Here is a 55,729-nt window from a genome sequence, read left to right as displayed (position 1 = left end):
CCTGCTCGGTAACGAGCCACCGGTGTTCGATATCCTCTACTGGAACAACGACACCACGCGCCTGCCCGCTGCCCTGCATGGCGAGTTTATCGACATGTTTACCTCCAACCCGCTGATCCGCGCGGGCGCACTGGAAGTTTGCGGCACGCCAATCGACCTCAAGCAGGTTACCAGCGACCTCTACTGCGTGGCCGGCACCACCGATCACATTACGCCGTGGGAGTCGTGCTACAAATCGGCCAATCTGTTCGGCGGCAATGTCGAGTTCGTGCTGTCCAACAGCGGGCATATTCAGAGCATTCTCAACCCGCCGGGTAACCCGAAAGCACGCTACATGACCAACACCCAGATGCATGCGGACCCGAAAACCTGGCAAGCCAGTTCGACCAAGCACGCCGATTCGTGGTGGCTGCATTGGCAAGTCTGGCTGGGCGAGCGCTCCGGCGCGCACAAAAAGGCACCGACGCAGCTGGGCAACAAAAAATACCCGGCCGGCGAAGCGGCTCCTGGCACTTACGTGCACGAGCGTTGATCACCTGCGCACTGCGCATACTGCCCGCGGCACTGGAGGTGTCGCTCGCCCACCCGCTCATTGGTGCGGGTGAGGCGAACCAGGCTTAGCCCTGGTGTTTCTGGAAAAGACCCGGAGGGTCTGATCCAGCGTTTTAATTGATAGGGCTTTTGCGCATGTCGCTACCTTTCGTATTCCGCACCATTGAACTGGACGGCCAGACCATCCGCACCGCGGTTCGCCCCGGTAACGGCGAGATGACTCCGCTGCTGATCTTTAACGGCATCGGCGCCAACCTGGAGCTGGTCATGCCGTTCGTGCGCGCCCTGGACCCCGGCCTGGAGGTCATCGCCTTCGACGTACCCGGTGTCGGCGGCTCCTCCACGCCCAGCACGCCCTACCGCTTTCCTGGCCTGGCCAAACTGGCCGCACGCATGCTCGATTACCTCGACTACGGTCAGGTCAATGCGATTGGCGTGTCATGGGGCGGTGCCCTGGCGCAGCAGTTTGCCCATGACTACCCCGAGCGCTGCAAGAAGCTGATCCTCGCGGCCACCTCGGCCGGCGCGGTGATGGTGCCTGGCAAACCCAAGGTGCTCTGGTGCATGGCCAGCCCGCGGCGTTATGTACAACCGTCTTACGGCGTGCAGATTGCCCCGGAAATCTACGGTGGCGCATTCCGCCGCGACCCGAAACTAGCCCTGGCACATGCCAGTAAAGTCCGTTCAGGCGGCAAGATGGGCTACTACTGGCAGCTGTTCGCCGGCCTCGGCTGGACCAGCATCCACTGGCTGCACAAGATTCGCCAACCGACGCTGGTAATGGCCGGCGATGATGACCCGCTCATCCCGCTGGTGAACATGCGTCTGCTGGCCTGGCGCATCCCCAACTCGGAACTGCACGTGATCGACGACGGCCACCTGTTCCTGGTAACCCGCGCCGAAGCTGTAGCGCCGATCATCATGAAATTTCTTGAGGAAGAACGGCAGCGCGCGATCATGCACCCACAACCCGCGCCAGCCCGCACGCTCGGCTAAGCGCACTCAAGCTGGGCGAGCATGTCAACAACACGCACCGGGGCTGTGCCGAAGCACAGTGCTTGACCCACTTTCGGGCACGTTGTATTACCTGAGAATTAGCGCGCGGCAGTCTGGAACGCCCATGCGCGCGCATTGGTATAAGCCTTGCTGCTTATCAAGTCTCATGGTTTGACGACGGAGTGTTGCCCAATGCGAGACCAACCTGCCAAACGTGCCCTGCCCGTACGCAGCAGCGCGATGAATGCCCAAAACGCAGTGGTCGGTCTGCGCGGCCGCGACCTGCTGTCCACCCTGCGCGGCCTGGCGCTGCAAGGGATCAAACAACCCATTCACAGCGCCCGCCATGTCGCCGCACTGGGCGGTCAACTCGGTCGCGTACTCTTGGGTGACAAGCCGTTCAAGGTCAACCCGCAGGACCCGCGCTTCGCCGACCCGACCTGGCGTGATAACCCGATCTACAGCCGCAGCCTGCAAGCCTACCTGGCCTGCCAGAAGCAGTTGAACAGCTGGATCGACGAAAGCAACCTGGACGCTGACGACCGTGCCCGTGCGCGCTTTGTCGCCACCCTGCTCGGCGATGCCCTGGCGCCTAGTAACACCCTGCTCAACCCGCAAGTCATCAAAGAGCTATTCAACAGTGGCGGCAGCAGCCTGTTCAAGGGCGTGAGTCACCTGTTCGATGACTTGGTCAATAACGACGGCATGCCCAGCCAGGTCAGCAAACACGCCTTCGAAGTCGGCCGCAACCTGGCCACCACCAGCGGTGCCGTGGTGTTTCGCAGTGAATTGCTGGAGCTGATCCAGTACAAGCCGATGAGCGAAAAGCAGTACGCCAAGCCGCTGCTGATCGTGCCGCCGCAAATCAACAAGTTCTATATTTTTGACCTTTCCAGCGAAAAGAGCTTCGTCCAGTACGCGCTGAAGAACGGCCTGCAAACTTTCGTCATCAGCTGGCGTAACCCCGACCCACGGCACCGCGAATGGGGCCTGTCGAGTTACGTAGAAGCACTGGAAAAAGCCATCGACGCCTGCCGTGAAATCACCGGCAGCAAGGACGTTAACCTGCTCGGCGCCTGCGCCGGTGGCCTGACCATTGCGGCACTGCAAGGTCATCTGCAGGCCAAGCGCCAGCTGCGCAAAGTGGCCAGCGCCACGTACATGGTCAGCCTGCTGGACAGCCAGATCGACAGCCCGGCCATGCTGTTTGCCGACGAGCTAACCCTCGAAGCGGCCAAACGCCGCTCCTACCAGCAGGGCGTGCTAGACGGTCGTGACATGGCGCGAGTATTCGCCTGGATGCGCCCCAACGACCTGATCTGGAATTACTGGATCAACAACTACCTGCTCGGCAAGCAGCCACCGGCCTTCGACATTCTCTACTGGAACAACGACAACACCCGCCTACCCGCTGCTTTACACGGCGACCTGATCGACTTCTTCAAGCACAACCCGCTGACCCACCCACGCGGCCTGGAAGTCTGCGGTACACCCGTCGATCTGCAGAAGGTTACGGTCGACAGTTTCAGCGTCGCCGGGATCAACGATCACATCACCCCCTGGGATGCGGTGTACCGCTCGACGCTGCTGCTGGGCGGTGATCGGCGCTTTATTCTGTCCAACAGCGGACATATCCAGAGCATTCTCAACCCGCCGGGTAATCCGAAGTCCAATTACCTGGAGAACCCCAAGCTCACTGGTGACCCGCGCGCCTGGTACCACGATGCCGAGCACGTACAAGGCAGCTGGTGGCCGGTGTGGCTGAGCTGGATGCAGGAGCGTTCGGGTGTACAAAAGGACACCCTGATGGCGCTTGGTAATCAGCACTACCCAGCCATGGAAGCTGCGCCCGGCACCTATGTGCACGTGCGCTAAAACACCCAAACATGCCTGATCAAACTGGCCGCAAACCCATGCGGCCAGGTATCGTCAGCCTTCCCGCGGCCAGAATAAGAAGACCGGATGAAAACCCGCGACAGAATCCTTGAATGTGCCCTGCTGCTGTTCAACCAGAAGGGCGAGCCGAATGTCTCCACCCTGGAAATCGCCAACGAGCTGGGCATCAGCCCAGGCAACCTCTACTACCACTTCCATGGCAAAGAGCCGCTGATCCTCGGTCTGTTCGAGCGCTTTCAGGCCGAACTTGCACCGTTGCTCTCGCCCCCCGAGGACGTGCAGCTGGATGTAGAAGACTATTGGCTGTTTCTGCACCTGATTGTCGAGCGCCTGGCGCACTACCGTTTCCTGTTTCAGGACCTGTCCAACCTGACCAGCCGCCTACCAAAACTGGAACGCGGCATGCGTCACTGGCTCAACAACCTGAAACGCGCGCTGGCCGAACTGCTCGCCCAACTGCAACTTGATGGCCAGCTGCAAAGCGATACCCAGTCACTGGGCCAGTTGGTCGAGCAAATCACCCTGACCCTGCTGTTTTCCCTGGACTACCAACGCATCATCGGCCGCGAAGGCGAGAGTCGCTTAGTGGTATATCAGGTGATGATGCTGGTGGCTCCACACCTGGCCGAAGAGTCACGCTACGCCGCCGAACACCTGGCGCAGCGCTACCTCGAAGATTAACGCGAATGCATAAACGCAAACGCCCGGCACGAGGCCGGGCGTTTGCGTTGACTGCTGCGCGTCTTACGACTGGGCGGCAGGTGTTACAGGTGCAGCAGGTGCAGCGGCCGGTGCAGGTGCAGCAGCGGCGGCCGGAGCAGCAGCGGGCTTCGCGGCGGCCGGCTTGGCTGGTGCCTTGGCAGCGGGTTTAGCCGCTGGCTTGGCGGCTGGCTTAGCAGCAGCTTTGGCAGCAGCTTTGGCAGCAGGTTTAGCCGCTGGTTTGGCTGCAGCCTTGACGGCCGGTTTAGCCGCTGGCTTGGCAGCAGGTTTCGCTGCAGGCTTGGCGGCTGCTTTAGCGGCCGGCTTGGCTGCTGGCTTAGCAGCTGGTTTGGCGGCTACTTTCTTCACGGCAGGCTTGACCGACTTGACCGAAACACCGGTCAGTTGCTCGATCTGCTTGGTCAGGCTTTCAACTTTGGCGTTGAGCTCTTTCACTTCATTGCGGCTCGGAACACCGAGACGCGAAATGGCATTGTTCAAACGCTTGTCGAAGGCTTCTTCCAGCTCGCCCCACTTGCCAATAGCCTTGTCTTTGACTTCATCAACTTTCGATTTGGCAGTGTCCACTTTCGAACCCACAGTGGTCTTCACTGCGCCAACTTGCTTGTCGACTTCGGTCTTGGCTTGCTTCTCAGCTTTTTCGCCATCCTTGACCAGCGTGTCGAACAGCTTGTTGCCGTCCTTGCTGACCTTGGAGTAGGCACCCAAACCAGCCAGCCAGATTTGACGCGAGTATTTTTCTACTTCGCCAATCCAGGAAGTGGTTTGCTTTTCGGTTTTCTTTTTGACAGCCATCCTGCTCTCCTTACTTGGTACGCGCGACGTGCTCGAGCAACGCGCTCAGCTCATCCAGCTTAGCAGACAGTACTTCAACATCCTGCTTGGACGGGATACCCATGCGATTCAGGGCGCTGGCAACACGGTTATCGAAGGCCTTCTCGATTTTGTCGAGCTGTACTTCGAACTTGCCTTTCACGCTGCTGACATTGCTGGTGACAGTGGTCTTAACGCTGTCGATCTGGCTGTTGGCTGCTTCAACTTGTTCGTTGACCAGTTTTTTGCCTTGCTTTTCAACGCCTTCGCCGCTCTTCACGAGTTCTTTGAAGTACTCGGAACCTTCTTGACCGGCTTTGGCGTATGCGCCCAGACCTGCCAGCCAGATTTTGCGGGCGTAAACTTTCGCGTCGCTCAGCACAGTGCTGGTTTCTTCAACGACGGCTTTCTTTTTAACGGCAACTTTCGACATGGTGCACCTCACTCTAAGTGTTTCGAGGAAACGCCCACGGAATGCAGGCTTAGGTGCACGGTATCGATGAAAATTAGAAACCGCATACTAAGCATGCGGAAAATTGCAGGAGCCATGCTCAAAAAGAGAGCAGCAACGACCGTAAACCTCAGGCCTGCAGATTCTTGTCCAGCACCTCTTCGATCTCGCGTTTGATGCTGCCACTCATCGCCGACAGCAACAGCCCCAGGCTGAGCTGTACGCGCACACTGTGGTCATGCACCTCAATACGCCCATCCGCGCCGCTGCGCTTGAATTCCAGCGTGTCGCCATTCCAGCGGTAACGCACGTCGTATTTGCGAGCCAGGCGCTCGGCCAGTTGCTCGGCTTTTTCCCGGGCGACTTCGCGCCCCAGGGTGTGGGGACGTTCTACGGTGATTTTGGCCATGCATTTCTCCTCGTCCGTTAACTGCGACCTTACGTCGCTGCGACTATAGCAAGGCTGCAGACCGCAAGCTGCACGCGACGCCAGTGCTCAGTCCGTTGCAGAACTTTGTTGTTCGCCGCCGCACGGCCCAAACCCAGCGGGGCTTTTTGGGTTTAGAATGACCGCCACTTTAGATGCAGCCTCTGTGTTTTAGGAAAGGCCACGATGAACGATCCGCGCAAGAGCAGCGACAGCGAACCCACCACGCACTTTGGCTTCCAGAGCGTGCCGGAAAGCCAGAAGGCGGAAAAAGTCGCCGAAGTCTTTCACTCGGTCGCGGCCAAGTACGACCTGATGAACGACGTGCTGTCTGGCGGCATGCACCGCTTGTGGAAGCGCTTCACCATCGAACTGTCTGGCGTGCGCAGCGGCAATCGGGTGCTGGATATCGCCGGCGGCACCGGCGACCTGACCCGCAAGTTTTCCAGCCTGGTCGGCCCGACTGGCGAAGTGGTGTTGGCCGACATCAACGAATCGATGCTGCGCGTCGGCCGTGATCGTCTGCTCGACAAAGGCGTGGCCGGTAACGTCAGCTTCGTTCAGGCCGATGCGGAAAAACTGCCGTTCCCGGACAACCATTTCGACGTGGTGACCATCGCTTTCGGCCTGCGCAACGTGACGCACAAAGAAGACGCCATCCGCTCAATGCTGCGCGTACTCAAGCCGGGCGGTCGCCTGTTGATCCTGGAGTTCTCCAAGCCGTCCAGCCCGCTGCTGTCGAAGTTCTACGACGCCTACTCGTTCAAGTTCATGCCGCTGGCCGGAAAACTGATCACCAACGACGCCGAAAGCTACCGCTACCTGGCCGAGTCGATCCGCATGCACCCGGATCAGGACACCCTCAAGGCGATGATGGTTGAAGCCGGTTTCGAGCGCGTGACCTTCCACAATATGACCGGCGGCATCGTCGCCCTGCACCGCGGCATCAAGCCCTGATGCTGCTGACCGGGCTGCTGGCCGGCGTCGAACTCGGCCTTAACCGCGTATTGGCCATGGACAGCACCGCGCTGCCGCGCCTGGCGCGCTTAAGCGGCCGGGTGATTGCCGTGGAGTGCGCCGCGCCAAATCTGCAGCTGTTTATTCTGCCTAGCGCCAGCGGCCTGCAACTGGCCGCGCAATGGGCCGGCGATGCTAATTGTCACTTGCGCGCCCCCGCCGCCAGCCTGTTGCGCCTGGCCGTGAGCCGCGACAAGACCAGCATCCTGCACAGCCCGGACGTCACGCTGGATGGCGACAGCGCCGCCCTGCTGGAACTGGCCGGAATCCTTCAGGACCTTGAGCTGGACTGGGAATACGAACTGTCGCGCTGGCTCGGCCCAGTCGGCAGCCAGCTGCTCGGTGGCCATCTGCGCAGTCGGGTGAACTGGAGCAGCCAGGCGCTCGACAGCCTGCGCCTGAACCTGGCCGACTACCTCAGTGAAGAATCCCGCAGCCTGGTCGGCCAGCGCGAAGCCGATGCGCGCTTCGCCGAACTGGATCACCTCAAGCTATCCCTCGACCGACTCGACGCGCGCATCGAGCGCCTCGCCCAACGCCATAAGCCCATCGCATGAAGCTGCTTGCCGTTCGTCGTCTGTTGCGTATCCAGCGCGTAGTCATTCGCTACCAGCTGGACGACCTGTTATTCGCCCTGCCGCTGCCTTTCTGGGCTCGCTTACTGCGCTATGTGCTGCCTTGGCGCTGGCTGCCGCGCCGCAACCTTCTGCTGTCGCGCGGCGCACGTCTGCGTCTGGCGCTGGAAGAACTGGGGCCGATCTTTATCAAGTTCGGCCAACTGCTTTCCACCCGCCGCGATCTGTTGCCCACTGATATCGCTGACGAGCTGGCCAAGCTGCAGGATCAGGTACCGCCCTTCGACCCGGCCAAAGCGCTGGCACTGATCGAATCCCAATTGGGCGCAAAGGTCGGTGAAGTGTTTGCCCGCTTTGATACGCAACCGCTGGCATCGGCCTCGGTCGCCCAGGTGCATGCCGCGCAGCTGAAAAGCGGCGAAGAGGTGGTGGTCAAAGTCATCCGTCCAGGCTTGAAACCGGTCATTGAGCAGGACATCGCCTGGCTATTCCTACTGGCCAAAGTGGCCGAGCGCGCCTCTGTGGACGCACGTCGCCTGCGCCCGGTGGAAGTGGTCAGCGATTACGAAAAGACCATCTACGACGAACTCGACCTGCTGCGTGAAGCGGCCAACGCCAGCCAGCTGCGGCGCAACTTCGAAGGCTCGCCGCTGCTCTATGTACCGCAGGTGTACTGGGATTATTGCCGGCCGAAGGTGCTGGTCATGGAGCGCATCTACGGCATTCAGGTTACCGACCTGGAAACCCTGGCCGATCAGCGCACCGATATGAAACTGCTGGCCGAACGCGGCGTGGAGATTTTCTTCACCCAGGTGTTCCGCGACAGTTTCTTCCATGCCGACATGCACCCCGGCAATATCTTCGTCAGCACGCGCACACCGTGGAACCCGCAGTACATCGCGATCGACTGCGGCATCATCGGCAGCCTCACCGCTGAAGATCAGGACTACCTGGCGCGCAACCTGATTGCCTTCTTCAAGCGCGATTACCGTCGCGTGGCACAGCTGCATATCGACTCGGGCTGGGTGCCGGCGGAAACCAAGATCAATGATTTCGAGGCGGCAATCCGTACCGTGTGCGAGCCGATCTTCGAAAAACCGCTGAAGGACATCTCCTTCGGCCAGGTGCTGCTGCGCCTGTTCCAGACCGCGCGCCGCTTCAATATGGAAGTGCAACCGCAGCTGGTGCTGCTGCAGAAAACCCTGCTGAATATCGAAGGCCTGGGCCGCCAACTCTACCCCGACCTGGATCTGTGGAGCACCGCCCAGCCCTTCCTTGAGCGCTGGATGCGTGAGCGCATCAGCCCGCTGCAGCTGCTGCGCAACCTGCAACTGCAGGCCGAGCAGGTGCCGCATCTGTCGCAAATTGCCCGTGAAACCCTTGAGCGCCTCAATCAGCAACCGGCCAGCCACCAGGAGCAGCCCGTGGCACGCCGCCAATGGCCTGCACGCTTGCTCGGCGCAGCGCTGATCGGTGGCGCTGCTACACAGGGCCTGGCGCTGAGCCTGATCGCCTGGCCGAGCTGGCTAATGCTGGCGGGCGGCCTCTATCTGGTGCTGCGCCGATAGCCACACCGGGTAGGCACTGGCACACTAGCTTTCTGAATCAGACAGCCCGAGATGGGCGGAACTTGCAATGACTGACTGGCTCGACGACATCAATTGGAACAGCGACGGCCTGGTACCGGCCATCGCCCAGGACCACAAGACCGGCCGTGTGCTGATGATGGCCTGGATGAACCGTGAGGCGCTGTCCCTGACGGCTACCGAACAACGTGCCATCTACTGGTCACGCTCGCGCGGCAAACTCTGGCGTAAGGGCGAAGAATCAGGGCATGTGCAGAAACTGCATGAAATGCGCCTGGACTGCGACGCTGACGTGATCATCCTGATGGTTGAACAGCTGGGCGGTATCGCCTGTCACACCGGCCGCGAGAGCTGCTTTTACCGGGTGTTTGAGAACGGCACCTGGAAAATCGTCGAAGCGGTGCTGAAAGACCCGCATGCCATCTACAGCGCAGGACATACCCATGAGTGACTCGGCCATGACTGATACCCTGAGCCGCCTGGCCGAGGTACTGGAGTCGCGCAAAGGCGCTGCCGCCGACAGCTCGTATGTCGCCAGCCTGTACCACAAGGGCCTGAATAAGATTCTGGAAAAGGTCGGTGAGGAGTCAGTGGAAACCATCCTCGCGGCCAAAGATGCAGCCGTTAGCGGCGACTGCAGCGATGTGATTTATGAAACCGCAGACCTGTGGTTCCACAGCCTGGTTATGCTTGCCGCCCTCGGCCAGCACCCCCAGGCGGTACTGGACGAGCTGGACCGGCGCTTCGGCCTCTCCGGGCACGCGGAAAAAGCCGCACGCTCGCAAGACTGATTAAACCTTCACTTTCGGAGTACGCATTATGGGATTCGGTGGCATTAGCATCTGGCAACTCCTGATCATCCTGCTGATCGTGGTCATGCTGTTCGGCACCAAGCGCCTCAAGGGCCTGGGTTCTGACCTGGGCGACGCGATCAAGGGCTTCCGTAAATCGATGGACAACGGCGACGCAGAGAAGCCGGCCCCTGCCGTGGACGAGCCGAAAGGTCAGACCATCGACGCTCAGGCGCGCAAGGTCGAAGAACCGGCGAAAAAAGACTAAGCCATGTTTGATATCGGCTTTACCGAACTGCTGCTGGTCGGCATCGTCGCCCTGGTGGTACTGGGGCCTGATCGCCTGCCCGGCGCAGTGCGCACGGCAGGTTTGTGGATCGGCCGGATCAAACGCAGCTTCAGCGCGATCAAGGCTGAGGTCGAGCGTGAGATCGGCGCGGATGAAATCCGCCGCCAGCTGCATAACGAGCAGATCCTTGAGCTGGAGCGGGAAATGAACGCGATTAAGCAAAGCCTCAGCGCACCGCATACCAGCATCACCGAACCGAGCCCTGCCGCTGCACCCGCCGCAGAGCCGACCGCCGCTACCGATAGCACCCGCCAGGATAAAAGCCCGCAGCCATGAGCCAACGACCGGACAGCGATCAGGAAATGCCCCTGATCTCGCACCTGACCGAACTGCGCACGCGCCTGCTGCGCATTGTTGCAGCGATACTGCTGCTGTTTGCAGGGCTGTTCTATTTTTCCCAGGACATCTACGCGCTGGTTGCCGCACCGCTGCGCGCTTACCTGCCGGAAGGTGCGACGATGATCGCCACCGGAGTGGCCTCGCCATTCCTCACGCCGTTCAAGCTGACCATGATGGTCGCGCTGTTTCTGTCGATGCCGATCATCCTGCATCAGATCTGGGGTTTTATCGCACCAGGGCTATACAAGCACGAGAAGCGCATTGCTGTTCCCCTATTGGTTTCCAGCATCCTGCTGTTCTATGCGGGCATGGCCTTCGCCTACTTCGTGGTGTTCCCGATCATGTTCGGCTTCTTCGCCAGCGTGACCCCGGAAGGCGTAGAGATGATGACCGATATCGGTCAGTACCTGGATTTCGTCCTGACCCTGTTCTTTGCCTTCGGCGTCGCCTTTGAGATCCCGATTGCCACCTTTCTGCTGATCTGGGTCGGCATCGTCGATGTCGAGACCCTACGCAAGAGCCGCCCCTATGTGATCGTTGGCTGCTTTGTCGTCGGCATGCTGCTGACCCCACCTGATGTGTTCTCGCAAACCCTGCTGGCCGTACCGATGTGGATGCTCTTCGAAGTTGGCCTGCTGTGCGGCAGCATGGTCAAGCGCCGTGACGACGAGGAAGCCGCGGCGGCAGAGGAAAACGACAGTTCGACCAACGACCAACCGCCCGCTGCACAACCGTGAACCTGCTGCTACTGGAAGACGGCGACTTTATCGCCGCCGACCGCGTGCTGCTCAGCGGCCGTCGCCTCAAGCATCTGCATGAAGTGCACCGCGCCGAAGCCGGCGACAGCCTGCGTGTCGGCCGCCTGAATGGTTTGATGGGCAGTGGACAACTGCTGCGTCTGGACGCCGAGCAGGCTGAACTAGCGGTGCTGCTCGACCAGCCGCCGCCTGAGAAACTGCCACTGACCCTGCTGCTCGCCTTGCCCCGACCGAAGATGCTGCGGCGCGTGTTGCAAACCGTCAGCAGTATGGGCGTGCCTCGGCTGATTCTGCTGAACAGCTACCGGGTGGAAAAAAGCTTCTGGCAGACGCCTTTCCTCGAACCCGCAGCGATTCGCGAACAGCTGATTCTCGGCCTGGAACAGGCCCGCGATACCGTGCTGCCGGAAGTCATTATCGAGAAGCGCTTCAAGCCCTTTGTCGAAGATCAGTTGCCTGGCATCGCTGCTGGAACAGTGGGCTTGGTCGGCCACCCCGGCGACTTCCCAGCCTGCCCACGCGCAGTCGAACAACCTGTCACGCTGGCCATCGGCCCGGAAGGCGGCTGGATTCCCTACGAAGTGGAAAAGCTCACCGAAGCCGGCCTGCAACCGGTGCAGCTGGGCGCGCGAATTCTGCGGGTGGAAACAGCGGTGACTGCATTACTGGCGCGACTGTTCTAACCCTGCTCCTGCAGTTGATGCCAATGCGCCGGCAGTAGCTGGCCCTTGAGCGCAGGCGCTTCCTCCAACTGAACGTCACGCGGCTGCAGCGGCTCACCACAATCCGAACACACCAGCACGCCATGCATCGGCTGCCCGCAGGTGCGGTGAATATGCCGAATCGGCGCACCCTCGGCGCCACTCATATGGCGGTCGCCCCAGTTCACCAAGGCCATGATGGCCGGATACAGATCGCGACCCTTGGCGCTCAGGCAGTATTCCTCACGCAACGGCCGCTGCTGATAGGCCACCTTGTCCAGCACCCCAGCTTCCACCAGCTTTTTCAGCCGCTCGGCCAGCACGTGGCGGGTAATCCCCAGGCGTTTCTCGAACTCGTCGAAACGACGAATACCGAGAAAACTCTCGCGCAGCACCAACAGCGTCCAGCGATCACCCACCACCGACAGGGTGCGGGCCAGCGAGCAGGGTTGCTGCTCCAGTTCTTCCCAACGCATAAGCCAACCTCCAACAGCAATGGCTCACGATAGCTTGACAGGTTCCAAAATGGAACCGACTATCGAAACAGGTTCCAAAATAGAACTGATGGAGATCGCAATGAGCGAACGCAAAACAATTCTGGTCGTCGGCGCTGGTGATGCCACCGGCGGCGCCATCGCCAAACGCTTCGCCCGCGAGGGTTATGTCGCCTGTGTGGCAAGGCGCAATGCCGAGAAACTCGTGCCTTTGGTGGCGGAGATCGAAGCGGCTGGCGGAACTGCCCGCGCCTTTGGTTGCGATGCACGTGTTGAGGAGCAGGTGGTCGAGCTGTTCGCCACCATTGAGCGCGAGGTCGGCCCGCTGCATGCGGTGGTGTTCAATATCGGCGCCAACGTGCAGTTTTCCATCACCGAAACCACCGAACGGGTCTACCGCAAGGTCTGGGAAATGGCCGCGCTGGCCGGTTTTCTCACCGGCCGTGAAGCCGCCAAAGTGATGCTGCCGCGTGGCCAGGGCACGATCATCTTTACCGGCGCCACCGCTTCCTTGCGCGGCCGGGCCAATTTCTCTGCCTTCGCCAGCGCCAAGTTCGCCTTGCGCGCGCTGGCTCAAAGCATGGCCCGCGAACTCGGCCCCAAGGGCATTCATGTCGCCCACCCGATTATCGACGGGGCCATCGACACCGCGTTTATCCGCGACACCTTTCCGCAGCTGTACCAGCTCAAGGATCAGGACGGTATTCTCAATCCCGACCACATCGCTGATACCTACTGGCAGATCCATTGCCAGCCTCGCGATTGCTGGGTGCATGAGCTGGATCTGCGGCCATGGTCTGAGACGTTCTAACGACTGCGCGCTCGCCCAATAACAAAATCTCCCAAAGGAGCATGCAATGAGCAAAACCCTGGAATTCTTTTTCGATTTCGGCAGCCCAGCCAGCTACCTGGCCTGGACCCAGGTGCCGCGAATCGCCCGCGAAGCCGGCGCGCAGCTTATCTGGCGACCGATGTTGCTCGGTGGCGTATTCAAAGCCACCGGCAACCAGTCGCCGGTCATGATCCCGAGCAAGGGCGCCTGGATGCTCAGGGACCTCGCACGCTTTGCCAGCCGCTATGGCGTGCCGATGGCCTTCAATCCGCACTTCCCGATCAACACCCTCACCCTAATGCGCGGCGCAGCCGGTTATCAGGGCAGCGAACGCTTCGAGCACTATGTGAAGACCCTCTTCGAGGCGCTGTGGGTGCAACAGAAAAACCTCAGCAAGCCCGAGGTCGTGGCCGAGGTATTGAGCAGCGCGGGTTTCGACCTGAGTGAGTTTGAGCTACTGGTCAGCGATGAAGCAGTGAAGGAACGCCTCAAGGCCACCACTGAAGAAGCGATCAAGCGCGGCGTGTTTGGCGCACCGACGTTCTTCATCGGCCAGGAGATGCACTTCGGCCAGGACCGCCTGGACTTTGTCGCCGAAGCCCTTGCGCGCTAGCAGCGCCGCTAGCTCTCCAGCAGAAAGGTCACCGGCCCGTCATTGACCAGATGCACCTGCATATCGGCACCGAACCGGCCAGTGGCAACCTGCGAGTGTTTGCCGCGGGCCTGGGTAACCAGCAGGTCGAACAGCTCCGCGCCCAGCGCCGGTGCTGCGGCACTGGAAAAGCTTGGGCGCAGGCCGCTCTTGGTGTCGGCGGCCAGGGTGAATTGCGACACCAGCAGCAAGCCGCCGCCACTATCGCTGAGCGACAGGTTCATCTTGCCAGCGGCATCGCTGAACACGCGGTAGTTGAGCAGCTTGTGCAGAATTTTCTCGACACTGGCCGGGGTGTCCTGCGGCTCGACGCCCACCAGCGCCAGCAGGCCCTGATCAATCGCGCCAACCACCTCACCCGCCACTTCTACTCGGGCGCCACGCACCCGTTGAATCAGTGCCTTCATGCTTCGTCCGGAGACAGGTTGAGTAAGCGCCGCGCCAGGTCGTCCGCCGCACGCACCAGGGCATCGGTAATGCCGACTTCTGCAGCCGAATGCCCCGCATCACGGATGATCTGCAGTTCGCTGTTCGGCCAGGCCTGGTGGAGCGCCCAGGCGTTGTCCAGTGGGCAGATCACGTCATAGCGGCCATGCACGATCACGCCCGGCAGATGGGCGATCTTCGGCATATCGCGCAGCAGCTGATCGGCTTCGAGGAAGGCGTTATTGACGAAGTAATGGCATTCGATGCGGGCAATCGACAGCGCACGATGGGCGTCACTGAAACGGTCGACTACCTGAGGATTGGGGCGCAGGGTGGCAGTACGCCCTTCCCAGGTCGACCAGGCTTTGGCGGCATGCATCTGGGCTATCTGATCCGGTCCGGTCAGGCGTTTGTAGAAGGCCTGTACCAGATCACCGCGCTCATCCGCTGGGATCGGCGCGAGGTAATCTTCCCAGTAATCGGGGAACAGGCGGCTCGCCCCTTCCTGGTAGAACCACTGAATTTCCTGCGGGCGACACAGGAAGATGCCGCGCAGAATCAGCCCATGCACGCGCTGCGGATGAGCCTGAGCATAAGCCAGCGCCAGGGTCGAACCCCATGAGCCGCCGAACAGCACCCACTTGTCGATGCCGAGGTGCTCGCGGATCTGCTCCATGTCAGCGATGAGTGCCTGAGTGGTGTTGTTCTCCAAGCTGGCGTGCGGTGTGGAACGGCCGCAGCCACGCTGATCGAAGGTGACAATACGGTACAGGTTGGGGTCAAAATAGCGCCGGCTCGCCGCGTCGCAGCCGGCGCCCGGGCCGCCATGAATAAACACCACAGGCAGACCATCCGGCGAACCACTCTCGTCGACATACAGCACGTGCGGCGCCTGCACCGCCAGCTCATGACGGGCGTAGGGTTTAATCTCCGGATACAAGGTCTGCATGGCATGCTCCTGACTTGACCTGAATAATGCGCGGCGTAACGTCGACGGCCTTGCGCCGAACACCCACGGGCGCAACCGCTTTAAGCTCTGCCGGGCATCATAACCATGAAAAAGGAGTTCAGCATGCCAACACGGATATTTGCCTTAGCTTTCCTACTGTTTTGCACCCTGCTCGCCGGTTGCGGTGCCAAAGATAATCCGCAGGCCGCGCTGGAAGCAGCCGTGCAACAACTGCAGGACAACCTGGAAGCGAAGAAGAACAACGCGGTACTCGACCAGCTGCACCCGCAGTTCTCGGCCCAAGGCGAATTTGACCGTGAGTGGGCGCAGCGCACCATGTTGCTGCTGTTTATGCGCCACAAGAACATCAAGGTGCTGGCCCTGAGCAAGAACAGCTACCTCGACACGACCTACCGCGAAAAAGGCCACACCGAAGCCCAGATCGGCCTGGCCGGTGCAGAGGGTCTGATCCCCGACAGCGCACGCCACTACAGCGTGAAGATGGAGTGGTGGTTTGAAGGCGATGAGTGGAAGCTGGCACGGCTGAGCTGGGAATAGTCGATTAGAAGATCCAGGGGATAAACATCTTGCTGCGCTGCATATAGTCGCGGTACTCCTCACCAAACTGCTGCAGACACTCAGCTTCGTCGCGCTTGGCAGTCAGCCAGAGTGTCAGGCTGGCCAGCAGTGCCAGAACTAGGCTCAGGCCATTAGGTTGCTTGCAGGCCACGCCCCAGGCCAGCAATAGCAGCGAGGCGTACAAAGGGTGGCGGATGTGGCTGTAGATGCCGCTGGTCACCAGCTGCGAGGTGCGTTCGAAGGCAAACAGCTCGGCATCCGTGCGTTGCTCGTTCGGGCGGCCCATGCGGCGCAATTGATAAAGACCGGGAAACAGCACCAGCAGCGAAGCGAATAATAGGCCCCAGGATACCAGCTGATGAGCGGAAAAACGGTCGACAAACCACTGCGGCCCGTTTAGCACCAGTAACGCCAGGATCGCCTCCCAAGCAAAAAAACGGTAGAAACCGTGGGACTTGGGCAGCTGCAATGCCCGCCAGGACAGCACCACCAAGACCAGCGTCCCCAGCGCAAAAGCGCCCCCTTGCAACCACGCCATAGAACCTCTCCAATTTTGCTCGCTGGCCTGCCAAACCCAGGCACTGCGTGACTTGCAGCCCCTCTGTTACACTGCCGACCTCTTTACCTCGGCCGCCCGCAATGGATCGCACTCAACTGCACAGCCTGCTGCCCCATCAAGACCCAGCTCTCTGGCTGGACGGCCTGTTGGCGCATGACAGCCTGAGCATTCAGGGCCTGAGTGCTTGGCGCTATCTAGATGCCTTCGGCCCAGCGGCCTCGCCCTGCCTGCTATTCGAGGCGGCGGCCCAGTTGTGCGCCGCGCATGGTGCCTTATACGGCGACAGCAATGCCATTGAAATGGCCCTGGTCGGCAAGCTCTCGCAGCTGCAGCTGCACCACGAGCCAGCTCAGCGCAGTGGCGCATTGCAGGTCAGTGCCCAGCAGGAGGCGCTAAGCCCGGCAGGTGCGCTCTATGCCTTCAGCATCCACAGCGACGAACATCTGCTGCTCGACGGCAAACTGCTGCTGGTGTTGATCCATGCTTGAGCTGCGTAATGTCGTCCACAACTACCCAGGCACCAGCCGCGCGGCGCTGCAGGGTATCGACCTGCAGCTGCAGACCGGCGAATGCCTGGGCCTGCTGGGCAGCAATGGCGCCGGCAAAACCACCTTACTGTCGCTGCTGAGCGGCGTGCTGGCGTTGCAGCAGGGTGAGCTGCGCTGGGAAGGTCAACCCAGGCTGGGCCTGGTGCCGCAGCAGCTGGCCTTCTATGCCGGGCTCAAGGTGGGCGAGAACCTCGAACTGTTTGCCGACCTCTATCGCCTGCGCGGCGCCGAACGCCGTCAGCGCCTGCAGCAATGCATCGATACTTGTGCACTGGAAGACAAGCTGACGCGGCGCAGCGAGCAGCTGTCCGGCGGCGAACAGCGGCGGCTGAATTTCGCCATCGGCCTGTTGCAACCAGCTGATCTCTACCTGTTCGACGAAGCCACCGTGGGCGTCGATGCTGCCAATCGACAGCACTTGCTGGCCGCCGTGGAGCAGCTGACCGCCGAGGGCAAGGCGGTGATCTACACCAGCCATTATCTGGAAGAAGTCGAACGGGTGGCCCAGCGCATTCTGCTGCTGCACGAAGGCCAGGTACACCTGGACCTGGACACCCGCCAGCTGCTCGGCGACGACCACGGCCTGCTGCTGGAATGGCCGGACGCGCCGCCAACCGGCCTGAGCGAACTGCTCACACACCTGCAACTGAGCGCCGAAGCGCTGCCCAAGGGTCTGCGTATCGCAGCACTGAATGGCCAGCAGCTGCTGGCCATTACAGAATTTGTCGCCGCCCAGGATGGCCTGCCCAACCTGCTGCGCTTTGGCCGCCCATCACTGGAGCAGCTCTACCTGCGCCTTAACGGAGGCCGGCTATGAGGCTCTGGGCGCTGGTGCGCAAGGAAGTGTTGTTGCTGCTGCGCGACCCCCATGCGCTGGCGGTGCTGTTTATCATGCCGACGCTGTTTCTGCTGCTGATGGCCGGGGCCATGTCCAGCTATATGCAGGACAAACCACCGGCGCTGCGCCTGATTATCGAAGCGCCGCAGGACGATGCCAGCCAGTTCTTCCGCGACGCTCTGCAGGCGCAACTGGCGGACAGTACGCTGCTCACAAGCAGCGACGAACGTCTGGCCCGCGTGCGCCTGCCCGCAGACTTCGCTGACACGCTGCTGGACAGCCCACATCAAGGGCCGAGCCTGAGCTACCCGGCACAGTTCGACAAACTCTCGCGCCAGCGCCTGCACAGCGCGGTGAGCATCGCCTTGGCGCAGACCCGGCTGCTGGCCTATCTGGAAGACAGCGGCGTAGTTGATGCCGAACTCAGCCGTGCTGAACGTTTGAAACTGGTGCAGCAGCGCACCCAGAGCCAGATCATTGAACAGGAACAACTGGCCAGCGGCGACCTCAGCGGCCGCGCCAATGCCACTCAACTGAGCGTGCCGGCCTGGCTGATTTTCGGCATGTTCTTTGTGATGCTACCGATGGCCGGTGGCTTTCAGCGCGAACAACAAAGCGGCACCCTGCTGCGCCTGCGCTGCCTCGGGCTGAACCTTGGCACCCTGGTGTTGAGCAAACTGCTGCCGTACCTGGCAATCAACCTGCTGCAGTTCGCTCTGCTGCTGAGTATTGGCGTCTACGGCCTGCCACTGCTTGGTCTGCCGGCGCTAAGCCTGCCCGGCAGCGCTGTGGCCTATCCGCTGCTGGCCATCAGTGTGGCACTTGCCACCTGCAGCTTGGGCCTGTTGCTCGCCGCGTTGGCGCGCAGCAGCGAACAGGCACTGCTGCTCGGGGGCGGCATCAATATCCTGCTGGCCGCAATTGGCGGGATCATGGTGCCGAAAAGTGTGATGCCGGCGGCCATGGCCCAACTGGCGGAAATCTCCCCCATGAGCTGGGCGCTGGACGCCTTCCTCACCCTGCTGGTGGGCCACGGCTCACTGGCCGACATCGCCCCCTACTGCGCGCGCCTGCTGCTGTTTGCAGCCGTATGCGGCATGGCTGGGCTGCTTCTGTTCACCCGACGAGTACAGCGCACGCAATGGACCACTCACTACTAGAACAACAACTCAAACAACTGCTGATTCGCGAGTGCGACAAGGAAGACGATATCGACTGGCAAAGCATCAGCGATGACGAGCCACTGTTCGGCGGCAAAAGCCGTATTGCCATGGACAGCCTGGATGCTCTGCAAGTATCCCTGGCGCTGCAACAGCACTACGGCGTGCGCATTGAGGGCGCCAAGGATGGACGGCGCATTCTCGGCAGCATTGCCAGCATTGCCGCCTACATCAGGCAGCAGCCGTGACCCCCATCTACCTGCAACGCGCGGCCCTGCACTGCGCCCTGGGTGATGACCTGCACCATGCCGCCCAGGCCCTGCAACGCGGCCAAGCACCTCAGGGCGAGCCCTTCGTACTGCATGAAGTGCAGGAACCGCGCACGTACCTTTATGCAGCTAAAACTGGCGAAAGCCTGAGTGAGCGCCTGGATCGCTTGCTGACTGAGACCCTCGGCGCACCACCGCAAACGCTCGACGACTGCCTGCTGATTGTCGCCAGCACCAGCCTGGATATCAGTGAGCTGGAAGCCCTGACCACCGAACGCCAGGGCTTTTGCCCAGATGACTCAACATCCCTCGACCTGCTGGCCCACCAACTGCGCCAGCGTTGGGGGTTTGCCGCTGCCTTCACCCTGAACACCGCCTGCACCAGCGCGGCTAATGGCCTGTTGTACGGCGTCCGCCTGATCAACGCAGGCCAGTATGCCCGCACCTTGGTGCTGAGTTTCGAGACACCCAGCGCCATCGCTATGCAGGGATTCGGCGCGCTGATGCTGACCAGCCCCAGCGGTCAATACCGCCCCTTCCACCCTGAACGCGACGGCCTGCTGCTGGGCGAAGCCTATGCCGCGGCGCTGCTCAGCCGCGAACCCGGTGACGCACCGCTGGCGCGCCTGCTCGGCGGTTTCAGTGCGTGCGACACCAGCAGCCTGACCACCACCCGCGGAGATGGCAGTCATATCCACTGGGTCATGCAACAGGCGCTCAACAGTGCCGGCTGCTCGGCGGCGCAGATCAATCTGGTGAAACTGCACGGCACCGCCACCAGCGCCAACGATGAAGCCGAAAGCAACGGCATGCGCAGGCTGTATGGCGAACAGATGCCGGCCCTGAGCCTGCTTAAACCCTGGCTCGGCCATACCTTGGGGGCCTGCGGCCTGAGTGAAAGCCTGCTGTTGCTCAAAACCCTGCAGCTGGGCGCACTTCCAGCCGTGGACTACGCCAGCGAAGCCCTGCTGCCCTTTAGCGCAGAACCGCAAGCCTTGGCGGCCGACAGCCTGCTGCTGACCAACTTCTTCGGTTTTGGCGGCAATAATGCCAGCCTGGTTTTACAAGGCTGCGCTCAGGGAGATTTAGCATGCCGGTAATCGCTGCCTGTGAGATCCACGGCCTGGCCAGCATGGATGATAAACAGCTGAAGACCGCCCTCGGGCAGTGGCTCGACAGCCCGCCACGGCGTATCGACCGACTAATTCTGCAATGCCTGCTGGCCGCCGCGCCGCTGAAACCCCAGGTGCTTAGCAACTGCGGCCTGTACCTGGCCTCCGCGCACCCGGCGCGGGCCACCATGGGCGCGTTGCTGGAGGCCGTGTGCGTACAGCACAAGCAGCCCAAGCCTTTCGAGTTTGTGAACAGCGTGAGCAATGCCGCCGGCTTTCATATCGCCCAACAGCTGAGCATCGAGGGGCCAAACCTGTTTATCGGTGCTGGCGCACAGGTCTGGATGCAACTACAGGCCCTGGCCAATCTGGATTTGCAGGACGGCCTCATCGAGCAGGCGTTGCTGCTGGTCTGCGATGAGCACGGGGATTTCTGTGTGCAGACGGTGCTGCTAGAAGGTGCAACTGCTGGCGCTTACGCCAACAGTTTTGCCGAGTTAAGTGCAGATACCGAAGTGCTGCGGATCAAGCTGTAAGGCGGATGACGCCGCGTTCATCCACCAGCCGCGTGAACAGTGGATCGATACAGCGCGATCCACTCTAGCGCTTGCTCCAAGCCGCCAGCTCTTTCATCAACCCGCGCTCCTGCAGGGCAATGCCACGCAGACTCTCGGCGATGGGCGCGAAGTTGGGCGTCTCGCCCTTGTTGCGGCTGGCGCGCACGCAAGCCGAGGCAAACTGACGCCACTGGTCGCCGATGGCGGTCAGCTGCGCTGAAGCTTCCTGCAGGTTGTTGTCGCCCAGCTTCTCGCCAGCTTCCTGCAAAAAGCTTGCATACATAAAGCGAAAACCCGCGCCGCCGGTGCCGATTTCTTCCTGCATGCGCACGATATGGGTCAGGTACAGGCGGTTGTACTTGCTCTGCGCGGGATCGAGTTTGTCGATCTGCTTGGCCAGGTGCTGAATACCGCGAATACCGATCCACGGCAGCGGCATGCCATCGAGAATCCGTGTGGTGGACAGCACGCTCTGGCGGATCAGTTTGTTCCAGTCCTGCTCCAGCGGCACATCATCGAGCCAGTACATCAGCCCCTTGGCGGCCAGCGCCCCTTTGGCAAAACGCGCCTTCTGCAGGTCTTCGGCGGCGCAGCGCACGGGCGCTTCGAACACCGGATCGCTGATCAGGTAGTCATTGCCCTCGCGGCCATAGGCCAGCAGGTTGTGCGCATTGAAGTGAAAACGCATCTCCGGCGGGAAATACGGCAGCCAGAACACCGAACTCTGCAGTCCGGCCAGACGGCCACTGTCTAAAGCTGCATCCAGCTCACGACGGCCCTGCTCGGGATCGCCGAAGGTGCGCGTGTGCAGCTTCGCCCCCAGGCGTTTGCTCAGGGTCTTGATCAGGTGCTTAGGCGGCATGCGGTAGGCAATCAGCGGCATGCCGCTGAGTTTGACGATCGGCAGGTAGGCAAACGCCAGGCCCGAGGCCAGACCGAACGCCATCGGCTCGCTCATCGGCAAACCGGCATGGGTCAACAGGCTGGCCATCACCCCGCTTTCGCAGTGGGCGCTCTGTTGATGCTGAAAACTGCTCATGCCAAATCCTTTTGATAGGTGATCAGCTGCTCAACAGGCAGGCCGAAGGCGTCCGCATAACGCGCCAGGAGGGCTGCCGACAGTGTCTTGTAAATCGCCGGGCGAAAGTGCCGCCGAATGCGCCACTGCCACAGCCCAGTAATCTGCGCCAACGCGGGCTCATCCAGGCGGTAGCGGTACATCAGGCACTTCAGCGGCGACAGCTCGCCGCGCTGCCAGCCCGCCTCGGCCTCGGCTTCCTGCTCCTGCAGTTCGGCTACGGCCAGCTGAGTGGCGAAAGCTTCCGGCTCCCAGCCATCGCTCTGCGCGCCCTGGTAATGGCCGCTGGCATCCACGGCATAAACCAGCTTGCAATGGCCGCCGTAAGTGGAGCTGTGGTCCTGAGGAACCTCATCGAGCTTCATGTGTTGTCACCGTCCTGGCCAACCACTGTCAACTGCATAAAGGCGCTGGAGAAGCGCCCACTTTCCGGCACATAGCAGAGCAAACGCTGGCCGCTGCGCAGGCTACCTGAATTGAACAACTCATCAAGCATGATAAAGATCGACGCGGCGCCGGTATTGCCCTTACGGGTCAAGTTGGTAAACCAACGTTCCTGCGGGATTGGCAAGCCGGCATTGGCCAGGCCTACGGAGAGGCGCTCGCGAAAGAATTCGGAGGAATAGTGCGGGAGGAAATAATCCACCGCATCGGCCTGCAGCTCGCGGCGCGCCATGATGCGCTTCAGCGTCTCTTCCACGGTGTATTTGACGATGTTGTCGTTCAGCAGTTTGACATCCTGCTTGATCGCCATCAGCGAGCGGCGGTTGCGCTCGCCGCCGTCATAGCGGCTCCAGCCCTGCAGCTGGCCGTCGACCATTTCCGCGCCGGCATACATGCACGGTGGCATCTGGTCGGCAAAGGAGAAGATGTCGATCCAGTCGATGCGCAAGCTCAGGCCTGTGCGGTTCGGCTGGCCTTGCAGCAGCACGGCACCCGCGCCGTCGGAGAGCATCCAGCGTAGAAAGTCTTTCTCGAAGGCAATTTCAGGGTGGGTTTCCAGCTCGTCGAGGCGGCTCTCATACTCGGCGTTGAAATTGCTCGCCTGCATCAGAGTCGACGCCACTTCCGAGCCGCAGGCTACGGCGTTGCGGCTTTCGCCACTGGCCACGCTCATCCAGGCGTATTTCAGCGCGGTCATGCCGCACAGGCAAATACCGGCGGTGGACACCACTTCACACGGCGGATTGCCCAGCTCGCCCTGCACCATCACCGCATGGCCCGGCATGACCTGATCCGGCGAAGCGCTGCTGGCCACCAGGCAATCAAGGTCATCCAGCTGGAAATCACCACCGAGCAGACCCCGAATCGCCGCCGCACTGACCTGTGCATTGTTCATGCTCGGTGCACCGGTCTGCGGGTCGATCACATAGTGGCGCTGAACAATGCCATTGCTGCGCAAAATCAACTTGCGCGCCCGCGAGGGTTTGCCGCCGACCAGGCCCAGGCGTGCTTCCATCTGCTCGTTGTCGACCGGCTCATGGGGCAGGAAAGCGCTGATGCGGTTGATATATACAGGTTGTACCACAGGACTTCCTCGGGTCACTTCACTCGCCAGACGGGCCGGCAAAGTAAGCCTTCTCACGCTGGGTGCGCTCTTTTAACAGCGGCGCCAACAGTTTTTTTAGCAAGGCACTGAGCGGCACGACTGTGACAATCAGGCACAACAGAAAGACGATATACACCACCAGCCCGGCGCCACGCCGACGGCTCTGCTGCGGGCCTAAGGCCGCCAGCAAGCGGCTCCATAACTGAAAGCTGCGATTGCCGACCCTCTCGCTGGCGATCAGCTTTTCATCAATTCGCACGGCACCGAGGCCGCGGAGCATCGGTTGCGCAATCGGCAGACTGTCAGCCGTTAAGCGTTGCCTCATGGCCACGCCAAAGCGGCTGGCGGCGCTAATTTCCGCCTCATCGATACCGGCGCGCGGCACCCAGCTATAGGGCTTCTGCCGTCCGGTAAACAGCCACAAGGGCGTTGCTAGAAAGCTCGCTGCTGTTCCGCAAGCGTCCGTCAGGGCGATATTGTCCACCAGCCGCGCGCCCAGTTCAGTGAGCTGCTTCTTGACCTTCTCTTGAGCCATCAGCCACATGTTGCGGCAGCCGATCAGCGTCACCACCGGCGTGTCCTTGAGCAGCTTCGCCGCCTCAGGGGAGGCCAGGAAAGCCGTCATCGGTTGCGAGGGCGACAAGAACCACACCTGATAGGCGAGGATCACTAGGTCATAACGCTTGTTCGCATCGACCGCCAACGGCAGCAATGGCTGCGGGCGCATCAACACGGTTTCCGGAAAAATCCGGAAAAAGCCGAGAAACGGCCAAGGAAACGGGTAAGGTTGCGCGGGTTGCAGCGTGAGAAAATCCAGCTGAATATCGCGGCATTGCTGTAAAGGTCCGCATACCGATTGTGCCAACCTGTCTAGCTGGCCGGTTTGCGAAAAATGAACGATCAAGACCTGACGCATCGCCAGCCACTTCCTGCGAAATGCCCGGATTATGCCACAGAGAATTCTTCAAACCGTAAAGAAGGCCGGCTATCAGACTGGCCTTTTGCTGCTACTGGTCAGCTCAGCAGCCCAGGCTGGCGACATCTTGGTCACAGTCGGCGGTATACAAGCCACAGGTCCCGTGTACGCAGCACTGGTGAGCGGCGAGCAAAACCGCTGGCCCGAACAACCACTGCGCCAGCAACGGAGTGACAACGGCGAGCTGCGTTTGGATAACGTGCCGCCCGGCCGCTATGCCATCCAGGTGTTCCAGGACAGCAATGGCAACGGCCTGCTCGACCAAGGCCGGCGGGGCATTCCACTTGAGCCGGTGGGGTTATCCAGCAACCCACCGCTGCTCAATGGCAAACCGACCCCAGCTGACAGCGTGTTTGAGCACGGCACGGCGGACACTCAGTTGCATATCCGCCTGCAGAGCCCGAAAGCCAAGCAATAAGCGGCGCTTAACGCTGCAAGGCCATCTCGGCATCCGTCCGCCGCCAGATGAGTGCGCGAGTGTCGTAGCCACGGCTGCGCGCTTCCTCAAGCAGAGTGGCGCGACGTTGCGCACTGATGTCCTGATCGCGCGTCAGCAGCCAGAGGTACTCGCGATTGGGGTGCCCAACCAGCGCAGTCTGGTAATCGTCATCCAGGTACAGCACCCAATACTCGCCCTTGGTCAGCCCTGGCAGCAGGGTGCTGGCCCAGTTGTCGAAACGCACCCAGAGCTTATTGGTTTCGCCCGGCACCTGCGCCACGGCCTGACCTTGCACCTGCTGCACATCGCCGTCATACGTGCGGCAACGATTGGTCACGCCAATCGCGCCATCATCCTGCAGCGTATAGATCGCTTCAGACTGCGCGCAGTTGCGCTGAAAGAACATCGGCAAACGCGCCTGCTCGTACCAAGTGCCTTGGTAACGCTGCAGATCGACCTGCTCTACCGTCTTTGGCGGCACCACGCCCGTACCCGAGTTGGCGCAACCCACCAACAACACTGCTGCGGCCAACGCCGCCAGCAGGCGCATCACTTCAGCCCCTTGCCGGAGAACATCATGACCTTGTCGCCGGCGTACTGGACGCTGATAAAGCGCTGTTCATCACCCCAGGTGCAGCTGGACATACCCAACGCGCCGGCGCATTCGCCTGGACTGCCCAGCAGGCTCTCAACCTCATCCTTGCTCATGCCCGCCTTGAGCTGGGTGTAATTGTCCTGATTGATCTTGTTGCAGGCGGCCAGCAGCAGGCAACCGGCGAGTAGTGCGACGACACGCAGAGACATGGGGAAACTCCTGAGGAAAGAACCAAGACCAGCTTGGCATAGCAATACCGAGCATGCCTGCTTGGATGCTAGAAGCGCGAGCCAGGTTCCAACAGAAAGGCAGATTCCTCGGCGCTGGAGGTACGCCCGAGAATCGGGTTGCGATGGGGAAAGCGGCCAAAACGCGCGATTACTCGCTGATGGCGCTCGGCAAAATCCAGATAACCGGCAAACAGCTCGCGTTCGGCCGAAACGGCTTGCTCGAGTAAAGCTTCAAACAGCTGCACCGCCTGATCCTGCAGCGCCAGCTCTTCGGCGTGTTCCAACACCAGGTAGGTGAATATCCGCTGGATTGGTGGCAGTTGCTGATCCCAGTCCTGGGCCAACCCGTGCAGAGCCAACGGTCGAGCCAGCAGATCTCCAGCAAAAGCGCGCGGGGTATCGCGAAAGATCATCCGTGGCAGCTGATCGAGCAACAGCAAGTTTGCCAGCCAGCCTTTAGGTTCGCGCTGCCAGTCTTGCAGCTGGTTACTCAGAGCCTGCTCAACCAGCCCACCAAACTGCTCGCGCGCCTGGTTATCCTGGCTGTCCTGCTTGCCGAACCACAGCGCAGTACGACTGGCAGCCACCTCGGCAGCCGTCACGCCAGCGCCGCAGCCGGCCGCACCGAACCACCAGTCAAGTAACGGCTGCCAGGGCGCGTTCATCGCTTACTCGCGGTGATAGGCGCTGATGCGCAGCACTTCTTCCTTGGAACCCAAGAAGACCGCGACACGCTGGTGCAGGGATGTTGGCTGAATATCGAGAATGCGCTGGGTGCCGTTGGTGGCCACGCCGCCAGCCTGCTCGATGATCATCGACATCGGGTTGGCTTCGTACATCAGGCGCAGCTTGCCCGGCTTCTCTGGCTCACGGCTGTCGCGCGGGTACATGAACACGCCGCCACGGGTAAGGATGCGATGCACGTCCGCCACCATCGAGGCAATCCAACGCATGTTGTAATTCTTGCCCAGCGGGCCTTCTTCGCCCGCCAGCAACTCGCTGACATAGCGCTGTACCGGCGCCTCCCAGTGGCGCTGGTTGGACATGTTGATGGCGAATTCCTTGGTCGACTCCGGCACCTTGATGTTGTCGTGGGTCAGCACAAAGCTGCCCAGCTCACGGTCCAGGGTAAAGCCTTTAACGCCATCACCAAGGGTCAGCAGCAGCATGGTCTGCGGGCCATAGATCGCGTAACCAGCCGCCACCTGCTCGGTACCCGGCTGCAGGAAGGCTTCCTCACCGAGGTCGCCTTCATCACCATTGCGATCCGGGCAACGCAACACCGAGAAAATGGTGCCGACCGAAACGTTGACATCAATGTTACTGGAGCCGTCCAGCGGATCGAAAACCAGCAGGTAAGCGCCTTTCGGGTACTTACCGGGAATCTGGTAGGCATTGTCCATTTCTTCGGACGCCATGCCGGCCAGGTGACCGCCCCACTCGTTGGCTTCCAACAGGATTTCGTTGGAAATCACGTCGAGTTTCTTCTGCACCTCGCCCTGCACGTTCTCGGTGCCCATGCTGCCCAGCACGCCGCCCAGTGCACCCTTGGATACCTGATGGCTGATTTCCTTACAGGCCCGTGCGACCACTTCAATAAGGAAACGCAGATCGGCCGGGGTGTTGTTGCAACGGGTCTGCTCGATCAGGTAGCGGCTGAGGGTAACGCGGGACATGGATGGCTCCGGGAAGGAAGAAAAATCGCGCGCAGTTTACCCTTTTAGCGGGGAAAGCGCTTTAGCACTGGATGGAAGGAGTTGCCGGACCATCAGGCCAGACTGCAGACCCTATTGCGCCCCGCATGCTTGGCTTGATACAGCGCGTCATCGGCTACGTGCAGCAATTCATCGAGCACCAAGCCTTGCTCCGGCCACAGCGCCAGGCCGGCCGACAGGGTCACATAACGTGCGCCCCCGCGCGTTGGCAAGGGGTGTGCGGCCAAATCACGGCAGATGGTTTCTAGACGCGCGCGGGCTTCATGGGCATCGGCACGCGGCAGGATCAGCAGGAACTCTTCGCCACCGATACGGAATACCGCGTCCGAGCTGCGCAGATTTTCCAGCAGGTGCTGGGCCACGCCTTTGAGAACGTCGTCGCCTTCGAGGTGGCCGTGCTCGTCGTTAAGCTGTTTGAAATGATCCAGGTCGATCAGGGCCAGAGAAATCGGCGTACGCTCGCGCTGTGCAACGGCCAACTCGCGGGTAAAAAACTCATCCAGATAGCGCCGGTTGTACAGCCCGGTCAGCGGGTCACACAGCGCCTGTTCCTGCAGTTGCTCATGCAGGTTGGTGATGGTGCGCAGGCGCTCCTCACTGAGGGCCAGGGCTTCGGCCAGTTTTAACTCACTGAGGTGGCGCTGAGTAACATCACGCAGGTAGAGCATCTGCCCGAGCACCACGGTGCCGCGATGGGTCACCCGCTCGATGGCGCGAATACGCACTTCGAAATACCGCGCCGAGTTAGCCAGGGTCAACAAGCGGTCATGCTCACCTTGTTCCTGCTGACTGAGCAGCTGCTGCAAATCTGCCCCGAGAATCGGCCAATCCTCCAATTGCCGGCCCTGCCAGCCGCTGCGCAGGTTGGCGAGCTTCAAGGCGGCTGGATTGGCCTCGATCACGCGCAATTGCGCATCAACCACCAGCACCGGATCGAGCAAGGCATCCAACAGGAGGTGGCGAGCCACCGGCAGCAGGTCAAACAACCTTACGCCAACGATCAGCCAGGCAAAGGCAACCAGGGTAAAGGCGAAACTGAAGGGCGTCGGGTCGAAGCCAAAGAGCATCCAGCCAAATACCACGTAACTGATATTGGCAACCCAGGGCACCGCCGTGACGAAGACAAACGCCAGGTAATGACGGCGATGCACGCCATAACTGACGATGGCCGCGCGCAGCACCACCCCCATGCAGAAGGTCATAAACAGGTAGACGTAAGCAGCGGCGGCGTAGAACAGCGGCCCATGCTGATAGCGAATCGGCGCGCCCGGCTCATCGCTAAGTGGCGCCGTACCCACGCCGTAGAACAGGCCGTGCCAGGGGTTGCTCAGGGCCATCAGCCAGATCAGCACCGGCACCACGGCCAAACCCAGGGTGCTACGCAGCGGCAGCGGTTGACGCACGCTGTTGACGTATTGCCAGAGGAAAATGGCCCAGAAGGTGGGCACCACCAGAATGCCCGGCCAGGCCATGGTGGCCCAGAACACTTTGCACTGTGGGCCTTGCGCAGCCATTTCCAGGCTGGCGGCAATCATCCACCAGAGGCTCGCCAAGTGCAGCACGATAAAGCTCTCGCGCCCGGGGAAATAGCGCTGCCGCGTGACCCAGCGGGCCAGCAAGAGCACCCCGATGCACACCAGACCGGTGAGAATGACCGGGGCGCTGAGCGCCCAGCCAGAATTACCGCAGGCATTCATCGGGTAGGTTCTGCCGAAAGAAGCAGCTGTGCGAATCGGTCAGAGCGACCGCGAAAACGCAAAGGCGCGCCCACAAGACGGGGCAAAGTCGAGATACGCAAGGGCCTTCCTGACCTCAAACGCTAATCAATTTAAGGTGCCAACCATACTGCAAAAATCGTTAGCCAGCTGGCCTTTATTTCACCAACAGTCGCTATTCAGCGCTCGGCCGGCGCAACAGGCTGACCGCCATGAGCGCCAACAAGCCCACCCCAATTAGCAGCACCAGCCACAAACCCCAGCGTTTCCAGTCACTCTCACCCGCTGCGGCCTGCTCTTGCTGCACCAGACTCTCGGCCTGCAACTGCGCCTCAGCTATACCCAGCTGTTGCAGGCGCTGTGGCTCATAACCCGGAATCAGAGTGGTCAGCGGCAAAGCCGCCGACTGCGCTCCCGCTCGCCCCAACGCCAGCCGATAAGGCGGGCTGCCACGCTGGAGGAACACCAGCTGGGTGGCGCGCACAGCCACCTTGATCTGTGGCGGCTCGACGCCCAAACCGCCGCCCCTCTCATCTACCTGTAAACGCAGCTGCTGTAACGGCCAGCCCGGCAAGGGCAATTCGTCCTGACGGATTTCCGCACCATTTTCCGGCAACCGGTACAGCAGGCCCTGCGCCAGTGATTGCCAAGCGCCCTTGGCTTCATGGCGACCGCTGACGCGAATCGGTGCCAGGCTATTGGCCTGACTGAGCTCGACATGTAGACGCTCCAGGGGCAAGGCCAAGGGCAACTGCCACTGGTATTCGCCATCCGGGCTGCGCGTTGCTGCCAGCGGCTGTGACCACACCAGCGGCGCGGGCACGCTGTCACTGCGCTGACTGAGCAGACTCGCGGCCGTCAGCTGCGGCGCCTGTTGCGGGCTTTGCCAGAGCAGACGCACATAGCGCGCCTTAAGCCCTGGCAGCTCGACCTGGCGCTGCTCGACACGCTCACCATCAAAAGACAGGCGCGCCAACTGGCCACTGCCCCAGGACTGCCAGTCTTGCAGGTCATCACTGGCCTCGATGCTGAGGCGCTGAAAACCGTCCTGGGCGCCGCTCCAATCCAGCTGCAAGCGCACCAGCGGCTCGTCCATTGCGCTGGCATCCAGCAGCCAGCCGCGCAGCAGAGCCGGCTTGGCGGCTGCATCTGGCTCATCAAGCAGTTCGATCAAGGTACCGCTGGTACTGCGCTGTACCCGCAAGCTTGGCGAGGCCGCGCTGTCGCCCTGTTCGGCGTAAAGCGGAAACCACTTCACCGCCTGCTCCTGCTGGCTGTCGCGCGACTCGCCCTGCCCTGCCACCAGGGCGTAAGCCAGCGCCTGACCTTCGGCGTTAAACACCCGCAGGTCACGCAAATCGCCATAGCGCGCAGCAAAATGCAGTGCCATCGGCACATCCAGGCGATACCAGGGGCCTTCACCACTGAGGCTCAGCGGTAATTGCACGGCATAGTCGCCTGGCTGCTCTTGCGCCAGGGCTGGCGCGCTACACAGCAGGCTGAGCAACATAGTGCTGATTAAACGACTGATCATGCTGGCTCCTGCGGCTGATCCGCATCCGCTTTGCGTGCTGGCAAGGGCGCAAAATAGCCCACCACCAACAGCAATACACCCACCCCGATAAACGACACGATACGCTCCAGGCCACCGCGATTACCCAGCTCGACGAAGAACAGCTTGGCCACCACCAGGGCGATTAGCGCCGCACCGATCAGCCACAGCTCGCGACGCCCAAGGCGATTGCCGAGGACCATCAACGGCAGCGCGATCAGTGTCCAGACAATCGACAGCCCCGCCTGCACCAGCATCGAATCAAGCAGCGCATCCAGTTGATAAGGCACGCCACCCCAATGATGTGCGGTGCGCATCACCATGGCAGTCAGCAACGCGAACAGCGAGGCGCCCGCCACGCCCTGAGTCAGCCACTGACTGCGCAGACTCTCGACACCCGGCTCGGCCAGGCCCAGGCGCGCCCAGGCGAATACCGCGCCAAGGGCAAACAGCAAACCCAGTTCCAGCGGGTTGAGCAGCGGCAGATAGGCGAGCGGTTCAGCCTCCCCAGCGCTGACGACATTGGCCAGCCAGAACCAGCCGAGCATCAGCAGCGCCAGCGGCGCCGCCGCCAACACACGGTATTCGCGCGGATAAGCGGCCACCGGCCAAGGCCAGCGACGCGGCAGCGCCATCAGCCAGAGGTAGGCACTCGGCAGCAGCGCCCAGCCCAGCCAACGCCAGGCGTTGTAATGCTCCGACAGCGCCAGCAGCAGGTAACGCAACTCCAGCGCCAACACGCCCAGCAGCAACCAGCAGCCAAGCACATGGGCAGCGCTCAGCGCCCCCGCCGGCAACTGTGGGGCCAGACGCCGCAGCGCCCAGAAGTGCACGGCAAACAGCAGCGCCCAGGCCAGCCAGCCGAACTGCGCAGCCGGGTGATAGTGCAGGTGCCAGGCATGCAGCAGCACCCCGCCGGCCAGCGGTGTCAGCAGGCAGCACAGCAGCGCCAGTTCGGCCCAGCGCGTGCGCGGCGCGAGAAATGCCGCCAGGGCGACGCTGGCTGCCAGCACCGCCAGCAAAGCACTGGCCTGCCATTCCGGCGCAACAAAGCGCAGCACTTCGCTGCTCAGCGCCACTGCCCACCAGGCCGCACCCCATACCAGCAGCAACTGCGCCAGGCCCAGCAAGCTGAAATTACCCAGCGCACTGGGTGCTTCGCGACGCGCCAGTTGCTGCAAACGCCAGGCGCCAACCAACGCAGCGACACCGAGCACCAGCGGCGTCCAGAAATCCATATGCGCCAGTGGGCGAATGCCCTCGGCCGATAGCTGGCCGAACAGCAGCGGGCTGACTGCAAGGAACACCAGTCCCGCCAGCACCTGCAACAGCAGACCGAAGATAAAGCTGGCGCGCTGCTGCAGATGCAGACTGAGCCAGATAATCAGCAGCCCGCTGCCGCCCCACACCGCGCTCGCCGTGGCCCAGGGTAGGACGAACAGCACCGCCAGATTGAGGAACACCAGCCCGACCAGCAGCACCACGGACAGCCCGCGCAGCAGACGACGGTCGTTACCCACCTGCGGATCACGCGCGGACAGCAGCATGCCGGCGATCAGCCCGAATCCGATCAAGGATGAGGTCAACAAGCCCTGCCAACCAGCAGAGAAGCCGCCCATGCCGGTGGCCGCATTGCCGGCCATGTCCAGCATAAACACCACACCACCTAGCAATTGCACGGCAAAGGCGCTGAACAGAAAGCTGCGCGCCTGAATACGCAGGCCCAGCCACAGCGTCAGCAGACCGGCCAGGGCCCAGCTGATCGCCGTGCCCTGGGCGGCAAACAGCAGCGGCGCAAGCAGATAGAGAAACGCCAGCCCGGCGCAGGCCAGTACCGGCAATCCGCGCACCTCCCAGCTGCTGGCGTGCTGCGTGTTTTGGCTCAGCTGCCAGTAGCTGAACAGCAAAGCCACGCCGAGCATCAACGCACCCAGCGGCGCACCGTCCAGCAGCGTCAGTTCACCGGCACGTAAGCCGATGACAAACGCCAACGCCGCGCCAAACTGCAGAAGCAGGGCGAATGCCCGTGCCAGTCTGCGTTGCTGGCGCAGGCCGAGCCAGAAGATGCCCGCGCCTTCCACCGCCCAGGCGGCCGAAGTCCAGCGCGCATCCAGGCCCAAGGGAATCGCCAAACTGCCGAATACCACGCCCAACGCGAGGCAGGTTTCCACCAGCAACACGGCACGATCACCGGTGCGACCGACCAGCAGCCGCGCCAGCACTAAATAGAAAAGCCCCAGCGCCAACGCACTGAACGCTGCGGCAAACTCGATGTGCTGCACCAGGGCGAACTGCAGGCCAAAACCCACCAGCGGCGGACCGAACAGTACGGTGGCGTCGATGTAGTCGCCTTTGCGTGCGGCCCAGCGCAACAGTTCATCGCGATCTTCGGGCGCATCCAGGGCTTCACGCAGCTTGCGCCGGGCAAACAGCAGGCCGATGGCCACATACATCAGGAAGAACAGAATCAGGAACGGCTCGGTGCTCCACAACAGCTCTGGCTTATAGGAGCGGATGCCCCAGGCGAAGCCGATGCCGAAGGTGCCGACAAAACCGATCAGGTTGAGCAGCCGCCAAGCCTTGAACCAGGCAATGGCAAAGATCCCGGCATTGAGCAGGGCGAAATAACTGAACAGCGCCACATGGTTGCCACTGCCCGTGCTGGTCAGGATCGGCGCGGCGAAACCGCCCAGAGCCGCTGCAGCCGCCAGGCCCAGGGCATTCTGCTTGACCGCCAGAATCGCCGAGAACACCGTCACCAGCACCAGCAGACCCAGCGCCATGCCGGGGTCGAGCAACGGATGCAGGCGCATCGCGGCAAACACCGTCAGATACAGCACCGCGATCCCGGTGCCTTGCAGCATCAGGGCATAGTTCGGGTTACGCAGACGCAACCACCAACCGAGGCCGAGTAAGGCCACCGCACTGGCGGCGACACTGGCGTAGCGCAATTCCACCGGCACCACCACTCCTTCGGTGGCGTAGCGCAGCAGGAAGGCCAGACCGAGAAACAACAGCATCACACCGACGCGCAGCACCGTATTGCCGCCCAGCAGCCAGTCCTTCGCCGCAGTAAAGCCTCGCTCCAGCAGCGTTGGCTGACGCGGTTCGGCAGGTTTCCATGGCTTAGCGGGAGGCGGCTTGATCGGCGCGGCGGCGGGTTCGGCCGCAGCCTGCATAGGCGCGACAGGCTCAGGAGCAGGCTCGGGCAAGACAAAATCCAGGGTCCAGTCCAGTTCAGGCTGGGCCGCATGGGCAGCGGCTATAGGCTCCGGTGCAGGCTCGGCAACAGGGGCTGGTGTGGCGCCCTGCTCCAACTTGAGCAAACGCTCATATAGCGCCGCAGTGCCCTGCTCGAAGCGCAGGGAAAAGGCCTTGAGCTGCGCCGTCAGCGCGGCATTCTCGCGCTCCAGCCCATGCAGCTTGAGCGCCTGACCAAGGCCCAGACCAATCAGGGCACCCAGCAGCGAGGCTGTCAGCGTCTCATCCGCCAAGGCCCCGAGCACCAAGCCCACCAGCATGAAGATCCATTGCATGCAGCGCGTTCCTATATCAGCTAAACCCGAACATCCTGTTGCCCGGCACCCGGCGCACACTGCGCAGCAGTATAGGAGCCCGACCGGTGCATACCCAGAGAGACGAATGCCGCACGCATCACAGCACAACAAGAAACTCGGGGCGACGCTGCCGCACAAACGATGACCAGCCGGCAGATAGTCATTCACAAACGCCGCCAGGCCGCTATCATCGCGCGCCGAACCACTGATGCATGCCTGCCCCGATGAAAAACAACCTGATTGCCGCCGCCGAACTCGACCGCCTGGAAACCTGGGCCAAATACACCGCTGATATGTGCCACAGCTGCATGTCCAGCTGCTGCACGCTGCCGGTCGAAGCGCGCCTGAATGACCTGATTCGCATCGGCGTGGTCGATGAGTTCGAACGCAGCGAGCCGCTGAAGAACATCGCCAAGCGCCTGCAGAAAGACGGCATCGTCGAACGCTTCCATCAGAAGTCGGGCATCTTCACCCTGACTCGCATGAGCAATAACGACTGCTACTACCTGGACCGTAAAACTCGCCTGTGCACCATCTACGAAAAGCGTCCGGACACCTGCCGCAACCACCCGAAGATCGGCCCACGTCCCGGCTACTGCGCCTACAAGCCGAAGAGCTAAGCAACAGCATTGAGCTGCCGCGACGCCTCGGGCAAGCTGGCAGGCATGCATAAAGCCGACTTCCCCGATGACGTCCAACAGACCGAGCGCACCCGCGCCACGGTGATGCGCTATCACTTCAGCTGGAAAGACCGCGACCTCGACGCGGTGATGGCGCTGTATCACCCGGAGATCCAGTACCACGACTTCTTCCAGCAGCGCTGCATGGGCTTTGCCGAGCTGCGCGAGTACGTGCGCAACAACCTGCCGCGCCAGACCGGTGAAGCCCTGGAACACACCGACCGCATCCGCATCGACGGCCACACCGCGTTTATCCAGTACCGCATCAGCCTGCACGGCAGTGGCGGCCTGCTGGCGTTTCGCACCGGCGAGGCGATTACCGTGCGTGACGGGCTGATCTGGCGCATCCATGAATACGCCACGCTGATGCGCGAAGAGCGCGAGCTATCCGCGGCCAGTGATTCCCGCCCGGCCCTTAGCCGCCTCGGCCTCAGTGCCCGCCAGCTAGGGCTATTGGCGCAGGACCTGGAAGACTACATGCAGCGCGCCCAGGCTTACCTCGACCCGCAGCTCAGCCTGCCGCAGGTGGCCGCCGCCACCGGCTACAGCCGCAACCAGATCTCCCACCTGCTCAACCAGGTGCTCGGCCAGAGCTTCTACCGCTACATCAACCACAAGCGCTTGCAGCACCTGCTCGCCAGCCTGGACGCCGGCAACGACCTGCTGCGCATCGATGAGCTGGCCTTCGCCGCTGGGTTCAATTCGCTCTCAGCGTTCTACAGTTGCTTCCGCCGGCACACCGGCTTGTCGCCCAAGGCCTACCTCAAACAAATTTCCTTGCGGGCACGCACACAAGACAAGCCCTGATCGACCTCCTAGTCTCTGCGCATCGCATAGTGATTGACTGCCGGAGATCGACGATGAGCCCATGGCGCTCCCTCAGCCTGTGGATGGATCAGCTGACCGAACCGCTGACCGCCCGCCCCGCGCTGACCGAAGACGTGCACGCCGATGTGGCCATCATCGGCGCCGGCTACACCGGCCTGTGGACCGCCTATTACCTCAAGCGCCAGGCGCCACACCTGCGCATCGTCATCCTCGAAGGCGAGATTGCCGGCTTCGGCGCTTCCGGGCGCAACGGCGGCTGGCTGATGGGCAACCTGCTCGGCCAGGACAACCTGCTCGCCGACCAACCCAGCGCCGCGCGCCAAAGTGCCTATGCGCTGCTGCATGGCATTCCTGATGAAGTCGCCAGTGTGCTGCAGGACGAGCAGATTGCCTGCGATTACCGTAAGGCCGGCGTACTGTATTGTGCAGCGCGCTACCCGGAGCAGCTGACCAGCCTGCGTCAACACCTGGCAGAATTGCGTGCCCTGGGCCTGGACGAAACCGACTACCGCTGGCTGACGCCCTTCGACCTGGGCAAGCAGCTGCAGCTGGCCAACGCCTTTGGCGCCATCTACACCCCGCACTGCGCCACCGTTCAACCCGCCAAGCTGGTACGCGGCCTGGCGCGCTGCGTGGCCGCCATGGGCGTCGAGCTGTATGAACAGAGCCGGGTAACCGACTGGCAAACCGGCCTGGTGCGCACCACCACTGGCAGCGTGCGCGCTGACTGGATCGTCCCAGCCGTGGAAGGTTACGCCGCCAGCCTGCCGCCGCTAGGCAACCATCAGCTGCCGGTACAGAGCCTGCTGGTGGCCACCGAGCCTCTGCCCAAGGAAGTTTGGGCCGACATCGGCCTGGAGCGCGGTCAGGCCTTCAGCGAGAACAGCCGCCAGGTGACCTACGGCCAGCGCAGCGCCGACGACCGTTTGGTATTCGGCGCCCGCGGCGGTTACCGCTTTGGCGGCCGCCTGCGCACAGATTTCAACCTCAGTGAGGACGAGCGCGACCTGCGCCGCTACCTGTTTGGCGAACTGTTCCCGCAACTCAAGCAGGTGCGCATCACCCACGCCTGGGGCGGCAACCTGGGCATGGCGCGGCGCTTTCGCCCGCACATGTTGGTGGACCGCAGCAACGGCATCGCCTTGTCCGGCGGTTACGGCGGCGAAGGCGTGGGCGCGAGCAACCTCGGCGGTCGCACCCTGGCGGACTTGATTCTCGACCAGCAAAGCGAGCTGACCCGCCAGCCTTGGGTACTCGGCGACCAGCCGATCAACCGCCTGCCGCGCTGGGAACCGGAACCCCTGCGCTGGCTCGGCTACAACGCGATCATCCAGAGCTTTGTGCATGAGGACCGCGTACTGGCCAACCCAGACAGCGCGCCCTGGCGGCGCCAGCTGGCCAGCAGCCTGGCCGGCACCATGGAAAAATTCATGCGTTAACGGAGAGTTTCATGAGCATCGAACACTTCAAAAACACCGCCCACCTGCCCCTGAGCGATGCCACGCCGGTGGCCGTGCCGCTCGGCGAGCCGGTGGCGATCACCAGCAGCCAGGGCATCGAGCATGCGGACGGCGTCGCAGCCGGTATCTGGGAATGCACACCCGGGCGCTGGCGCCGGCAGATCGCCCAGCAGGAGTTTTGCCACTTTATCGCTGGGCGCTGCACCTTCACCCCGGATGGCGGCGAGCCCATGCAGATCCAAGCTGGCGACGCCCTGTTGCTGCCCGCCAACACCTTCGGCGTGTGGGACATCACGGAAACCGTGCGCAAGAGCTTCGTTCTGCTCAAGTAACCCGGCCCAGCGCAGGCCCTGTTCCACCCTATTCAACTGCCGCTTCGACAACACCGATAAAAACGATGAGGTATTCCCATGCTGAAAAAACTGCTTCCCCTGCTGCTGCTCAGCAGCATCAGCCAGGCCGCGGAAACCGTGCGCATCTACAACTGGACGGACTACATCGCCCCCGACACCCTCAAGCAATTCGAGCAAAGCAGCGGCATCAGCAGCCACTACGATGTGTACGACAGCAATGAAACCCTCGACGCCAAACTGATGGCAGGGCGCTCGGGCTATGACGTGGTGTTCCCGTCCAACCACTACATGGCCCGGCAGATTCAGGGCGGCGCGCTGAAGAAACTCGACAAGAGCCGCCTGCCCGGCTGGAACAATCTCAACCCGATCCTGATGAAGGCCCTGGAAACCAACGACCCTGGTAACCAGTACGGCTTTCCCTACCTGTGGGGCAGCACCGGCATCGGCTACAACGTGGCCAAGGTGCGTGAAGTGCTCGGCGAGGACGTGCCGCTCGACTCCTGGGACCTGATCTTCAAGCCCGAATACCTGGCCAAGCTCAACCAGTGCGGTGTAGCGATTCTCGACAACGGCCCGGAGCTGTTGCCCATCGCCCTGCATTACCTGGGGCTGCCACACCACAGCCAGAACCTTGAGGACTACAAAAAGGCCGAAGCACTGCTGCTGGAGATGCGCAAGAACGTGCGCTACTTCCACTCCTCCAAGTACGTCGGCGACCTGGCCAATGGCGACATTTGCATGGCCGTGGGCTTCTCTGGCGACATCATGCAAGCCGGCAACCGCGCCGCCGAAGCGAACAACGGCATCCGCATCAACTACGTGATCCCCAAGGAAGGCACGCCGATCTGGTTCGACATGGTCACCATGCCCGCCGACAGTAATAACGAGCAGGCCGCCTACGCCTTTATGAACTACCTGCTGCAGCCCCAGGTCATCGCACAGATCACCAATCACGTGCAGTACGCCAACGGCAACAGCGCTGCCGACAGCCTGGTTGACCCCAAGCTGAAAGCCGATGCCACCGTTTACCCACCGCAAGAGGCGATGAACAACCTCTACGCTCTGGAAGCCATGCCGCTGAAGATTGACCGTGTGCGCACGCGCATCTGGAGCAAGGTGAAAAGCGGGATTTAACCGAGGGCAGCGTAACGAGCCCATAAAAAGCCCCCGCCAGCCAGGCTGACGGGGGCTTTTTCATGCGTCTTACAGCTCGGCGGCAGGCTGCTCCCGCTCACGTTGAGCCAGTTCAGTCACATCGACCTTGGGCTTGATCAGGCTGAAATCGATCAGGCTCTTCGGCTGCTCGGGATTGCCAATCAGCAGCGGTAACGGCCTGAACGCATCACTCACCAGGCTTTTATGCGGCTCATACATATCAAACCGCAGGCCCGCCAGATCCGCCCATGTGTGGATAAAGTGCGCCGAACTGTAGGGCCGTGACAGCGCCGTGGTGAAATACCGGGGTTGCTGCGCTCGCCACTGGGGCGAGTTCCAGAGAATAAACGGCACGGTGTACATCGGGCTGGTCGGCGCGGCCTCGTTACGCCCCAACACATCGGCCTTGGGCGCATCGAACACCGCCTCGCCATGGTCCGCCAGGTACAGCAGAAAGCCATTCGGTTCCTGCCCAGCCAGGCGCTTGATCAGGCTGGCCACTACATGGTCGTTGTACAACACCGCGTTGTCGTAACTGTTATAGGTCGGCAGTTGATCATCCGTGACATGCGCCGGCACGCCCGTACGGTCATTGAAACGCGCGAACTCCGGCGGATAGCGGTACTGGTAGCTCATGTGTGTGCCCAGCAGGTGCACCACCACAAACTTGCGCGGGGCCGGGTCGGTCAGCACCTTGGCAAAGGGTTCCAGTACATCCCCGTCGTACTGGCGGGCGTTCTGCTCACGGTTATTGTTCAGGTAAACCTGCTCATCCGCCTGCTTGGAAAAAGTCGTGAGCATGGTGTTGCGCTTGGTCATGGTCTGCTGGTTGGTGATCCAGTAAGTTTTGTAACCCGCCTGCTTCATCAGGTTGAGCACCGAGGGCGTGGTCAGGTAGCGCTCCGGGTGCTCCTGATCGGCAAAGGTCAGCACCTGCTGCAAGGCCTCGATGGTATAAGGCCGTGGCGTGACCACGTTATCGAATACCTGCAACTGGTCACGTAGCGCATCAAGCTCCGGGGTGGTCTCACGCGGGTAGCCATATAGGCTCATGCGCTGGCGATTGGTCGACTCGCCAATCACCAATACCAAGGTGGTCGGCTGCCCCGCATGGGCGTCCTGTAAGTTGCTTAAGGGCGCAATGCTGGCGTTCTCCGCTAGCAAGACCTGCATATTGGCCAGCTGCTCACGGTAATTTTTGTAGCCCACCGCCAACTGCCACGGCGTAGCCGTTTCAATGCGTTGGGCAAAATTGTCGAAGCCTGCATGCCAGCTGTCGTGCTTACTGAACTGACGCAACGCCGGGTAACCCAGCGACACAAACAACGCCAAAGCCGCTGCGAACACTGCGCCCGGGCGCGATAAATACACCGGCCGCACCTGGCGCCACAGCCACCACCCGCCCAGACCGTAAGCGGAAAATGCCAATAGCATCCACCAGGAGAAGTACTGAATCAGGTATTCGCGGCTCTCATTCATGTTCGACTCGAACATGATGAAAATTACGCTCTGGGAGAACTCCTGCCCGTAAATCAGAAAGTAACCAAAGCTGCCCAGCGAACACAGCCATAGCACCGCCCCAATCACCGCAGCCAGCTGACGCGAGCGCGCCGGCCACAGCAGCAACGGCACCAGCCACAAGGCACTGGCCAGTAACGCCTGACGAAAGCCAGAAAACCCCGCCGTACCGGTCAGCTGAATCAACAACTGGGTCACGCCGGAGAAATACCAGAAAAACACAAACGCCCAACCCAAGCCGGCCCAATCGACCCGCTGGCGCGCCGCTCCTGTCAACACTGCAGACATAGCAACCTCATGGCAGCCCAATAGTGGTGCCTGTTATGCCAGACAGACTGTGAAAAACTCGTCAAACCTTGCGCGCAAACTCAACACACGTCCAGTAGACCATCCGAAAACAAAAAGCCCCCGCAGGCTCGCGCCGGCGGGGGCTTTTTAAAGTTAAACCTAAGTTATGCATTCAACATATAAATATCACACAACATTAGCGCTGCTTCTGGGATCTCTTCTCTCGTACACGGTCACGTCGCTGCTTATTCCATAAACTTGCTCGACGTAGCCAAAACCGCATACGCCATTTAGGCCGTTTCTCTACAGCCTCAACAATTCGCTGTACATCTTGAGGAAAGTCAATATCGTCCGTTTCATCGTGTATCTCAATAAATAGCTGACTTTCAACCCTGTGCTTATCAACAGGAAAGCCAGCCATCAACCGATAAAGCGCCCAAAAACTTTGTTGCCCAGTACGCCCGTAGTTATCCACACACACATGAAGCATTTCAGATAAATAATCTTTATCGTCCCATGCCACTCTTAAGGCGAACAACTCACCATAATTTTTAAAGGTAAATGCACTCCGCCCAGCGCGACCAAAAAAATGGGTGCCCGGCGTATGCAGCAAACGCTGAAACGCTGCATCTGAGTAATACACGTCACTGTAAAGCACTACCAGATCGCCACCTTTCCATTCATCCAGAACGCTCAATACGCTATGCGCCTTTGTGGCAAAAGACTCTGGCACTAACTTTATAACAGGCAGCGAATCATACAAGCCATTTATAGCCAGCAGATGAATATCACACTTGAAATACAGCCTACACAATCGCAAAGTACGATGAATAAGCGCCTCACCCATAACTTCAATAAATTGCTTCGGGCATTTCATAAAACTGGCCCAACGCTCCTGCTTTACCCCATTCTCAGCCGCTAAAACAAAAACCGTTAACTGCACACTAACCGCCCAAAAATTAAATTATACAAATAGAAAATCACGCTTTCGTAATACGCATTGGTAATGAGAAGCGCGAAGTTACATAACTGCGACAGCGATGAGCGCTGTTCTTAAACGCCTAATTCAGCTAACAGACATTCTGGAATTAGCCGCTAAAGGGCTTGAGAAACATGATCTACCAGCGAAAAAACGTTCACTATCAGAAACAGCTTATGTAACTGCTCGTCAAGACTGTATTGCTGCGCTTGCAGCAGACGCTCGCGGATAAGGTCGCGATCACCTGGCGTTTGTGCCAGTGATACAGCGGGAACGAGGGAAAACATCAGCCAAACGGCTAAAAAACGGCCGGGAGCCATCTTTAACGTCGCATAGCGACGGCCTGAAGAGTGGCCGCCAGGAATGGCAGGCCATAAAGGTCTAATACGAAGTGCCATGCCTTCAGTCCTTTGAATAGCGGAACAACAGAAGCAAAAATGCGGCGCGCATTAAAACACATGGCGACTTGCCATCACCCAGAAAACGCGTGACCTAACTCACAGAACCGGCCGCTCATCCTGAACTACTGACCACCGGTTACTGTCGCTGCGGCGCCTTACACAAGGCGCCCACGATTTAGAAGCAGCAAGACCAAACACCAAGCTTACCGATCGTTGAGAGCATTACCGGGGTTACCCAATAGGTGGTCAGCCGCCCCGACGGCCCAACAAAAAGCCCCCGCAGGCTCGCGCCGGCGGGGGCTTTTCAGTTAGCTAGAACTGTTATCAGTTCTTGGCTTTCTTGGCAGCGCGGGTGCGCTCGCCTTCGTCGAGGATCTTCTTACGCAGACGGATCGACTTCGGCGTGACTTCGCACAGTTCGTCGTCCTGGATGAATTCCAGAGCCTGCTCCAGGGTGAAGCGGACCGGTGGAACCAGGGCGATGGTTTCGTCTTTGCCGGAAGCACGCATGTTGTCGAGCTTCTTGCCTTTGGTTGGGTTTACGCCCATGTCGTTGTCACGGCTGTTCAGACCAACGATCTGACCGTTGTAGATTTCCTGGCCGTGCTCAACGAACAGCTTGCCGCGCGCCTGCAGGGTTTCCAGGGAGTAGGTCAGCGCCTTACCGGTTTCTACCGATACCAGAACACCGTTCTGACGACCGGACATGTCACCGGACTTCATGGTGTCGTAGCGATCGAAGATCGAGGTCAGGATGCCAGCACCGTTGGTCAGGGTCAGGAACTGGTTACGGAAACCGATCAGACCGCGAGCAGGGATGTTGTATTCCAGACGTACACGGCCTTTGCCATCCGGCACCATGTTGGTCAGGTCACCCTTACGCAGGCCCATCTCTTCCATGACCTTGCCCTGGGATTCTTCCGGGGTGTCGATGGTGACGTTTTCGAACGGTTCCTGCTTAACGCCATCCACAACGCGGATGATCACTTCTGGACGACCTACACCCATTTCGAAGCCTTCGCGACGCATGGTTTCGATCAGTACCGAGAGGTGCAGCTCACCACGGCCGGAGACTTTGAACTTGTCAGCGCTGTCGCCTTCTTCAACACGCAGGGCCACGTTGTACAGCAGCTCTTTGTCCAGACGTTCTTTGATGTTGCGGCTGGTAACGAACTTGCCTTCTTTACCGCAGAACGGCGAATCGTTGACCTGGAAGGTCATGGATACGGTCGGCTCGTCGACGGTCAGCGGGGTCATCGCTTCGACATGGTTGATGTCGCACAGGGTGTCGGAGATGAACAGCGAGTCCATGCCGCTGACGCAGACGATGTCGCCGGCGGTGGCTTCTTCTACGTCGATGCGGTGCAGGCCGTGGTGACCCATCAGCTTGAGGATACGACCGTTACGCTTCTTGCCGTCGGCGTCGATGGCGATGACCGGGGTGTTCGGCTTGACGCGACCGCGGGCGATACGGCCAACGCCGATGATGCCGAGGAAGCTGTTGTAGTCCAGTGCGGAGATTTGCATCTGGAACGGACCGTCAACGTCAACAGCCGGGGACGGCACGTTGTCGACGATGGACTGGTACAGCGGGGTCATGTCTTCAGCCATGTCGGTGTGATCCAGACCGGCGATGCCGTTCAGGGCCGAGGCGTAGACGACTTTGAAGTCCAGCTGCTCTTCGGTCGCACCGAGGTTGTCGAACAGGTCGAATATCTGGTCCAGAACCCAATCCGGACGCGCGCCTGGACGGTCAACCTTGTTAATTACCACGATTGGACGCAGGCCGGCTTCGAAGGCCTTCTTGGTCACGAAGCGGGTTTGCGGCATCGGGCCGTCTTGGGCGTCAACCAGCAGCAGCACGGAGTCAACCATCGACATTACGCGCTCAACTTCACCGCCGAAGTCGGCGTGGCCGGGGGTATCGACGATGTTGATGTGGTAGCCGTTCCAGTTGATCGCGGTGTTCTTGGCGAGAATGGTAATGCCGCGCTCTTTTTCCTGGTCGTTGCTGTCCATCACGCGCTCGTCGTTGAGCTCGTTACGCTCAAGGGTGCCGGACTGGCGCAGGAGTTTGTCTACCAGGGTGGTCTTACCATGGTCAACGTGGGCAATGATGGCGATGTTGCGTAGATTTTCGATCACGTGTGTATCTCGATCAGAGGATTCGGTGTGCCGCTTAGTCTAGGCGGCGAGTATTAACTAATTGCGATTTCTGCCAGGCGGCGCGAGCGTGTTAATCACGCCGCCTGTAGGTCGGGAGGGCGATGGCGGATGCTGCCGCCATTCAACCCGGGCGTTTTATGCCGGACGATAAACGCGCACATTGGCATGCCCCTCACTCAGCAGATGGTGGGCGTGCAAACGACTCATCACACCTTTATCGCAATACAACAGGTACTGACGCGCCTCATCCAGCGCCTTGAACGAACTGTTCAGGGCGTAGAACGGCAGCGCCATGACCTCGACGCCAGGCAGGGCGAGTGGCTCGTCCTCGGCAGCATCGGGGTGACGAATATCAATGATTACGTGGTTGGCCAGCGCTTCGCTGACCTCCTCGATCTGCACGTCCTTGCCCAACTCGTCGATCACTTTGTCGATCGGCAGCAAGGTCGCGCGTTCCAGGGCGCGCTCGAGAATGGCCATGTCGAACTGGCTCTCTTCATGCTCGATGCGCAGCTTCTTAGCCCGGGTGGTCGGGTTGACCGAGATAACCCCGCAATATTCCGGCATATGTTTGGCGAACTCAGCTGTGCCAATGCGCGTGGCGGTGTCGATGATGTCTTGCTTATGGCTGGCCAGCAGCGGGCGCAGCACCAGCATGTCGGTGGCCGAGTCGATCACTGCAAGGTTCGGCAGGGTCTGGCTCGATACCTGGGAGATCGCCTCGCCGGTGACCAGCGCATCAATCTGCAGGCGCTCGGCCATGCGCGTGGAGGCGCGCAGCATCATGCGTTTGAGGATGACCCCCATCTGGCTGTTGTCGACCTTACCGAGAATCTCGCCCAGCACTTCCTCAAACGGCACGCTGATAAACAGGACGCGCTGCGAGCTGCCGAACTTCTGCCACAGGTAATGCGCCACTTCCATAACGCCCAGCTCGTGGGCGCGGCCGCCTAGATTAAAGAAGCAGAAGTGGGTGACCAGGCCGCGGCGCATCATCTGGTAGGCGGCAACGGTGGAGTCGAAGCCACCGCTCATCAGCACCAGGGTCTGCTCCAGCGAGCCCAGCGGGTAACCTCCCAGACCTTCGTGCTGGTGATGAATAACGAAGAGGCGCTGGTCGCGAATCTCCATGCGCACCACCACGTCCGGGTCTTTCAGCGAAATGCCGGCCGCGCCGCACTGTTGGCGCAACTGGCTGCCAACATAGCGCTCGACATCCATGGAGCTGAAACTGTGCTTACCCGCACGCTTGCAGCGCACGGAGAAGATTTTACCTGGCAGCTGATCGGCGAAGTGCCGCTTGCACTTTTCCAGCACGTCATCGAAGTCACCCAACGGGTATTCGTCGACCTGCAGAAAATGGGTAATGCCCGGCGTGCAGCTTAAACGCTCAATCATCGCCTGCAGGGTTTTCGGTTCACTGATCTGGGTTTCGACTTCCAGGTTGTCCCACACACCGCTGACCTGCAGCTGGGGATCGAACTCACGCAAAACCGAACGAATGTTCTTCGCCAGCTGCCGGATAAAGTGCTTACGCACCGGCCGGCTTTTGATGGTGATTTCTGGGAAGACTTTAACAATCAGTTTCATGAAAACAGGGGGTGCCGAGGCCGCGAAAAAACAGGGGCGCGGATTATAGCGGAAATTGCTCACGCTTTGATCAAAAATCCTCACTCGCGCAAAACACGCACCATTAATGTGCGCACAACAAATATAGCGACCCATAACGGTGCAAATATTTATCAGGCAGCGCCGCGCAACCCCCGCCAGCCCTGAGTTTCAGGGCTCACACCCATTCCTGTGCACTGGCATGCAATTTGCTCCCTTGTGAGGCAGGATGCCCTGGCGGAGTATGCCGCGGCCGTACCGTACTATTGAGGGCTCACGATTCGAGCCTTATCCACCTGGAGGACAGCATGTCGAAGTCGATTCAACTTATTAAAGAACACGACGTGAAGTGGGTTGACCTGCGCTTCACCGACACCAAGGGCAAACAGCACCACGTGACCATGCCGGCACGCGATGCGCTGGACGACGAATTCTTCGAAGTCGGCAAAATGTTCGACGGCTCCTCCATCCACGGCTGGAAAGGCATCGAAGCCTCCGACATGATCCTGCTGCCGGTTGACGAAACCGCCGTACTGGATCCGTTCACCGAAGAACCAACCCTGATCATCGTGTGCGACATCATCGAGCCAAGCACCATGCAGGGCTACGACCGTGACCCACGCTCGATCGCCAAGCGCGCTGAAGAGTTCCTGAAAACCACCGGCATCGGCGACACCGTATTCGTCGGCCCAGAGCCTGAGTTCTTCATCTTCGACGAAGTGAAGTTCAAGTCCGACATCTCCGGCTCCATGTTCAAGATCTACTCCGAACAAGGCTCGTGGAACACCGACGCTGACATCGAAGGCGGCAACAAGGGCCATCGCCCAGCCGTTAAAGGTGGCTACTTCCCAGTTCCGCCGTGCGACCACGACCACGAAATCCGTACTGCCATGTGTAATGCCATGGAAGAAATGGGCCTGGTCATCGAAGTTCACCACCACGAAGTGGCGACTGCCGGCCAGAACGAAATCGGTGTGAAGTTCAACACCCTGGTGGCCAAGGCTGACGAAGTTCAGACTCTGAAGTACTGCGTACACAACGTGGCCGATGCCTACGGCAAAACCGCGACCTTCATGCCGAAGCCACTGTACGGTGACAACGGTTCGGGTATGCACGTACACATGTCCATCTCCAAAGATGGCAAGAACACCTTCTCCGGCGAAGGCTATGCCGGCCTGTCCGATACCGCTCTGTACTTCATCGGCGGCATCATCAAGCACGGTAAGGCCCTTAACGGCTTCACCAACCCGTCGACCAACTCCTACAAGCGTCTGGTCCCAGGTTTCGAAGCTCCGGTAATGCTGGCTTACTCGGCGCGTAACCGTTCGGCTTCGATCCGTATCCCATACGTTTCCAGCCCGAAAGCTCGCCGTATCGAAGCACGCTTCCCGGATCCGGCTGCCAACCCATACCTGGCCTTCGCTGCACTGCTGATGGCCGGTATCGACGGTATCCAGAACAAGATCCACCCTGGCGATGCTGCCGACAAGAACCTCTACGACCTGCCGCCAGAGGAAGGCAAGCTGATCCCACAAGTGTGCGGCAGCCTGAAAGAAGCCCTGGAAGAGCTGGACAAGGGCCGTGCGTTCCTGACCAAAGGCGGCGTGTTCTCCGACGACTTCATCGATGCCTACATCGAGCTGAAGTCCGAAGAAGAAATCAAAGTACGTACCTTCGTACACCCGCTGGAATACGACCTGTACTACAGCGTCTAAGCCCGCACGCAATACAAAAGGCCACCTTCGGGTGGCCTTTTTGCATTTAACGGTACGTCCACACCACCGTTTAATCTAATGATTGCTGCACTGGTACACGCCCAGCCATCAACATGCTTGCCAGCGCGCGCTACCAGTGCAAGGCTTAGGGCACCTTACTAGGGAGAGTCCGGTATGCGCCCTCTACTTATTTGCCTGCTACTGGGCCTGGCATTGCCGGCCAGTGCGCAGATCTACAAATACACCGATGCCAGTGGCAATACGGTATTCACCGACCAGCCGCCCGAAGGCCAGGCGACACAGAATGTCGAGCTGCCGAAAACCAACAGCGTGTCGATGCCCGTCCCAAGCCAGCCCACCACAACCACCACAGACCCTGTCGACAAAGCTGCGCCTTACAGCACCCTGCAGCTGACCGGCATCCCGGATGACGAGGCCATGCGTGCGAACAATGGCACCTTCAGCGTGGGCGTAGACATCCAGCCACGCCTGGCCAGCAACCATCGCCTGCGCCTGCTGCTCGACGGCAAGCCACACGGTCAACCGAGTAACGTACCGCGCCTGCAAATCAGCAATGCCGACCGTGGCGAGCACAGCCTGGCTGTGGAAGTGCTCAGTGGCGAGCAATCGATCCAGCAGAGCGCCACCGCCACCTTTACCGTGCAGCGGGTCAACACCAGCAGCCCAGCGCTGCGTCCGCCGCCACCCAAACCTACGCCCAAGCCCACACCCAAACCGGCCCCTTGATCCATGCGCAATCTGCTGTTTTGCAGCCTGATGCTGCTCGCTCTACCTGCCTTCGCGCAGGTGTACACCTATATAGATGCCGAAGGTAATCGCGTCTTCACCGACAAACCGCGGTCCGGCGATGCCGAGCGTGTCGAACTGGCGCCCAGCAACTCGATGCCGACCACCCAGACGCAAACCGCGCCAGTTATTGAAGCACCACCAGAACCCAGCCAGCGCTACAGCCTGCTGCGTATTCTGGTGCCGCAGCCTGACGCGACCATCCGCGACAGCGCCGGCAACCTGATTGTCAGCGTCAACAGCGAACCGAAACTCTTCCCGCAGCATAGCTATCGACTGCTGCTGAATGGCACTCAGGTCGGCGAAGCAGGCAGCAGCCCGGTCTTCCCGCTCGAGAACATCGACCGCGGCACGCACCAGTTGGCGGTGGAAATCATCGACCCGCAGGGTCGCATCATCGAACGCACCCCCACTCAGCCGTTCCACATGCTGCGCATCTCCCTGGCGCAGAAGCGCATGGTGACACCCTGCAAGAAGGCCGATTACGGAGTGCGCCCGGAGTGCCCGCTCAAGGACAAACCGCCGGAAAAGAAAGACATTCCCCTCGTCCCGTTTATCTAATCTTGCGATACGCACCAAATCAGTGCGCATATTACCTATCGTTTCTATACTCTCCCTGTTTTGGGTCGCCGCGCGCGACCCGGCTGCGCTGAAAAGCAGCTAATTCCCGGCATCCCACGGCCAAACACGCTTCTTTTCGGGGCTTTGGTTTGCTTCTTGCATTTTCCAGCTGCATTGCTGGAACCCAAGGGTCTGCTGACATCCCATATGATCATCAACGACGCACTGCACCGCCTGCTGCTGGACAACCTGACCACTGCCACGCTGTTGCTCAACGACGACCTACGCCTTGAGTACATGAATCCGGCGGCGGAGATGCTCCTGGCCGTCAGTGGTCAGCGCAGTCACGGACAATTCATCAGCGAGCTGTTTACCGAATCCAGCGAAGCGCTGAGCGCCCTGCGCCAGGCCGTTCAGCACGCACACCCCTTCAACAAGCGTGAAGCGGTGGTGACTTCGGTCAGCGGCCAAACCCTGACCGTCGACTACGCCGTGACACCGGTGCTCAGCAAAGGCGAAACCCTGCTGCTGCTGGAAGTGCACCCACGCGACCGCCTGCTGCGCATCACCAAAGAAGAAGCGCAGCTGTCCAAGCAGGAAACCACCAAATTGCTGGTGCGCGGCCTGGCCCATGAGATCAAAAACCCGTTGGGTGGCATTCGCGGCGCGGCGCAATTACTGGCGCGCGAACTGCCCGAAGAAAGCCTCAAGGATTACACCAATGTGATCATCGAGGAGGCCGACCGCCTGCGTAACCTGGTCGACCGCATGCTCGGTTCGAACAAGCTGCCGTCCTTGGCGATGACCAACGTGCACGAAGTGCTAGAGCGCGTCGGCAGCTTGGTGGAAGCGGAAAGCCAGGGCAGCATCATTTTGGTGCGCGATTACGACCCGAGCATTCCTGATGTGCTGATCGACCGCGAACAGATGATCCAAGCGGTGCTGAATATCGTGCGCAACGCCATGCAGGCGCTGTCCGGGCAGAGCGATCTGCGTCTGGGCCGCATCACCCTGCGCACCCGCGCGCTGCGCCAGTTCACCATCGGTCATTGTCGCCACCGCCTGGTGACCAAGATCGAAATCATCGACAACGGCCCCGGCATCCCGCCAGAGCTGCAAGAAACCATCTTCTACCCCATGGTCAGTGGCCGGGCCGACGGCACCGGCCTGGGCCTGGCCATTACCCAGAACATAATCAGTCAGCACCAAGGCCTGATCGAGTGCGAGAGCCATCCGGGTCATACCGTGTTCTCGATCTTCCTGCCGCTGGAACAAGGAGTATCACCGTCATGAGTCGCAGTGAAACCGTCTGGATTGTCGATGACGACCGCTCCATCCGCTGGGTCCTGGAAAAGGCCCTGCAACAGGAAGGCATGACCACCCAGAGCTTCGACAGCGCCGATGGCGTGCTCAGCCGCCTGAGCCGTCAGCAACCCGATGTGATCATTTCCGATATCCGCATGCCGGGGGCCAGCGGCCTTGATCTGCTGGCGCGCATCCGCGAGCTTTACCCGCGCCTGCCGGTGATCATCATGACCGCCCATTCCGACCTGGACAGTGCGGTGGCGTCCTACCAGGGCGGCGCGTTCGAATACCTGCCCAAGCCGTTTGACGTCGATGAGGCCGTGTCGCTGGTCAAGCGCGCCAATATGCATGCGCAGGAGCAGCAGAGCCTGGCTGTGCCGGTCGAGCAGCCACGTACGCCGGAGATCATTGGCGAAGCACCGGCCATGCAGGAGGTGTTCCGCGCCATCGGCCGTCTTTCGCACTCGAATATCACCGTACTGATCAACGGTGAGTCCGGCACCGGCAAGGAGCTGGTCGCCCACGCCCTGCATCGCCACAGCCCAAGGGCTGCCTCGCCGTTTATCGCGTTGAACATGGCCGCGATTCCGAAAGACCTGATGGAGTCCGAGCTGTTCGGCCATGAAAAAGGCGCCTTTACCGGCGCGGCCAACCAGCGCCGTGGGCGTTTCGAGCAGGCTGACGGTGGCACACTGTTTCTCGATGAAATTGGCGATATGCCAGCCGACACCCAGACCCGTCTGCTGCGCGTGCTGGCCGACGGTGAGTTTTACCGAGTTGGTGGCCACACCCCGGTAAAAGTGGACGTGCGCATCATCGCCGCCACCCACCAGAATCTGGAAAGCCTGGTGCAGGCCGGCAAGTTCCGCGAAGACCTGTTCCACCGCCTCAACGTTATCCGCATCCATATTCCACGGCTGTCGGATCGCCGCGAAGACATCCCGACGTTGGCCCGGCACTTCCTGAGCCGCGCAGCGCTGGAGCTGGCAGTCGAACCCAAGCTGCTGAAAAGCGAAACCGAAGACTACCTGCAGCAGCTGCCGTGGCCGGGCAACGTGCGCCAGCTGGAGAACACCTGCCGCTGGATCACCGTCATGGCCTCGGGCCGTGAGGTGCATGTCGACGACCTGCCGCCCGAATTGCTTAGCCAGCCGCAGGAAAGCGCGCCGGTCAGCAACTGGGAACAGGCGCTGCGCCAGTGGGCCGATCAGGCCCTGGGCCGTGGTCAGTCCAGCCTGCTGGATACCGCCGTACCAGCGTTCGAGCGGATCATGATCGAGACCGCGCTCAAGCACACCGCCGGCCGCCGCCGCGACGCCGCCGTGCTGCTGGGCTGGGGCCGCAATACCCTGACGCGCAAGATCAAGGAACTGGGCATGAACGTCGAAAGCGCGGATGACGAAGACAGCGACGACTGAGGCCTCGCGGCTAACTCGATCCAAGCAAGGCCGCCGCACAGGCGGCCTTGTTATTTCAGCGATACAGCTCGCGGCGGTAGATCACCGGGGCTGAGCCCTTGTATATCCCAAAACTGGCCAGGCCTCGTGCTGCCGAACGGGTTGTCCCGTCCCAGGGGTACTGCAACCAGCTGGGCGCGGACGGATAACTGACCTGCACCGAACCATCGTTGCCGCTACCTGGCGCACTCATTAGCACCTGACGTTGAGTTGGATTCAGCGCCCAAGCCAGGCTGGCTGTGGTTTCCACCGCGGCCAGATTGCCACTGAATTGATCCAGCTGCGCCGCCCCTAGGCTGACAGCCGTGGTGCAGGTGTCCAACCCTTCAGGCTGAAAGCTGCCGTTTGCGTTAGCCTGCCAACTCTCCAGCACCACCGGCAGACTCAGCCCCTGCAGTTCCGAGCCATGCGCGTTGCCCAGGCGCAAGCGGCCCAGACGCACTTCGCTGCCGGGGCTATTGATAAAGTCATAGCTAAAGTCTTGGCAGCCGCCCCCAGCACCGATACAAACCCCATCACTGTCAGTTAAGGCTGCCGCAACAAAACGCTGCTGCACACTGGCCGTAAACGGATAGTCATCGCTGCTCGGCAGCTCCGCCGGTTTATAGAGCAGCTGTTGATTGCTCCAGCGAAAACTCTGTTTACCATCCCCATCCCCCGCACCCTCTTGTGTGAGGTTGGCCGTCCCTTGGCTGGCAAGGCGCGCATCAAGTCCAACTACCCCGGTAGTCGAAATAAACGCACCGGCATTCGGTACTGCCAGACGCCAAAAGTCACCACGATCATAGTTACTCGTGACGTTGCCGCTTCTGTTGTAACCAGTAACCATCAAGGTCGGCTCATTGCCTGAAGTAAAACCCATGGGCTGCCCTTGATAACTGAAGGTACTGCCACAACTCGGCGTCAGGCTGGCGCTGCCGGCCGCGCCAAGATACGCCGGAATAAAACGCCCAACCAGACCACTGCTGCCGCCACTGACCGTCTCACCAAAATAACCGTTAGCCGGTGGCGTGGCCGTCAACCTAAACACACCAACTTCAGAAATAGATTGGTTTTCCACGGTAGTTTCATTGCCCACGAGATGGGCATAACTGCTGATCCCAAGCACACCGTTGCTACCACCAGCAGGCGCTTGAACTTGGCTATTCAAGGCAATGTTGTTCTGACGATAGTTAGGTGTAACGAGATTGTTACTCAGGTCTGCTGCCGTAAGTGGCTCAGTATCACTTTGCCAGGCTACTGCCTTGATGCGCATGCTGAACGGATCGCCAGCACGTACACCACCCGGGAACACAGGACACGATATGTTTGCAGCACAACTGCCCGCAGCATCAGTCTCCAGCAACAATCCATAGGGCTTGCTTACAAACTGATCAACACCCGTCATCAGCAATCCGTCATCGTCAGAGTCGTCATTGCCAATGTAGCGAGCACTGAGCGTCACCAGCCCAGCATCGTCGTAACGCACAGTAAGTGGTGCGCTGGCGTTCGCATCAAAATTCAAGTCGAGCGCAGCGGTACCTCCCACCAAGCCCACGCCATTGACGACAACAGGCTCGGTTCCACTGTCAGGGTCGGTGTACGTAGAGCTAAATTGGACATTGCGCTTACCACTTGCAAAGCCTGGAACACAGGCCTGACTGGCATTATCTTTGCGCACAGCTCGAATGGTTGCGTCAGCTTGCCGCGCTGCCAGCAAATTGGGGACATCCAACAAAAAACCGCTGTCTGCAAAGGTAATTGAACAACTGTTCGAAGCCCCCCCCAACTGGCATCGGGAAATGTTGCTAGCAACCGGCTTTACTTCTACAACATCCAGCAAAAACGTGCCTGCAGTTCTCTTATTGAACTGCACAGTACCTGTACCACCTGAGAAACTGGCGAATCCAACAGCCTGTTCGTCTAAACGGAGGGTCGCACTAACGCCTCCGGTATATAACGAAGTGCAAAGACTGTCGACGCACGCCTGCAGCGTTAGGGTCTCTGGGTTACAGGTTAACCCTGCGCCATCATGGTTAATTCGAATATGATCAATCACCACACAGGGATGTGTCGCAACCACGTCAGCCAAAACAGCAGCATTACTAATTTCAAAATTGTAAACCCGCACACTATCGAAAGTACCATCGGCCGAGTTTAGCGTTCCATTTTGACCGATCACGGAACTGCGATTATCACCAACAAATAACGTACCTAAATTACTGGGCAGAATGCCATTAGTAGTTGTCTGCGCGACCCTCGCGAGCACGCCATCCACGTAAATCCGAAGAACGGTCTGGTTTGTACCTGGTGCAAATCGCCAAGTAACAGCAATATGTTTCCAAGCATTGGCATTCACCGTTTGGGGGAGTGTGTCTACAGTTGCAAGACCTCCCGCACTATCACTCATCACAAAACGCAACGTGCGATTAGCGCGCTTAGTCAGAAAAAACCAACGATTGTTTTGAGTAGTTGCATCCAACAGCTGATGATCACGAACACTCCAAGCATTATTCCCCCGATACCAGAAGGTAATTGAACCGCTGTTACCAATGGCTGCATCGATATCAAGATTGGTATTTACCGCATTGCTGGTGCCATTGGTATTTGCCGCAATGCGAACCCCCCGGCATATGTAGCCATCGGCCTCAGAAGAAGCACTTCCAACGGCCTGCCCATGGAACGCATTACCGGACCAATCAATAACTTCGTTGACTGTGCCATTGAGCACACCTTCCTCAAAACGGTATTCAGCCAAACGAGCGGGTTCCCCCGAAGGGATAAACCAGCGAATAGCTGTGCCGGAATAGCTATATTCACTATTAAGGGAGTAAAGCGTGAAGTCGGAGTTATCGACTTCAACACCAATAGTGGCACTCACACCACTGGCATTACCTGTACCGTATTGAAAAACAAACTCACCTGATTCATAAAGAATGGCTTGAAAGCTATAGGCCCCACCAAAGTTGAAGTGTGGAACGCTTTCCCAAGACACCACCAACCTGCGATTAGGTGCAGTGCCTTTTGTCTGATATCGCACGGTGCCACCCAACCGCGGGTTGATATCATCCCAATACAACAACATAAGGCGATCGGCCTGCGAACCTGCTGAACAGCCTGAGCAGGCGGGGGGCGTAGTAGTTACTGGCAGATCTGTATTATTAAATTGCCGATGAAACTGAGTATCGGCACCAAACTGCAAAGCCCCATTGGCATGTACACGAACCTGAGTGTAATTAACGCCAGCAAAGCGGAAGGTAAAACCAATATTGATAACTTGTTTGTCATCATCACGAGGAAAACCAGTCTGCGTTTGGTCCCAGACAATATTGGTATTAGCAGACTCCCACGCATAGTTCGTGGACTGAAATGCATAAGTCGCGGCCATTGCCTGAAAAGGAAGAAGAGCAAAAAGTACGAGCAGCAGTCCAACGTGAGACAGCGCATACGCCATCCGTCTAAAGCCGCGAAGCCCGTCCTCAAGGCCCATCTTCATACCCCATTCTCCAACCCAAATAGTATGCTCACCTTGTTGGCGCACGACTCACCAACAACCGACACAGGGCATCCAGCCCCCGCACGGCTCAACGTTCCACGACGGCGGCTAACTGACGATACGCATAATCAGCGCTACCCGTAACACCGTACTCAGCCGTAGCGGTCAGCTGATAAAACTGCACCATTCGGCCTTCCTCACTCACGCTCAACGGCGTGGTCGCCACACAGCTGACACTGACGGCAAACCCAGACACGCTGAAACTGTCAATGCACGCCTCCCCGTTCAGGGCCTGCTTAATGCCCCACTCAAGCCCTGCCTGCGCCGCCTGATATGCGCGCGCTTGCTGAATGGCCAGATTATTGGTGGCATTTTGGCTTACAGCCAGCCGTGCCATGACGGCGATTACGGCGGCCATGATGATGATCACGAACATCGCCGCCACCAGGCCAAAGCCGTTTTGCCGCGAGTCAGGGCGCATTGTCGACGTGCACCTGTTGCATCAGCGTGATTTCCTCACCTTGCAGTTTTACCCCCAACCGCAGGGTCAGCAACGCACCACGGGTATTGGTGCCTGGCTCGTAGGTAAACGTGCAACGCGACACGTTGTCCACCAGTAGC

At 60.3% G+C, this 55,729-nt stretch carries 59 protein-coding genes (2 of these 59 running past the window's edge); 33 read left to right on the top strand and 26 right to left on the bottom strand.

Features of this window, described 5'->3' with window-relative positions; genetic code table 11:
- The 4 genes from phaC (CUR33_RS01950) to CUR33_RS01935 form a co-directional block, all read left to right on the top strand.
- Positions 1 to 532, top strand: partial view of a class II poly(R)-hydroxyalkanoic acid synthase gene (gene phaC / locus CUR33_RS01950; RefSeq protein ID WP_090254914.1) — the final stretch only. The gene continues 1,148 nt to the left of window position 1, outside the view; the window shows 532 of its 1,680 coding nt (coding positions 1,149–1,680); the start codon falls outside the window, past its left edge; its stop codon occupies positions 530 to 532.
- 155 nt (positions 533 to 687) lie between these two features.
- Positions 688 to 1,548: a poly(3-hydroxyalkanoate) depolymerase gene (phaZ, locus tag CUR33_RS01945; RefSeq protein WP_090254912.1), complete on the top strand. Its 861-nt coding sequence runs from the start codon at positions 688 to 690 to the stop codon at positions 1,546 to 1,548.
- 192 nt (positions 1,549 to 1,740) lie between these two features.
- Positions 1,741 to 3,423: a class II poly(R)-hydroxyalkanoic acid synthase gene (gene phaC, locus CUR33_RS01940; RefSeq protein ID WP_289238523.1), complete on the top strand. Its 1,683-nt coding sequence runs from the start codon at positions 1,741 to 1,743 to the stop codon at positions 3,421 to 3,423.
- Between the two features lie 87 nt (positions 3,424 to 3,510).
- Entirely contained in the window at positions 3,511 to 4,125 is a 615-nt protein-coding gene (locus CUR33_RS01935) for a TetR/AcrR family transcriptional regulator (RefSeq protein WP_090379388.1), read from the top strand.
- A gap of 63 nt (positions 4,126 to 4,188) precedes the next feature.
- Here CUR33_RS01935 and CUR33_RS01930 read toward each other — a convergent pair whose 3' ends face one another.
- From CUR33_RS01930 to CUR33_RS01920, 3 genes are all read right to left on the bottom strand, one after another.
- A complete protein-coding gene (locus CUR33_RS01930; protein WP_289238522.1) occupies positions 4,189 to 4,959 on the bottom strand; it encodes a phasin family protein in 771 nt (256 codons plus the stop codon).
- A 10-nt stretch (positions 4,960 to 4,969) separates the two neighbouring features.
- A complete protein-coding gene (locus CUR33_RS01925) occupies positions 4,970 to 5,410 on the bottom strand; it encodes a phasin family protein (RefSeq protein WP_090254904.1) in 441 nt (146 codons plus the stop codon).
- Between the two features lie 148 nt (positions 5,411 to 5,558).
- Entirely contained in the window at positions 5,559 to 5,837 is a 279-nt protein-coding gene (locus CUR33_RS01920; protein WP_289238521.1) for a polyhydroxyalkanoic acid system family protein, read from the bottom strand.
- 204 nt (positions 5,838 to 6,041) lie between these two features.
- Here CUR33_RS01920 and ubiE point away from each other — a divergent pair, with 204 nt between their 5' ends.
- The 9 genes from ubiE (at position 6,042) to CUR33_RS01875 (ending at position 11,953) form a co-directional block, all read left to right on the top strand.
- Positions 6,042 to 6,812, top strand: coding sequence for a bifunctional demethylmenaquinone methyltransferase/2-methoxy-6-polyprenyl-1,4-benzoquinol methylase UbiE (ubiE, locus tag CUR33_RS01915; RefSeq protein WP_090254901.1), 771 nt, complete (start codon positions 6,042 to 6,044; stop codon positions 6,810 to 6,812).
- Complete coding sequence (locus CUR33_RS01910; protein ID WP_289238520.1) at positions 6,812 to 7,429, top strand: ubiquinone biosynthesis accessory factor UbiJ; 618 nt, start codon at positions 6,812 to 6,814, stop codon at positions 7,427 to 7,429. Before ubiE ends, CUR33_RS01910 begins: the two co-directional genes overlap by 1 nt.
- Positions 7,426 to 9,015, top strand: a complete 1,590-nt coding sequence (gene ubiB / locus CUR33_RS01905; RefSeq protein ID WP_289238519.1) for a ubiquinone biosynthesis regulatory protein kinase UbiB — start codon at positions 7,426 to 7,428, stop codon at positions 9,013 to 9,015. The genes CUR33_RS01910 and ubiB overlap by 4 nt, the downstream gene beginning before the upstream one ends.
- Before the next feature lie 67 nt (positions 9,016 to 9,082).
- Positions 9,083 to 9,484 (top strand): phosphoribosyl-AMP cyclohydrolase, encoded by a 402-nt coding sequence (gene hisI, locus CUR33_RS01900; RefSeq protein ID WP_289238518.1) that lies wholly within the window; start codon positions 9,083 to 9,085, stop codon positions 9,482 to 9,484.
- 7 nt (positions 9,485 to 9,491) lie between these two features.
- Positions 9,492 to 9,824 carry a phosphoribosyl-ATP diphosphatase gene (locus CUR33_RS01895; RefSeq protein WP_090255176.1) on the top strand — a complete coding sequence of 111 codons (333 nt, stop codon included), beginning with the start codon at positions 9,492 to 9,494 and terminating at the stop codon, positions 9,822 to 9,824.
- 28 nt (positions 9,825 to 9,852) lie between these two features.
- Positions 9,853 to 10,092, top strand: a complete 240-nt coding sequence (tatA, locus tag CUR33_RS01890; protein WP_090254894.1) for a twin-arginine translocase TatA/TatE family subunit — start codon at positions 9,853 to 9,855, stop codon at positions 10,090 to 10,092.
- Positions 10,093 to 10,095: 3 nt separating this feature from the next.
- Positions 10,096 to 10,449 (top strand): Sec-independent protein translocase protein TatB, encoded by a 354-nt coding sequence (gene tatB / locus CUR33_RS01885; protein WP_289238517.1) that lies wholly within the window; start codon positions 10,096 to 10,098, stop codon positions 10,447 to 10,449.
- A complete protein-coding gene (gene tatC / locus CUR33_RS01880; RefSeq protein WP_289238516.1) occupies positions 10,446 to 11,249 on the top strand; it encodes a twin-arginine translocase subunit TatC in 804 nt (267 codons plus the stop codon). Before tatB ends, tatC begins: the two co-directional genes overlap by 4 nt.
- Complete coding sequence (locus tag CUR33_RS01875) at positions 11,246 to 11,953, top strand: 16S rRNA (uracil(1498)-N(3))-methyltransferase (RefSeq protein ID WP_289238515.1); 708 nt, start codon at positions 11,246 to 11,248, stop codon at positions 11,951 to 11,953. The genes tatC and CUR33_RS01875 overlap by 4 nt, the downstream gene beginning before the upstream one ends.
- Here CUR33_RS01875 and CUR33_RS01870 read toward each other — a convergent pair.
- On the bottom strand, positions 11,950 to 12,447 hold the full coding sequence (locus CUR33_RS01870) for a winged helix-turn-helix transcriptional regulator (RefSeq protein WP_289238514.1): 498 nt from the start codon (positions 12,445 to 12,447) through the stop codon (positions 11,950 to 11,952). The two genes, CUR33_RS01875 and CUR33_RS01870, sit on opposite strands and share 4 nt — an antisense overlap.
- Before the next feature lie 100 nt (positions 12,448 to 12,547).
- Between CUR33_RS01870 and CUR33_RS01865 the strand changes: the two genes are divergently transcribed.
- Together CUR33_RS01865 and CUR33_RS01860 are read left to right on the top strand one after the other, a co-directional pair.
- Positions 12,548 to 13,276, top strand: a complete 729-nt coding sequence (locus CUR33_RS01865) for an SDR family oxidoreductase (RefSeq protein WP_289238513.1) — start codon at positions 12,548 to 12,550, stop codon at positions 13,274 to 13,276.
- Between the two features lie 46 nt (positions 13,277 to 13,322).
- A complete protein-coding gene (locus CUR33_RS01860) occupies positions 13,323 to 13,910 on the top strand; it encodes a 2-hydroxychromene-2-carboxylate isomerase (RefSeq protein ID WP_282874258.1) in 588 nt (195 codons plus the stop codon).
- Between the two features lie 8 nt (positions 13,911 to 13,918).
- On the opposite strand, the gene dtd is transcribed toward CUR33_RS01860, so the two are convergent.
- A complete protein-coding gene (gene dtd, locus CUR33_RS01855) occupies positions 13,919 to 14,356 on the bottom strand; it encodes a D-aminoacyl-tRNA deacylase (protein WP_090254880.1) in 438 nt (145 codons plus the stop codon).
- Positions 14,353 to 15,324, bottom strand: coding sequence for a prolyl aminopeptidase (pip, locus tag CUR33_RS01850; protein ID WP_289238512.1), 972 nt, complete (start codon positions 15,322 to 15,324; stop codon positions 14,353 to 14,355). The genes dtd and pip overlap by 4 nt, the downstream gene beginning before the upstream one ends.
- A gap of 123 nt (positions 15,325 to 15,447) precedes the next feature.
- On the opposite strand from pip, the gene CUR33_RS01845 reads away from it, so the two are divergent.
- On the top strand, positions 15,448 to 15,882 hold the full coding sequence (locus CUR33_RS01845; protein WP_289238511.1) for a hypothetical protein: 435 nt from the start codon (positions 15,448 to 15,450) through the stop codon (positions 15,880 to 15,882).
- Between the two features lie 4 nt (positions 15,883 to 15,886).
- Here CUR33_RS01845 and CUR33_RS01840 read toward each other — a convergent pair whose 3' ends face one another.
- Complete coding sequence (locus tag CUR33_RS01840; RefSeq protein ID WP_289238510.1) at positions 15,887 to 16,441, bottom strand: methyltransferase family protein; 555 nt, start codon at positions 16,439 to 16,441, stop codon at positions 15,887 to 15,889.
- A 101-nt stretch (positions 16,442 to 16,542) separates the two neighbouring features.
- Between CUR33_RS01840 and CUR33_RS01835 the strand changes: the two genes are divergently transcribed.
- From CUR33_RS01835 to CUR33_RS01810, 6 genes are read left to right on the top strand one after another with little or no spacing between them, the layout of a single operon-like run.
- Positions 16,543 to 16,950, top strand: a complete 408-nt coding sequence (locus CUR33_RS01835; RefSeq protein WP_289238509.1) for a beta-hydroxyacyl-ACP dehydratase — start codon at positions 16,543 to 16,545, stop codon at positions 16,948 to 16,950.
- Entirely contained in the window at positions 16,943 to 17,827 is an 885-nt protein-coding gene (locus CUR33_RS01830) for an ABC transporter ATP-binding protein (RefSeq protein ID WP_289238508.1), read from the top strand. The genes CUR33_RS01835 and CUR33_RS01830 overlap by 8 nt, the downstream gene beginning before the upstream one ends.
- Positions 17,824 to 19,008 (top strand): ABC transporter permease, encoded by a 1,185-nt coding sequence (locus tag CUR33_RS01825; RefSeq protein ID WP_289238507.1) that lies wholly within the window; start codon positions 17,824 to 17,826, stop codon positions 19,006 to 19,008. Before CUR33_RS01830 ends, CUR33_RS01825 begins: the two co-directional genes overlap by 4 nt.
- Entirely contained in the window at positions 18,990 to 19,256 is a 267-nt protein-coding gene (locus CUR33_RS01820) for an acyl carrier protein (RefSeq protein WP_160089700.1), read from the top strand. The genes CUR33_RS01825 and CUR33_RS01820 overlap by 19 nt, the downstream gene beginning before the upstream one ends.
- Complete coding sequence (locus CUR33_RS01815; RefSeq protein ID WP_289238506.1) at positions 19,253 to 20,377, top strand: beta-ketoacyl synthase N-terminal-like domain-containing protein; 1,125 nt, start codon at positions 19,253 to 19,255, stop codon at positions 20,375 to 20,377. The genes CUR33_RS01820 and CUR33_RS01815 overlap by 4 nt, the downstream gene beginning before the upstream one ends.
- On the top strand, positions 20,368 to 20,925 hold the full coding sequence (locus CUR33_RS01810) for a hypothetical protein (RefSeq protein WP_289238505.1): 558 nt from the start codon (positions 20,368 to 20,370) through the stop codon (positions 20,923 to 20,925). The genes CUR33_RS01815 and CUR33_RS01810 overlap by 10 nt, the downstream gene beginning before the upstream one ends.
- Positions 20,926 to 20,989: 64 nt before the next feature.
- Here CUR33_RS01810 and CUR33_RS01805 read toward each other — a convergent pair whose 3' ends face one another.
- From CUR33_RS01805 to CUR33_RS01790, 4 genes are read right to left on the bottom strand one after another with little or no spacing between them, the layout of a single operon-like run.
- Positions 20,990 to 21,985: a BtrH N-terminal domain-containing protein gene (locus CUR33_RS01805; RefSeq protein WP_167146574.1), complete on the bottom strand. Its 996-nt coding sequence runs from the start codon at positions 21,983 to 21,985 to the stop codon at positions 20,990 to 20,992.
- Positions 21,982 to 22,389 carry a hypothetical protein gene (locus CUR33_RS01800; protein ID WP_282874266.1) on the bottom strand — a complete coding sequence of 136 codons (408 nt, stop codon included), beginning with the start codon at positions 22,387 to 22,389 and terminating at the stop codon, positions 21,982 to 21,984. Before CUR33_RS01800 ends, CUR33_RS01805 begins: the two co-directional genes overlap by 4 nt.
- Entirely contained in the window at positions 22,386 to 23,552 is a 1,167-nt protein-coding gene (locus tag CUR33_RS01795) for a beta-ketoacyl-ACP synthase III (protein WP_289238504.1), read from the bottom strand. The genes CUR33_RS01800 and CUR33_RS01795 overlap by 4 nt, the downstream gene beginning before the upstream one ends.
- 19 nt (positions 23,553 to 23,571) lie before the next feature.
- A complete protein-coding gene (locus CUR33_RS01790; RefSeq protein ID WP_160089712.1) occupies positions 23,572 to 24,489 on the bottom strand; it encodes a dialkylrecorsinol condensing enzyme in 918 nt (305 codons plus the stop codon).
- Positions 24,490 to 24,520: 31 nt separating this feature from the next.
- Here CUR33_RS01790 and CUR33_RS01785 point away from each other — a divergent pair, with 31 nt between their 5' ends.
- On the top strand, positions 24,521 to 24,967 hold the full coding sequence (locus CUR33_RS01785) for a DUF2141 domain-containing protein (protein WP_289238503.1): 447 nt from the start codon (positions 24,521 to 24,523) through the stop codon (positions 24,965 to 24,967).
- 7 nt (positions 24,968 to 24,974) lie between these two features.
- Here the strand turns inward: CUR33_RS01785 and CUR33_RS01780 are convergent, their stop codons facing one another.
- From CUR33_RS01780 to CUR33_RS01750, 7 genes are all read right to left on the bottom strand, one after another.
- Entirely contained in the window at positions 24,975 to 25,538 is a 564-nt protein-coding gene (locus CUR33_RS01780) for a lipocalin family protein (RefSeq protein WP_289238502.1), read from the bottom strand.
- Positions 25,538 to 25,792, bottom strand: a complete 255-nt coding sequence (gene bamE / locus CUR33_RS01775; RefSeq protein WP_090254847.1) for an outer membrane protein assembly factor BamE domain-containing protein — start codon at positions 25,790 to 25,792, stop codon at positions 25,538 to 25,540. The genes CUR33_RS01780 and bamE overlap by 1 nt, the downstream gene beginning before the upstream one ends.
- 68 nt (positions 25,793 to 25,860) lie before the next feature.
- Positions 25,861 to 26,478 carry a DUF924 family protein gene (locus tag CUR33_RS01770; protein WP_289238501.1) on the bottom strand — a complete coding sequence of 206 codons (618 nt, stop codon included), beginning with the start codon at positions 26,476 to 26,478 and terminating at the stop codon, positions 25,861 to 25,863.
- Positions 26,479 to 26,481: 3 nt separating this feature from the next.
- On the bottom strand, positions 26,482 to 27,489 hold the full coding sequence (locus CUR33_RS01765) for a class 1 fructose-bisphosphatase (RefSeq protein ID WP_160089719.1): 1,008 nt from the start codon (positions 27,487 to 27,489) through the stop codon (positions 26,482 to 26,484).
- Between the two features lie 92 nt (positions 27,490 to 27,581).
- A complete protein-coding gene (locus CUR33_RS01760; protein ID WP_289238500.1) occupies positions 27,582 to 29,225 on the bottom strand; it encodes a histidine kinase N-terminal 7TM domain-containing diguanylate cyclase in 1,644 nt (547 codons plus the stop codon).
- A gap of 193 nt (positions 29,226 to 29,418) precedes the next feature.
- Entirely contained in the window at positions 29,419 to 30,777 is a 1,359-nt protein-coding gene (locus tag CUR33_RS01755; protein ID WP_289238499.1) for a DUF3999 domain-containing protein, read from the bottom strand.
- Positions 30,774 to 34,331: a DUF2339 domain-containing protein gene (locus tag CUR33_RS01750; RefSeq protein WP_289238498.1), complete on the bottom strand. Its 3,558-nt coding sequence runs from the start codon at positions 34,329 to 34,331 to the stop codon at positions 30,774 to 30,776. Before CUR33_RS01750 ends, CUR33_RS01755 begins: the two co-directional genes overlap by 4 nt.
- A 245-nt stretch (positions 34,332 to 34,576) precedes the next feature.
- On the opposite strand from CUR33_RS01750, the gene CUR33_RS01745 reads away from it, so the two are divergent.
- From CUR33_RS01745 to CUR33_RS01725, 5 genes are all read left to right on the top strand, one after another.
- Positions 34,577 to 34,972, top strand: coding sequence for a YkgJ family cysteine cluster protein (locus CUR33_RS01745; RefSeq protein WP_090254835.1), 396 nt, complete (start codon positions 34,577 to 34,579; stop codon positions 34,970 to 34,972).
- Between the two features lie 45 nt (positions 34,973 to 35,017).
- Positions 35,018 to 35,839 carry a helix-turn-helix domain-containing protein gene (locus CUR33_RS01740; protein WP_289238497.1) on the top strand — a complete coding sequence of 274 codons (822 nt, stop codon included), beginning with the start codon at positions 35,018 to 35,020 and terminating at the stop codon, positions 35,837 to 35,839.
- Positions 35,840 to 35,892: 53 nt separating this feature from the next.
- The gene (locus CUR33_RS01735; protein WP_289238496.1) at positions 35,893 to 37,299 is read left to right on the top strand and encodes an NAD(P)/FAD-dependent oxidoreductase; all 1,407 of its coding nucleotides are present in this window, start codon (positions 35,893 to 35,895) and stop codon (positions 37,297 to 37,299) included.
- Between the two features lie 11 nt (positions 37,300 to 37,310).
- Positions 37,311 to 37,652, top strand: a complete 342-nt coding sequence (locus tag CUR33_RS01730) for a cupin domain-containing protein (protein WP_160089725.1) — start codon at positions 37,311 to 37,313, stop codon at positions 37,650 to 37,652.
- A 78-nt stretch (positions 37,653 to 37,730) separates the two neighbouring features.
- Positions 37,731 to 38,807, top strand: a complete 1,077-nt coding sequence (locus CUR33_RS01725; RefSeq protein WP_289238495.1) for a polyamine ABC transporter substrate-binding protein — start codon at positions 37,731 to 37,733, stop codon at positions 38,805 to 38,807.
- Between the two features lie 69 nt (positions 38,808 to 38,876).
- Here CUR33_RS01725 and cptA read toward each other — a convergent pair whose 3' ends face one another.
- From cptA to thiI, 5 genes are all read right to left on the bottom strand, one after another.
- On the bottom strand, positions 38,877 to 40,634 hold the full coding sequence (cptA, locus tag CUR33_RS01720; protein ID WP_289238494.1) for a phosphoethanolamine transferase CptA: 1,758 nt from the start codon (positions 40,632 to 40,634) through the stop codon (positions 38,877 to 38,879).
- A 196-nt stretch (positions 40,635 to 40,830) separates the two neighbouring features.
- Entirely contained in the window at positions 40,831 to 41,577 is a 747-nt protein-coding gene (locus tag CUR33_RS01715; protein WP_282874273.1) for a hypothetical protein, read from the bottom strand.
- Between the two features lie 152 nt (positions 41,578 to 41,729).
- Positions 41,730 to 42,011 (bottom strand): hypothetical protein, encoded by a 282-nt coding sequence (locus CUR33_RS01710; RefSeq protein ID WP_289238493.1) that lies wholly within the window; start codon positions 42,009 to 42,011, stop codon positions 41,730 to 41,732.
- A gap of 327 nt (positions 42,012 to 42,338) precedes the next feature.
- Complete coding sequence (gene typA / locus CUR33_RS01705) at positions 42,339 to 44,159, bottom strand: translational GTPase TypA (protein ID WP_090254824.1); 1,821 nt, start codon at positions 44,157 to 44,159, stop codon at positions 42,339 to 42,341.
- A 156-nt stretch (positions 44,160 to 44,315) separates the two neighbouring features.
- The gene (thiI, locus tag CUR33_RS01700; RefSeq protein ID WP_090254822.1) at positions 44,316 to 45,770 is read right to left on the bottom strand and encodes a tRNA uracil 4-sulfurtransferase ThiI; all 1,455 of its coding nucleotides are present in this window, start codon (positions 45,768 to 45,770) and stop codon (positions 44,316 to 44,318) included.
- Between the two features lie 326 nt (positions 45,771 to 46,096).
- Here thiI and glnA point away from each other — a divergent pair, with 326 nt between their 5' ends.
- From glnA to ntrC, 5 genes are all read left to right on the top strand, one after another.
- Complete coding sequence (glnA, locus tag CUR33_RS01695) at positions 46,097 to 47,503, top strand: glutamate--ammonia ligase (protein WP_090254820.1); 1,407 nt, start codon at positions 46,097 to 46,099, stop codon at positions 47,501 to 47,503.
- A 174-nt stretch (positions 47,504 to 47,677) separates the two neighbouring features.
- A complete protein-coding gene (locus tag CUR33_RS01690) occupies positions 47,678 to 48,250 on the top strand; it encodes a DUF4124 domain-containing protein (protein WP_167146540.1) in 573 nt (190 codons plus the stop codon).
- Between the two features lie 3 nt (positions 48,251 to 48,253).
- Positions 48,254 to 48,871, top strand: a complete 618-nt coding sequence (locus CUR33_RS01685) for a DUF4124 domain-containing protein (RefSeq protein WP_289238492.1) — start codon at positions 48,254 to 48,256, stop codon at positions 48,869 to 48,871.
- Between the two features lie 210 nt (positions 48,872 to 49,081).
- A complete protein-coding gene (glnL, locus tag CUR33_RS01680) occupies positions 49,082 to 50,164 on the top strand; it encodes a nitrogen regulation protein NR(II) (RefSeq protein WP_169852826.1) in 1,083 nt (360 codons plus the stop codon).
- Entirely contained in the window at positions 50,161 to 51,594 is a 1,434-nt protein-coding gene (gene ntrC, locus CUR33_RS01675; RefSeq protein WP_090254813.1) for a nitrogen regulation protein NR(I), read from the top strand. The genes glnL and ntrC overlap by 4 nt, the downstream gene beginning before the upstream one ends.
- A gap of 55 nt (positions 51,595 to 51,649) precedes the next feature.
- Here ntrC and CUR33_RS01670 read toward each other — a convergent pair whose 3' ends face one another.
- The 3 genes from CUR33_RS01670 to CUR33_RS01660 all read right to left on the bottom strand — a co-directional run.
- Positions 51,650 to 55,066, bottom strand: coding sequence for a LamG domain-containing protein (locus CUR33_RS01670; RefSeq protein ID WP_289238491.1), 3,417 nt, complete (start codon positions 55,064 to 55,066; stop codon positions 51,650 to 51,652).
- A 130-nt stretch (positions 55,067 to 55,196) separates the two neighbouring features.
- Complete coding sequence (locus tag CUR33_RS01665; protein ID WP_241693806.1) at positions 55,197 to 55,544, bottom strand: pilus assembly protein MshP; 348 nt, start codon at positions 55,542 to 55,544, stop codon at positions 55,197 to 55,199.
- 34 nt (positions 55,545 to 55,578) lie between these two features.
- Positions 55,579 to 55,729: the 3' portion of a PulJ/GspJ family protein gene (locus CUR33_RS01660; RefSeq protein ID WP_289238490.1), read on the bottom strand. Its footprint extends 776 nt past the window's final position; 151 of the gene's 927 nt are visible here — the last part of the coding sequence; its start codon lies off the right edge, out of view — the gene reads right to left on this strand; the stop codon is at positions 55,579 to 55,581.

It is taken from the genome of Pseudomonas sp. FEMGT703P (assembly GCF_002786345.1).
GTDB lineage: Bacteria > Pseudomonadota > Gammaproteobacteria > Pseudomonadales > Pseudomonadaceae > Aquipseudomonas > Aquipseudomonas peli.
This window is presented reverse-complemented; position numbering and strand designations above follow the sequence as displayed.

Bases quoted from the DNA above. Each gene is read 5' to 3' on its own strand.
- phaZ (WP_090254912.1), top strand. From the start codon at position 688: ATGTCGCTACCTTTCGTATTCCGCACCATTGAACTGGACGGCCAGACC.
- phaC (WP_289238523.1), top strand. From the start codon at position 1,741: ATGCGAGACCAACCTGCCAAACGTGCCCTGCCCGTACGCAGCAGCGCG.
- CUR33_RS01935 (WP_090379388.1), top strand. From the start codon at position 3,511: ATGAAAACCCGCGACAGAATCCTTGAATGTGCCCTGCTGCTGTTCAAC.
- CUR33_RS01930 (WP_289238522.1), bottom strand. From the start codon at position 4,959: ATGGCTGTCAAAAAGAAAACCGAAAAGCAAACCACTTCCTGGATTGGC.
- CUR33_RS01925 (WP_090254904.1), bottom strand. From the start codon at position 5,410: ATGTCGAAAGTTGCCGTTAAAAAGAAAGCCGTCGTTGAAGAAACCAGC.
- CUR33_RS01920 (WP_289238521.1), bottom strand. From the start codon at position 5,837: ATGGCCAAAATCACCGTAGAACGTCCCCACACCCTGGGGCGCGAAGTC.
- ubiE (WP_090254901.1), top strand. From the start codon at position 6,042: ATGAACGATCCGCGCAAGAGCAGCGACAGCGAACCCACCACGCACTTT.
- CUR33_RS01910 (WP_289238520.1), top strand. From the start codon at position 6,812: ATGCTGCTGACCGGGCTGCTGGCCGGCGTCGAACTCGGCCTTAACCGC.
- ubiB (WP_289238519.1), top strand. From the start codon at position 7,426: ATGAAGCTGCTTGCCGTTCGTCGTCTGTTGCGTATCCAGCGCGTAGTC.
- hisI (WP_289238518.1), top strand. From the start codon at position 9,083: ATGACTGACTGGCTCGACGACATCAATTGGAACAGCGACGGCCTGGTA.
- CUR33_RS01895 (WP_090255176.1), top strand. From the start codon at position 9,492: ATGACTGATACCCTGAGCCGCCTGGCCGAGGTACTGGAGTCGCGCAAA.
- tatA (WP_090254894.1), top strand. From the start codon at position 9,853: ATGGGATTCGGTGGCATTAGCATCTGGCAACTCCTGATCATCCTGCTG.
- tatB (WP_289238517.1), top strand. From the start codon at position 10,096: ATGTTTGATATCGGCTTTACCGAACTGCTGCTGGTCGGCATCGTCGCC.
- tatC (WP_289238516.1), top strand. From the start codon at position 10,446: ATGAGCCAACGACCGGACAGCGATCAGGAAATGCCCCTGATCTCGCAC.
- CUR33_RS01870 (WP_289238514.1), bottom strand. From the start codon at position 12,447: ATGCGTTGGGAAGAACTGGAGCAGCAACCCTGCTCGCTGGCCCGCACC.
- CUR33_RS01865 (WP_289238513.1), top strand. From the start codon at position 12,548: ATGAGCGAACGCAAAACAATTCTGGTCGTCGGCGCTGGTGATGCCACC.
- CUR33_RS01860 (WP_282874258.1), top strand. From the start codon at position 13,323: ATGAGCAAAACCCTGGAATTCTTTTTCGATTTCGGCAGCCCAGCCAGC.
- dtd (WP_090254880.1), bottom strand. From the start codon at position 14,356: ATGAAGGCACTGATTCAACGGGTGCGTGGCGCCCGAGTAGAAGTGGCG.
- pip (WP_289238512.1), bottom strand. From the start codon at position 15,324: ATGCAGACCTTGTATCCGGAGATTAAACCCTACGCCCGTCATGAGCTG.
- CUR33_RS01845 (WP_289238511.1), top strand. From the start codon at position 15,448: ATGCCAACACGGATATTTGCCTTAGCTTTCCTACTGTTTTGCACCCTG.
- CUR33_RS01840 (WP_289238510.1), bottom strand. From the start codon at position 16,441: ATGGCGTGGTTGCAAGGGGGCGCTTTTGCGCTGGGGACGCTGGTCTTG.
- CUR33_RS01835 (WP_289238509.1), top strand. From the start codon at position 16,543: ATGGATCGCACTCAACTGCACAGCCTGCTGCCCCATCAAGACCCAGCT.
- CUR33_RS01830 (WP_289238508.1), top strand. From the start codon at position 16,943: ATGCTTGAGCTGCGTAATGTCGTCCACAACTACCCAGGCACCAGCCGC.
- CUR33_RS01825 (WP_289238507.1), top strand. From the start codon at position 17,824: ATGAGGCTCTGGGCGCTGGTGCGCAAGGAAGTGTTGTTGCTGCTGCGC.
- CUR33_RS01820 (WP_160089700.1), top strand. From the start codon at position 18,990: ATGGACCACTCACTACTAGAACAACAACTCAAACAACTGCTGATTCGC.
- CUR33_RS01810 (WP_289238505.1), top strand. From the start codon at position 20,368: ATGCCGGTAATCGCTGCCTGTGAGATCCACGGCCTGGCCAGCATGGAT.
- CUR33_RS01805 (WP_167146574.1), bottom strand. From the start codon at position 21,985: ATGAGCAGTTTTCAGCATCAACAGAGCGCCCACTGCGAAAGCGGGGTG.
- CUR33_RS01800 (WP_282874266.1), bottom strand. From the start codon at position 22,389: ATGAAGCTCGATGAGGTTCCTCAGGACCACAGCTCCACTTACGGCGGC.
- CUR33_RS01790 (WP_160089712.1), bottom strand. From the start codon at position 24,489: ATGCGTCAGGTCTTGATCGTTCATTTTTCGCAAACCGGCCAGCTAGAC.
- CUR33_RS01785 (WP_289238503.1), top strand. From the start codon at position 24,521: ATGCCACAGAGAATTCTTCAAACCGTAAAGAAGGCCGGCTATCAGACT.
- CUR33_RS01780 (WP_289238502.1), bottom strand. From the start codon at position 25,538: ATGCGCCTGCTGGCGGCGTTGGCCGCAGCAGTGTTGTTGGTGGGTTGC.
- bamE (WP_090254847.1), bottom strand. From the start codon at position 25,792: ATGTCTCTGCGTGTCGTCGCACTACTCGCCGGTTGCCTGCTGCTGGCC.
- CUR33_RS01770 (WP_289238501.1), bottom strand. From the start codon at position 26,478: ATGAACGCGCCCTGGCAGCCGTTACTTGACTGGTGGTTCGGTGCGGCC.
- CUR33_RS01765 (WP_160089719.1), bottom strand. From the start codon at position 27,489: ATGTCCCGCGTTACCCTCAGCCGCTACCTGATCGAGCAGACCCGTTGC.
- CUR33_RS01760 (WP_289238500.1), bottom strand. From the start codon at position 29,225: ATGAATGCCTGCGGTAATTCTGGCTGGGCGCTCAGCGCCCCGGTCATT.
- CUR33_RS01755 (WP_289238499.1), bottom strand. From the start codon at position 30,777: ATGATCAGTCGTTTAATCAGCACTATGTTGCTCAGCCTGCTGTGTAGC.
- CUR33_RS01750 (WP_289238498.1), bottom strand. From the start codon at position 34,331: ATGCAATGGATCTTCATGCTGGTGGGCTTGGTGCTCGGGGCCTTGGCG.
- CUR33_RS01745 (WP_090254835.1), top strand. From the start codon at position 34,577: ATGAAAAACAACCTGATTGCCGCCGCCGAACTCGACCGCCTGGAAACC.
- CUR33_RS01740 (WP_289238497.1), top strand. From the start codon at position 35,018: ATGCATAAAGCCGACTTCCCCGATGACGTCCAACAGACCGAGCGCACC.
- CUR33_RS01735 (WP_289238496.1), top strand. From the start codon at position 35,893: ATGAGCCCATGGCGCTCCCTCAGCCTGTGGATGGATCAGCTGACCGAA.
- CUR33_RS01730 (WP_160089725.1), top strand. From the start codon at position 37,311: ATGAGCATCGAACACTTCAAAAACACCGCCCACCTGCCCCTGAGCGAT.
- CUR33_RS01725 (WP_289238495.1), top strand. From the start codon at position 37,731: ATGCTGAAAAAACTGCTTCCCCTGCTGCTGCTCAGCAGCATCAGCCAG.
- cptA (WP_289238494.1), bottom strand. From the start codon at position 40,634: ATGTCTGCAGTGTTGACAGGAGCGGCGCGCCAGCGGGTCGATTGGGCC.
- CUR33_RS01710 (WP_289238493.1), bottom strand. From the start codon at position 42,011: ATGGCACTTCGTATTAGACCTTTATGGCCTGCCATTCCTGGCGGCCAC.
- thiI (WP_090254822.1), bottom strand. From the start codon at position 45,770: ATGAAACTGATTGTTAAAGTCTTCCCAGAAATCACCATCAAAAGCCGG.
- glnA (WP_090254820.1), top strand. From the start codon at position 46,097: ATGTCGAAGTCGATTCAACTTATTAAAGAACACGACGTGAAGTGGGTT.
- CUR33_RS01690 (WP_167146540.1), top strand. From the start codon at position 47,678: ATGCGCCCTCTACTTATTTGCCTGCTACTGGGCCTGGCATTGCCGGCC.
- CUR33_RS01685 (WP_289238492.1), top strand. From the start codon at position 48,254: ATGCGCAATCTGCTGTTTTGCAGCCTGATGCTGCTCGCTCTACCTGCC.
- ntrC (WP_090254813.1), top strand. From the start codon at position 50,161: ATGAGTCGCAGTGAAACCGTCTGGATTGTCGATGACGACCGCTCCATC.
- CUR33_RS01670 (WP_289238491.1), bottom strand. From the start codon at position 55,066: ATGGCGTATGCGCTGTCTCACGTTGGACTGCTGCTCGTACTTTTTGCT.
- CUR33_RS01665 (WP_241693806.1), bottom strand. From the start codon at position 55,544: ATGTTCGTGATCATCATCATGGCCGCCGTAATCGCCGTCATGGCACGG.